This window comes from Streptomyces sp. NPDC058664 (genome assembly GCF_042716635.1).
Lineage (GTDB): Bacteria > Actinomycetota > Actinomycetes > Streptomycetales > Streptomycetaceae > Streptomyces.
The window spans coordinates 1-52861 of the sequence record NZ_JBHXRW010000012.1; the positions used below are offsets into that span (position 1 = coordinate 1).

The 52861-nt window shown below is 73.0% G+C and carries 60 protein-coding genes, 3 pseudogenes and 1 riboswitch (1 of these 64 cut by a window edge); of the genes and pseudogenes, 35 read left to right on the forward strand and 28 right to left on the reverse strand.

The window, feature by feature from the left end; translation table 11 throughout:
• Nucleotides 1-170 (forward strand): SCO5918 family protein (locus ACFWUY_RS12280; RefSeq protein ID WP_384106517.1); only part of this gene is annotated, 170 nt, incomplete at its 5' end.
• Nucleotides 171-288: 118 nt separating this feature from the next.
• Here ACFWUY_RS12280 and ACFWUY_RS12285 read toward each other — a convergent pair.
• Nucleotides 289-604, reverse strand: a pseudogene (locus tag ACFWUY_RS12285) (hypothetical protein); the annotation flags it as partial.
• Nucleotides 605-1652: 1048 nt separating this feature from the next.
• Between ACFWUY_RS12285 and ACFWUY_RS12290 the strand changes: the two are divergent.
• Nucleotides 1653-1991 carry a MerR family transcriptional regulator gene (locus ACFWUY_RS12290; protein WP_384106104.1) on the forward strand — a complete coding sequence of 113 codons (339 nt, stop codon included), beginning with the start codon at nt 1653-1655 and terminating at the stop codon, nt 1989-1991.
• Between the two features lie 343 nt (nt 1992-2334).
• Complete coding sequence (locus ACFWUY_RS12295; RefSeq protein WP_384106107.1) at nt 2335-2976, forward strand: alpha/beta fold hydrolase; 642 nt, start codon at nt 2335-2337, stop codon at nt 2974-2976.
• Nucleotides 2977-3006: 30 nt separating this feature from the next.
• Here the strand turns inward: ACFWUY_RS12295 and ACFWUY_RS12300 are convergent, their stop codons facing one another.
• On the reverse strand, nt 3007-3711 hold the full coding sequence (locus ACFWUY_RS12300) for a DUF4386 domain-containing protein (protein WP_384106110.1): 705 nt from the start codon (nt 3709-3711) through the stop codon (nt 3007-3009).
• Nucleotides 3712-3828: 117 nt separating this feature from the next.
• On the opposite strand from ACFWUY_RS12300, the gene ACFWUY_RS12305 reads away from it, so the two are divergent.
• Complete coding sequence (locus ACFWUY_RS12305) at nt 3829-4512, forward strand: TetR/AcrR family transcriptional regulator C-terminal domain-containing protein (protein WP_384106113.1); 684 nt, start codon at nt 3829-3831, stop codon at nt 4510-4512.
• Between the two features lie 445 nt (nt 4513-4957).
• Complete coding sequence (locus tag ACFWUY_RS12310) at nt 4958-6250, forward strand: alpha/beta hydrolase domain-containing protein (protein ID WP_384106116.1); 1293 nt, start codon at nt 4958-4960, stop codon at nt 6248-6250.
• 124 nt (nt 6251-6374) lie between these two features.
• Here ACFWUY_RS12310 and ACFWUY_RS12315 read toward each other — a convergent pair whose 3' ends face one another.
• On the reverse strand, nt 6375-7103 hold the full coding sequence (locus ACFWUY_RS12315) for a GNAT family N-acetyltransferase (protein WP_384106119.1): 729 nt from the start codon (nt 7101-7103) through the stop codon (nt 6375-6377).
• Between the two features lie 433 nt (nt 7104-7536).
• Here ACFWUY_RS12315 and ACFWUY_RS12320 point away from each other — a divergent pair, with 433 nt between their 5' ends.
• Nucleotides 7537-8085, forward strand: a complete 549-nt coding sequence (locus ACFWUY_RS12320; RefSeq protein ID WP_384106122.1) for a GNAT family N-acetyltransferase — start codon at nt 7537-7539, stop codon at nt 8083-8085.
• Between the two features lie 11 nt (nt 8086-8096).
• Nucleotides 8097-8759: a M15 family metallopeptidase gene (locus ACFWUY_RS12325; RefSeq protein WP_384106125.1), complete on the forward strand. Its 663-nt coding sequence runs from the start codon at nt 8097-8099 to the stop codon at nt 8757-8759.
• Between the two features lie 395 nt (nt 8760-9154).
• Here ACFWUY_RS12325 and ACFWUY_RS12330 read toward each other — a convergent pair whose 3' ends face one another.
• Nucleotides 9155-9871: a hypothetical protein gene (locus ACFWUY_RS12330; RefSeq protein WP_384106128.1), complete on the reverse strand. Its 717-nt coding sequence runs from the start codon at nt 9869-9871 to the stop codon at nt 9155-9157.
• Here ACFWUY_RS12330 and ACFWUY_RS12335 point away from each other — a divergent pair.
• Nucleotides 9825-10126, forward strand: a pseudogene (locus ACFWUY_RS12335) (TetR/AcrR family transcriptional regulator); the annotation flags it as partial. The gene ACFWUY_RS12330 and the pseudogene ACFWUY_RS12335 sit on opposite strands and share 47 nt — an antisense overlap.
• A gap of 114 nt (nt 10127-10240) precedes the next feature.
• Here the strand turns inward: ACFWUY_RS12335 and ACFWUY_RS12340 are convergent.
• Complete coding sequence (locus ACFWUY_RS12340) at nt 10241-10456, reverse strand: DUF6243 family protein (protein WP_384106131.1); 216 nt, start codon at nt 10454-10456, stop codon at nt 10241-10243.
• 195 nt (nt 10457-10651) lie between these two features.
• Here ACFWUY_RS12340 and ACFWUY_RS12345 point away from each other — a divergent pair, with 195 nt between their 5' ends.
• The 4 genes and pseudogenes from ACFWUY_RS12345 (at nt 10652) to ACFWUY_RS12360 (ending at nt 12034) form a co-directional block, all read left to right on the forward strand.
• Complete coding sequence (locus tag ACFWUY_RS12345; RefSeq protein WP_384106137.1) at nt 10652-10822, forward strand: hypothetical protein; 171 nt, start codon at nt 10652-10654, stop codon at nt 10820-10822.
• A 163-nt stretch (nt 10823-10985) separates the two neighbouring features.
• Nucleotides 10986-11216 (forward strand): annotated as a pseudogene (locus ACFWUY_RS12350) (sigma factor); the annotation flags it as partial.
• A gap of 47 nt (nt 11217-11263) precedes the next feature.
• Nucleotides 11264-11413, forward strand: a complete 150-nt coding sequence (locus ACFWUY_RS12355) for a hypothetical protein (protein ID WP_384106141.1) — start codon at nt 11264-11266, stop codon at nt 11411-11413.
• A gap of 66 nt (nt 11414-11479) precedes the next feature.
• The gene (locus tag ACFWUY_RS12360; protein ID WP_384106143.1) at nt 11480-12034 is read left to right on the forward strand and encodes a hypothetical protein; all 555 of its coding nucleotides are present in this window, start codon (nt 11480-11482) and stop codon (nt 12032-12034) included.
• A 76-nt stretch (nt 12035-12110) separates the two neighbouring features.
• Here ACFWUY_RS12360 and ACFWUY_RS12365 read toward each other — a convergent pair whose 3' ends face one another.
• Nucleotides 12111-12995: a LysR family transcriptional regulator gene (locus ACFWUY_RS12365; RefSeq protein WP_384106148.1), complete on the reverse strand. Its 885-nt coding sequence runs from the start codon at nt 12993-12995 to the stop codon at nt 12111-12113.
• Nucleotides 12996-13127: 132 nt separating this feature from the next.
• On the opposite strand from ACFWUY_RS12365, the gene mgrA reads away from it, so the two are divergent.
• From mgrA to ACFWUY_RS12380, 3 genes are all read left to right on the forward strand, one after another.
• The gene (gene mgrA / locus ACFWUY_RS12370; protein WP_384106151.1) at nt 13128-14120 is read left to right on the forward strand and encodes an L-glyceraldehyde 3-phosphate reductase; all 993 of its coding nucleotides are present in this window, start codon (nt 13128-13130) and stop codon (nt 14118-14120) included.
• Between the two features lie 395 nt (nt 14121-14515).
• Nucleotides 14516-15685, forward strand: coding sequence for an amidinotransferase (locus tag ACFWUY_RS12375; RefSeq protein ID WP_384106154.1), 1170 nt, complete (start codon nt 14516-14518; stop codon nt 15683-15685).
• On the forward strand, nt 15682-16071 hold the full coding sequence (locus tag ACFWUY_RS12380; RefSeq protein WP_384106519.1) for a DUF952 domain-containing protein: 390 nt from the start codon (nt 15682-15684) through the stop codon (nt 16069-16071). The genes ACFWUY_RS12375 and ACFWUY_RS12380 overlap by 4 nt, the downstream gene beginning before the upstream one ends.
• A gap of 23 nt (nt 16072-16094) precedes the next feature.
• Here ACFWUY_RS12380 and ACFWUY_RS12385 read toward each other — a convergent pair whose 3' ends face one another.
• On the reverse strand, nt 16095-16358 hold the full coding sequence (locus tag ACFWUY_RS12385) for a DUF6213 family protein (RefSeq protein WP_384106157.1): 264 nt from the start codon (nt 16356-16358) through the stop codon (nt 16095-16097).
• Nucleotides 16359-16556: 198 nt separating this feature from the next.
• On the opposite strand from ACFWUY_RS12385, the gene ACFWUY_RS12390 reads away from it, so the two are divergent.
• The 6 genes from ACFWUY_RS12390 (at nt 16557) to ACFWUY_RS12415 (ending at nt 19797) form a co-directional block, all read left to right on the forward strand.
• Nucleotides 16557-16967, forward strand: a complete 411-nt coding sequence (locus tag ACFWUY_RS12390) for a VOC family protein (protein ID WP_384106160.1) — start codon at nt 16557-16559, stop codon at nt 16965-16967.
• Nucleotides 16968-17045: 78 nt separating this feature from the next.
• Nucleotides 17046-17492 (forward strand): helix-turn-helix transcriptional regulator, encoded by a 447-nt coding sequence (locus ACFWUY_RS12395; protein ID WP_384106164.1) that lies wholly within the window; start codon nt 17046-17048, stop codon nt 17490-17492.
• A gap of 20 nt (nt 17493-17512) precedes the next feature.
• Nucleotides 17513-18139: a glyoxalase gene (locus ACFWUY_RS12400; protein ID WP_384106522.1), complete on the forward strand. Its 627-nt coding sequence runs from the start codon at nt 17513-17515 to the stop codon at nt 18137-18139.
• 152 nt (nt 18140-18291) lie between these two features.
• Nucleotides 18292-18780, forward strand: a complete 489-nt coding sequence (locus tag ACFWUY_RS12405) for an iron chaperone (RefSeq protein WP_384106167.1) — start codon at nt 18292-18294, stop codon at nt 18778-18780.
• A gap of 349 nt (nt 18781-19129) precedes the next feature.
• Complete coding sequence (locus ACFWUY_RS12410; protein WP_030210008.1) at nt 19130-19333, forward strand: cold-shock protein; 204 nt, start codon at nt 19130-19132, stop codon at nt 19331-19333.
• 155 nt (nt 19334-19488) lie between these two features.
• Nucleotides 19489-19797 (forward strand): SCO5918 family protein, encoded by a 309-nt coding sequence (locus ACFWUY_RS12415; RefSeq protein ID WP_384106170.1) that lies wholly within the window; start codon nt 19489-19491, stop codon nt 19795-19797.
• Between the two features lie 81 nt (nt 19798-19878).
• Here ACFWUY_RS12415 and ACFWUY_RS12420 read toward each other — a convergent pair whose 3' ends face one another.
• From ACFWUY_RS12420 to ACFWUY_RS12430, 3 genes are all read right to left on the reverse strand, one after another.
• A complete protein-coding gene (locus tag ACFWUY_RS12420; protein WP_384106173.1) occupies nt 19879-20442 on the reverse strand; it encodes a hypothetical protein in 564 nt (187 codons plus the stop codon).
• Nucleotides 20443-20523: 81 nt separating this feature from the next.
• Nucleotides 20524-20883, reverse strand: a complete 360-nt coding sequence (locus ACFWUY_RS12425) for a hypothetical protein (RefSeq protein ID WP_384106176.1) — start codon at nt 20881-20883, stop codon at nt 20524-20526.
• A gap of 60 nt (nt 20884-20943) precedes the next feature.
• Entirely contained in the window at nt 20944-21546 is a 603-nt protein-coding gene (locus tag ACFWUY_RS12430) for an MBL fold metallo-hydrolase (protein WP_384106179.1), read from the reverse strand.
• 109 nt (nt 21547-21655) lie between these two features.
• Here ACFWUY_RS12430 and ACFWUY_RS12435 point away from each other — a divergent pair, with 109 nt between their 5' ends.
• Together ACFWUY_RS12435 and ACFWUY_RS12440 are read left to right on the forward strand one after the other, a co-directional pair.
• A complete protein-coding gene (locus ACFWUY_RS12435; RefSeq protein WP_384106182.1) occupies nt 21656-22615 on the forward strand; it encodes a GlxA family transcriptional regulator in 960 nt (319 codons plus the stop codon).
• Nucleotides 22616-22665: 50 nt separating this feature from the next.
• The gene (locus ACFWUY_RS12440) at nt 22666-23625 is read left to right on the forward strand and encodes a D-2-hydroxyacid dehydrogenase family protein (protein WP_384106185.1); all 960 of its coding nucleotides are present in this window, start codon (nt 22666-22668) and stop codon (nt 23623-23625) included.
• 29 nt (nt 23626-23654) lie between these two features.
• Here the strand turns inward: ACFWUY_RS12440 and ACFWUY_RS12445 are convergent, their stop codons facing one another.
• The 4 genes from ACFWUY_RS12445 to ACFWUY_RS12460 all read right to left on the reverse strand — a co-directional run bounded on the left by ACFWUY_RS12445 (nt 23655) and on the right by ACFWUY_RS12460 (nt 26612).
• Complete coding sequence (locus ACFWUY_RS12445; RefSeq protein WP_384106188.1) at nt 23655-24011, reverse strand: GntR family transcriptional regulator; 357 nt, start codon at nt 24009-24011, stop codon at nt 23655-23657.
• A 2-nt stretch (nt 24012-24013) separates the two neighbouring features.
• A complete protein-coding gene (locus ACFWUY_RS12450; RefSeq protein WP_384106191.1) occupies nt 24014-24976 on the reverse strand; it encodes a hypothetical protein in 963 nt (320 codons plus the stop codon).
• 211 nt (nt 24977-25187) lie between these two features.
• Nucleotides 25188-26081, reverse strand: a complete 894-nt coding sequence (locus ACFWUY_RS12455) for an alpha/beta fold hydrolase (RefSeq protein WP_384106194.1) — start codon at nt 26079-26081, stop codon at nt 25188-25190.
• A gap of 87 nt (nt 26082-26168) precedes the next feature.
• A complete protein-coding gene (locus ACFWUY_RS12460) occupies nt 26169-26612 on the reverse strand; it encodes a MarR family winged helix-turn-helix transcriptional regulator (RefSeq protein ID WP_384106197.1) in 444 nt (147 codons plus the stop codon).
• Nucleotides 26613-26704: 92 nt separating this feature from the next.
• On the opposite strand from ACFWUY_RS12460, the gene ACFWUY_RS12465 reads away from it, so the two are divergent.
• Both ACFWUY_RS12465 and ACFWUY_RS12470 read left to right on the forward strand, forming a co-directional pair.
• Nucleotides 26705-27052 (forward strand): DoxX family protein, encoded by a 348-nt coding sequence (locus tag ACFWUY_RS12465; protein WP_384106199.1) that lies wholly within the window; start codon nt 26705-26707, stop codon nt 27050-27052.
• An 89-nt stretch (nt 27053-27141) separates the two neighbouring features.
• A complete protein-coding gene (locus ACFWUY_RS12470; protein ID WP_384106525.1) occupies nt 27142-28779 on the forward strand; it encodes an ABC-F family ATP-binding cassette domain-containing protein in 1638 nt (545 codons plus the stop codon).
• Between the two features lies 1 nt (nt 28780).
• Here the strand turns inward: ACFWUY_RS12470 and cobN are convergent, their stop codons facing one another.
• On the reverse strand, nt 28781-32404 hold the full coding sequence (gene cobN, locus ACFWUY_RS12475; RefSeq protein ID WP_384106202.1) for a cobaltochelatase subunit CobN: 3624 nt from the start codon (nt 32402-32404) through the stop codon (nt 28781-28783).
• Between the two features lie 39 nt (nt 32405-32443).
• A riboswitch (cobalamin riboswitch) is annotated at nt 32444-32572 on the reverse strand.
• Between the two features lie 86 nt (nt 32573-32658).
• Between cobN and cobG the strand changes: the two genes are divergently transcribed.
• The 3 genes from cobG to cobJ are packed head-to-tail and all read left to right on the forward strand — an operon-like array spanning nt 32659 to nt 36058.
• Nucleotides 32659-33921, forward strand: coding sequence for a precorrin-3B synthase (gene cobG, locus ACFWUY_RS12480; protein ID WP_384106529.1), 1263 nt, complete (start codon nt 32659-32661; stop codon nt 33919-33921).
• On the forward strand, nt 33918-34571 hold the full coding sequence (locus tag ACFWUY_RS12485) for a precorrin-8X methylmutase (RefSeq protein ID WP_384106205.1): 654 nt from the start codon (nt 33918-33920) through the stop codon (nt 34569-34571). Before cobG ends, ACFWUY_RS12485 begins: the two co-directional genes overlap by 4 nt.
• 53 nt (nt 34572-34624) lie before the next feature.
• The gene (gene cobJ, locus ACFWUY_RS12490; protein ID WP_384106534.1) at nt 34625-36058 is read left to right on the forward strand and encodes a precorrin-3B C(17)-methyltransferase; all 1434 of its coding nucleotides are present in this window, start codon (nt 34625-34627) and stop codon (nt 36056-36058) included.
• On the opposite strand, the gene ACFWUY_RS12495 is transcribed toward cobJ, so the two are convergent.
• On the reverse strand, nt 36049-37623 hold the full coding sequence (locus tag ACFWUY_RS12495) for a serine hydrolase (protein WP_384106208.1): 1575 nt from the start codon (nt 37621-37623) through the stop codon (nt 36049-36051). The two genes, cobJ and ACFWUY_RS12495, sit on opposite strands and share 10 nt — an antisense overlap.
• Nucleotides 37624-37782: 159 nt before the next feature.
• On the opposite strand from ACFWUY_RS12495, the gene ACFWUY_RS12500 reads away from it, so the two are divergent.
• Nucleotides 37783-39852 (forward strand): fibronectin type III domain-containing protein, encoded by a 2070-nt coding sequence (locus tag ACFWUY_RS12500; protein WP_384106211.1) that lies wholly within the window; start codon nt 37783-37785, stop codon nt 39850-39852.
• A gap of 13 nt (nt 39853-39865) precedes the next feature.
• Here ACFWUY_RS12500 and ACFWUY_RS12505 read toward each other — a convergent pair whose 3' ends face one another.
• Complete coding sequence (locus tag ACFWUY_RS12505) at nt 39866-40591, reverse strand: cobalt-precorrin-6A reductase (RefSeq protein WP_384106214.1); 726 nt, start codon at nt 40589-40591, stop codon at nt 39866-39868.
• Nucleotides 40592-40606: 15 nt separating this feature from the next.
• Between ACFWUY_RS12505 and ACFWUY_RS12510 the strand changes: the two genes are divergently transcribed.
• Complete coding sequence (locus ACFWUY_RS12510; RefSeq protein ID WP_384106217.1) at nt 40607-41740, forward strand: cobalt-precorrin-5B (C(1))-methyltransferase; 1134 nt, start codon at nt 40607-40609, stop codon at nt 41738-41740.
• 30 nt (nt 41741-41770) lie between these two features.
• On the opposite strand, the gene ACFWUY_RS12515 is transcribed toward ACFWUY_RS12510, so the two are convergent.
• Together ACFWUY_RS12515 and ACFWUY_RS12520 are read right to left on the reverse strand one after the other, a co-directional pair.
• Nucleotides 41771-42001: a hypothetical protein gene (locus ACFWUY_RS12515; protein WP_384106220.1), complete on the reverse strand. Its 231-nt coding sequence runs from the start codon at nt 41999-42001 to the stop codon at nt 41771-41773.
• The gene (locus ACFWUY_RS12520) at nt 41994-42641 is read right to left on the reverse strand and encodes a hypothetical protein (RefSeq protein ID WP_384106223.1); all 648 of its coding nucleotides are present in this window, start codon (nt 42639-42641) and stop codon (nt 41994-41996) included. The genes ACFWUY_RS12515 and ACFWUY_RS12520 overlap by 8 nt, the downstream gene beginning before the upstream one ends.
• Nucleotides 42642-42731: 90 nt before the next feature.
• Between ACFWUY_RS12520 and ACFWUY_RS12525 the strand changes: the two genes are divergently transcribed.
• A complete protein-coding gene (locus tag ACFWUY_RS12525) occupies nt 42732-42806 on the forward strand; it encodes a 50S ribosomal protein bL37 (protein WP_099895366.1) in 75 nt (24 codons plus the stop codon).
• A gap of 82 nt (nt 42807-42888) precedes the next feature.
• Here ACFWUY_RS12525 and cobM read toward each other — a convergent pair whose 3' ends face one another.
• From cobM to ACFWUY_RS12540, 3 genes are read right to left on the reverse strand one after another with little or no spacing between them, the layout of a single operon-like run.
• Nucleotides 42889-43638: a precorrin-4 C(11)-methyltransferase gene (cobM, locus tag ACFWUY_RS12530; protein WP_384106226.1), complete on the reverse strand. Its 750-nt coding sequence runs from the start codon at nt 43636-43638 to the stop codon at nt 42889-42891.
• Nucleotides 43635-44867 (reverse strand): precorrin-6y C5,15-methyltransferase (decarboxylating) subunit CbiE, encoded by a 1233-nt coding sequence (cbiE, locus tag ACFWUY_RS12535; protein WP_384106229.1) that lies wholly within the window; start codon nt 44865-44867, stop codon nt 43635-43637. Before cbiE ends, cobM begins: the two co-directional genes overlap by 4 nt.
• Before the next feature lie 32 nt (nt 44868-44899).
• A complete protein-coding gene (locus tag ACFWUY_RS12540) occupies nt 44900-45028 on the reverse strand; it encodes a DUF6126 family protein (RefSeq protein ID WP_384106232.1) in 129 nt (42 codons plus the stop codon).
• Between the two features lie 125 nt (nt 45029-45153).
• Here ACFWUY_RS12540 and ACFWUY_RS12545 point away from each other — a divergent pair, with 125 nt between their 5' ends.
• The 3 genes from ACFWUY_RS12545 to ACFWUY_RS12555 are packed head-to-tail and all read left to right on the forward strand — an operon-like array spanning nt 45154 to nt 47310.
• A complete protein-coding gene (locus tag ACFWUY_RS12545) occupies nt 45154-46233 on the forward strand; it encodes an LLM class flavin-dependent oxidoreductase (protein WP_384106235.1) in 1080 nt (359 codons plus the stop codon).
• Nucleotides 46234-46237: 4 nt separating this feature from the next.
• Nucleotides 46238-46879, forward strand: a complete 642-nt coding sequence (locus ACFWUY_RS12550) for an FMN reductase (protein WP_384106238.1) — start codon at nt 46238-46240, stop codon at nt 46877-46879.
• Nucleotides 46880-46938: 59 nt separating this feature from the next.
• The gene (locus tag ACFWUY_RS12555; protein WP_384106241.1) at nt 46939-47310 is read left to right on the forward strand and encodes a VOC family protein; all 372 of its coding nucleotides are present in this window, start codon (nt 46939-46941) and stop codon (nt 47308-47310) included.
• Nucleotides 47311-47330: 20 nt separating this feature from the next.
• Here the strand turns inward: ACFWUY_RS12555 and ACFWUY_RS12560 are convergent, their stop codons facing one another.
• Complete coding sequence (locus ACFWUY_RS12560) at nt 47331-48197, reverse strand: ABC transporter permease (protein ID WP_384106244.1); 867 nt, start codon at nt 48195-48197, stop codon at nt 47331-47333.
• The gene (locus ACFWUY_RS12565) at nt 48194-49162 is read right to left on the reverse strand and encodes an ATP-binding cassette domain-containing protein (RefSeq protein WP_384106247.1); all 969 of its coding nucleotides are present in this window, start codon (nt 49160-49162) and stop codon (nt 48194-48196) included. The genes ACFWUY_RS12560 and ACFWUY_RS12565 overlap by 4 nt, the downstream gene beginning before the upstream one ends.
• Before the next feature lie 221 nt (nt 49163-49383).
• On the opposite strand from ACFWUY_RS12565, the gene ACFWUY_RS12570 reads away from it, so the two are divergent.
• Nucleotides 49384-49983, forward strand: coding sequence for a hypothetical protein (locus ACFWUY_RS12570; RefSeq protein WP_384106250.1), 600 nt, complete (start codon nt 49384-49386; stop codon nt 49981-49983).
• Here ACFWUY_RS12570 and ACFWUY_RS12575 read toward each other — a convergent pair.
• The 4 genes from ACFWUY_RS12575 to ACFWUY_RS12590 all read right to left on the reverse strand — a co-directional run.
• A complete protein-coding gene (locus ACFWUY_RS12575; protein ID WP_384106253.1) occupies nt 49941-50345 on the reverse strand; it encodes a hypothetical protein in 405 nt (134 codons plus the stop codon). The two genes, ACFWUY_RS12570 and ACFWUY_RS12575, sit on opposite strands and share 43 nt — an antisense overlap.
• A gap of 95 nt (nt 50346-50440) precedes the next feature.
• Nucleotides 50441-50908, reverse strand: coding sequence for a RidA family protein (locus ACFWUY_RS12580; protein ID WP_384106256.1), 468 nt, complete (start codon nt 50906-50908; stop codon nt 50441-50443).
• Nucleotides 50909-50998: 90 nt separating this feature from the next.
• Complete coding sequence (locus ACFWUY_RS12585) at nt 50999-51472, reverse strand: RrF2 family transcriptional regulator (protein WP_384106538.1); 474 nt, start codon at nt 51470-51472, stop codon at nt 50999-51001.
• A gap of 93 nt (nt 51473-51565) precedes the next feature.
• Nucleotides 51566-52861 carry the 3' portion of a PLP-dependent aminotransferase family protein gene (locus tag ACFWUY_RS12590; RefSeq protein ID WP_384106258.1) on the reverse strand. 33 nt of this gene lie beyond the right edge of the window, so the window shows 1296 of its 1329 coding nt (coding positions 34-1329); its start codon lies beyond the right edge, outside the window; it ends in the stop codon at nt 51566-51568.

Below are 52861 nucleotides of genomic sequence, written 5' to 3' on the forward strand. Positions count from 1 at the left end.
AGGTCATCACCCGCCAGGACCGCCGCGACTTCAGCGCCGACGAGGTCATGCGGGCCATGGCCAAGCTCGGATTCACCTGCCGCGACCTGCCCCGGGCCACCACGCCCGTCCGGGGGCTCGACCCGATCCGGCACGCCTCCGCGCTGCTCGGTGCCCCGGCGGCGGCCTGACCGTCACCCACGGGCGGACGTGAACTGACACCCGAACAGCCAAGAGGGCCCGACCGGCACACGCCGGTCGGGCCCTCTCGCATATCGGTGGGCGGGCTTCCCCAAGGGCGCGAGGTCCGTGATCGAAGCAGCTGAAGTCGCCCATGGTCCAGGTCCTGACTTCCGCGATCGAGACGCGGTCCATCCCACCTGTCTCCGGGATCCCACCGTGCTCCGAAGGATCCGCGCCGTGGGGAAGTGCACGGTGGGATCCCGGAAGGCGGGCGGCCCGTCCCCCGCGTCGTAGCGGTGAAGACGGCGGAGAACTCTCCCGGACGGGCCGAGTCCGCCAGGACCTCCGACACCCGCTGCCTCCGTACCGCTTCGGGTGCCGGCCGACCGGTGATGACAGCGCCACCGGCGACCGCGGTCGATGTGGCGAGACGGTTGACCAGGGGCCGGCCGAAGCCTCCGGCGCCGACGTCGAGGTCGGGGATGCGCATGCGCGGTGCACGGGGACTGTGGTCGTGCACGGCCACCTCGATGCCGCCCGGGCGCGCGGTCAGGTCCGTCGCGACGTCGACGCCCATCGTCCCCATCAGGCCCCTTGGTCCCTGGATCGTCCTGCCCGTTCCTTTCCGCCTGCCGCATCCGCTCCGGTATGTGGCGGTTCATTCGGCTCGCACGCGCCACGCCCCGCCCGCATCACTGTTCGAGGTCGATTACCTCACGGCCGAGCATCCAAAAATCTATGTCGGCTGGAGTAGACATTGAGGGATGGCGTAGCTAGGGTTTCTCTCGTAGCCAGAGAGACAGAAGGGCCCGGCAGAGACGAACTGCCGGGCAGTAGTACCTGTAGTCGCAGTACGCAGGACGGTACGGCGGTGGAGTTCCGAAGCCAGGGTGGTTGCAGGACGGCGACGGGGCTGGCGGCCGGACCGGGTGGCCCGCAGTGATCAGGGGCCGCCGAACGGGACCGCCGTGATGGCAGTGGCGGTACCCGTGAGCGCAGTTCGCAGTACCCCGCAGTGAAGTCAGTGAGCAGCACCTCGGTGAAGGCGTCGGCTGCGGACGCGCGCACCGGGAAGTTCGGCAGTGGGGTTCCAAGCCAGAGCAGACGCAGGACGGGCAACGGGGCTGGCTGCCGAAGAGTGACGCTGTCACAGGTCGCTCAGCAGTTCGCATCACCCGCAGTACGCAGTACCAGCAGTGCGCAGTACCCCGATGGTAGGAAGTTGATCACCGAGGGAAGAACGGAGGAACGAAGCACCATCAGGATCGCCCGGACGGAAGTCCTGAGTCCGGGTACCGCAGGACATCGATAGTGAGGTGGTCTCCGGTCAAGCAACCGCGATCCCCGCGCCCCCGACAGCAGTCAGGTCAGGTCCGCGGACACAGAAGGCCGGCGCAGTATCAGGGTCGGCACGTGGTGTAGAAGTTCCTTCGGGGCCCTGGTGCCGTACGGCACCAGGGCCCCTCCACGCGTTTCACAGAGAGGTGCAAATGACAGCAGACGACTCGTACGGCCGTCTCGACGACGACGACTACCCCGCCTACACGATGGGCCGGGCCGCCGAGATGATCGGCACCACCCAGGGCTTCCTCCGCGCCATCGGCGAAGCCCGTCTGATCACCCCGCTCCGCTCCGAGGGCGGCCACCGCCGCTACTCCCGCTACCAGCTGCGCATCGCCGCCCGCGCCCGGGAACTCGTCGACCAGGGAACGCCCATCGAGGCGGCCTGCCGCATCATCGTCCTGGAAGACCAGCTCGAGGAAGCCCAGCGCATCAACGCCGAATACCGCCGCGCCGCCGGGGCGGCCGACCCGCCGACCGCGGCCTGAGACGGTGCGCGCCCCGCCATACCTCCGCGGCCCGCTCCCACTTGGAGGAGCCCTTCCGGTGACGGGGTGCACGGATGCGTACCGTCCCCGTTAGCTGTCGTGGTTCGGAAGTTCCCTTGCCCACGCCTTCGGCGTGGGCGTCCTGCTGTGCTGTGCCGCAGGAACCAGAGCGATCGCCTCCGTCTTCCGCACGGTCCGTGCCCGTGTGGCGGACAACCAGGGCCATGCGGGGCTGGACTTACGAAGCCCCAGGTCAGCGACCTGGGGCTTGTTCGTTGGCGGTACAGGACCGGAGCCGGTCAGGACACCTCGTCGCGCAGGTCGGGGCGTCCACCGCGAGCCCATGTGGCAGCCCGAGCGCGCCGCCCAGTGGATGGACGAGGCCCTCGACGCCCTCGGCCTCGACCGGGTCCACCTCGTCGGCTCCTCCTACGGCGGCTGGCTGGTGCTCAACCAGGCCCACCGGCGGCCCGGACGGCTCGCCTCGGTCACCGCCCTCGACCCCGGCGGCCTGGAGAGGGTCGGTCTGCGCTTCTTCGCCTGGGTCTTCGTGAGCCTGTTCGCCACCTTCGCCCCGAAGGCGCTGCGTCCCCGGCTCGCCAAGTGGCTGGACCAGCCGGTCATCGCCGTCCCCGAGATGCGCGAGTGGATCCAGCTCGGCGCCCGCGCGTACCGGATCCGCCGCCCCGCGCCGCTGCCGCTGGCCGAGGACGCGCTGCGATCCATCCGGACCCCGCTCTACGTCATCATGGGCAGGCACAGTCTGCTCGTTCACCCCAAGCGGCAGCTGGAACGCGTACCGCGCCTCGTCCCCGGAGCCCGCGCCGAGATCATCACCCCGACGTGGTCAACGCCCGGATGCTGTCCTTCATGGAGGACGCCGACTCCCCCGACCCCGCCGCGGTCGACGCACAGGGCTACGACGCACAGGGCTACGACAGGGAGAAACGGTGGCGGCGGCGACGAGGGCACGGTCGCTTCGTAGCGGACGGCACGGCCGTCGGGCCGGGTCGCCTCACCGAGGGACACCTGCCGGATCAGCCACTTCTCCCTCCGCCCGGGTCGCGGCGCCCGGGCCGGGCCCGAACCCCCTGACGATCAGCCACCCGGCCAGTCCCAGCTCCCAGGCGAACACCGGGAGCGCGGCGGCCGCCCCCGCCACGGAGAGCTGCGTGTAGGCCCCGAACATCACGGCGACGGCCGAGGCGCAGATCAGCGGTCCGCCGACCAGCCCGAGCACGGCGATGAAGCGCGGTACGAGCCGTGCGCGGTACGCCAGGTACGCGAGCAGGACGGTGTTCAGGCCGAGGGCGATGTTGGGCCCGAGCAGGAACGTCCAGTCGTGCACGGCCACCAGCGCGGCATCGGCGCCGTCCGCCGTCCCCGCGTCCCGCCGCAGGGTGACGAGCGCCAGGACGGCGACGATCCCGAGGGCGATGACGGCCGCCTCGAGGAGTCGCCCGAAGGCGTACCCGAGCGCGAGTCCCTCACCGTGGCGCCGCAGGACGGGGAACAGCGCCGCCCCGGTGCCGGCCACCGCCACCACCAGCACCACCTCGCAGAGCACCCCGAGCAGGGCCCGCGTGTCGACGCCCTGCGCGAGCCGGCCGTCCGCCGCGCCCAGCAGGGGGCGGTACAGAACCGCCCCGGCTATCGCGGCGGCCTCGGTCAGCAGGAACAGCGACCCGGCGGCCACCGCGGTTCTCCGGTCCGGATTCATCTTCTCTGTACCCCTCGCTCGATGGAGGTGTACGCCGTACACCTGACAGCGATCGTAGGTGTACGTCGTACACTCGTCAAGGAGAGGGCTGTCGAGGAGGGAAGGGGCCGAACCGGAATGACCCGGCAGGAAGCCACGCGCACGCAACGGATCCCCCTGAACAGGGACCGCGTCCTGCGCGCCGCCGTCGCGCTCGCCGACGCCACCGGCATCGACGCGCTCAGCATGCGCAGGCTCGCGCAGGAGCTGGACGTCGTACCGATGGCCCTCTACAAGCACGTGGCCAACAAGGAGGAGCTGCTCGACGGCATGGCCGACGCCGTCGTCGGCGAGATCGACCCGCCGGCCGCGGGCCCCGACTGGCAGCGCGTGGTCCGCGGGCGGATCCTCTCGGCCCGGCGGGTCCTGCTGCGCCACCCCTGGGCGGTCCGGGTCATCGAGTCGCGGACCGGCCCCACCCCGGCCGTGCTCGCGTACCTGGACTCGATGGCCGGGATCTTCCGGGACGGCGGCCTCTCCGCCGACCTCACGCACCACGTCATGCACGCGATGGGCAGCCGCCTCCTCGGCTTCAGCCAGGAACTGTTCGACACCTCGGGCCCCTCCGGCCCGCCGGACCCCGGCCTTGCGACGCGCTACCCGAACATCGCGGAACTGGCCGCGACGGCCGCACACGACGGGGGCTCCACGGTCGGTGGCGGCTGCGACGACCAGTTCGAGTTCGAATTCGCCCTGGACCTCCTCCTGGACGGCTTCGAGAACCTCCGCCGCCAGGGCTGGACGTCCGCGCGGAAGGCGTAGCGCCCGTACCGACCGGCCCTGCCGCCGAACTCGCCGGCCCATTCGCCCAACCGCCGACGTGGGTCTCTCGGTGAATGTTCCGGCAGGTCAGAGCCTTGCAGACGCCCAAGTACCGGGTGATTCCCAAGCTTGTGGCGCGGGTTCGATTCCCGTCGTCCGCTCTTCCGCGAAGCCCCGGGCCGGAGACCCGGGGCTTCGTCGTCGTCCAGGGTGTCAGCCGGACGGCGCAGTGGGTCGCTCCTTCGGACGTGACCGGAAGGCTGCCGGCGACAGAAGGTGGTCGGCTGACTCCGGCGCCTCGCACCGGCGCCCCGCACCAGGTGGGACCACCCCCGGCGCCAGGCAGCACTCCTGTGAGGAAAGAGGGCCTCTGATGTTCCGTCATCGTTTCCCGCCTCGTTCCGGGCATCGTCTCAGGCCCCCGGCCCGTGCCGCTCTGCGGACCGTGTTCCCGGCCGTCCTCGGGCTGGCCCTCCTGGCACCCGCCGCCGAGGCGCTACCGCGCCCGCCGGAGGCCGCCGCGGCCGGCGTCGTAGCGGTCGGCGGGGACGACCGCCTCGTCCCCGGCGCCGTCACACCGATCGGAACGTTCGGGGGCATCCGTTACGTACGGCACGCCGGCGTGTTCGAAGGGGAGACGTCGACGGGGCGGTTCCGGGTCCCGTACCAGATCAGCGCACCGGAGAACCCACGCCGCACCAACGGCACCGTGCTCGTGGAGCCGTCCCACTTCGCCGTCGGCCTCGGCACGCGCGACGGCTACCTCGGTCCGGAGCTGCTCTTCTCCCGTGGCTTCGTCCACGCCGGAATCGGCTGGAGCACCCTGCGCAACCGCGTCCTCGACCCGTCCGTGCCGGGGACCTTCGTCGAAGGCGGCTTCGAGGAGGAGGGGGAGCGGGTCGACGACGAGATCGTCACCGAGTTCGGCAAGGCCCTGTCCCGCGTCCAGGAGACGGTGGGCACGGTGTCCCGGAGGTACGTCACGGGCTTCTCCGACAGCTCGTACCCCGTTCTCCGGCTGATCGCGTCGGGCGACGCCTCGGGCGTCTTCGACCTCGCGATGCCGTTCACCACGGACACCTTCGACCCGCAGGCGGACATCACCGCCGGCCGGTACGGGGGGAAGGTCGTCGTCCTGAACTCGGAGGCCGACGACTCCTCCACCCTGACCGACCGGGGCGTCGCCCCGCAGAAGTACCGCTTCCACGTCGTCGCCGGCACCCCTCACGTACCGGATCTGCTCGCCGACAACCCGGCCGGCCTGTCCACCGCGCGCTCCACGCCGGCCACCTTCGTGCCCGCACTGCGCGCGCACTTCCTCCAGGGGCACGACTGGGTGCGCAAGGGGTCGGCGCCCCCCACCAGCACCCGGCTGAAGACCGTGGACGGCGCCGTCGTCCGCGACACGCGCGGCAACGCGATCACCGAGGACCGCACCGGACGGATCGTGCCGCGCCTGCCGTTCGTCGAACTCGGCGAAGCCCGGTTCATCGCCGGCTTCATCGGCCGCTACGAGGACGTACGCACCGTGCGGCGGCTCGGCTTCCCCGACCACGGGGCGTACCGCAGGGCGTTCGACACCAAGGTCCGTGCCTACCTGAGGGCCGGTTACGTCCTGCAGGAGGACGCCCGCGACATGCGGCGGCGTGCGGCGCTGTGCCCGCCGAAGACGTACACGGAGACGTATCGCGACCACTATGCGCAGTTCGTCGCGATCACGCCCTGCCCCGCACCGTGACCTCACTCCTGCGACTCCGACCGGACCGGACCGGGCCGCGGCCCGGGTCGTCGCGGCTGTCGGGCGGCCGTGCCGCGACCTGGCCACCGTCCTCGACATGCCAGGGCCTACCGGCGCGGCGGTGTCACGGGGAGGCCCACCAGGTCGAGGGCGCCGCGACGGTGTACCCCAGAGACTCGTACAGCGGCCTGCCCAGCTTCGAAGCGGTGAGGGTGACCGGCAGGTCCGCCAGGTGGGCGAGGGCGCCGAGCATGACGGCCCGCCCCACACCACGCGACCGGAAGGCCGGCGAAGTACCGACCCAGTAGTGGCTGCCGATGCCGTCGTCCACGACGCTGACGCAGGCTCCCGCGGCCACGCCGTCGTGCAGGGCGACGAACACGTCCACGCCCGGCTGCCCGATCAGCGCCATCGGGAACAGCTCGCCGGGGCGGTAGGGCTCGAATCCGGCCAGCTCGAAGCCCTCGATCACGATCCGCTCGGCCGCCTGGAGGTCCTCGGGCCGTCGTACCCGGATCACGTCCAGCACCGGTTCACCGACGGGCCCCGGCGGGCGCAGCATGACCGGCATCTGCCAGCTGCGCATGCCCAGGTGGCTCAGGTCGGTCGAGCTGAACGGATCCTCGGCGTTCACCGGACCCGCGGCCCGGCGGACCAGCTCGCTCAACTCGGCCAGTTCGCCCGGGTCCAGGTCGGGCTCCTGGATCAGGACCCGCAGGCCGGCACGCCCGTCGCCGTCGACCGCGACGAATCCGCGGCGTCGGACGACCTCATGCCCCCGGCATCGGCCGGTCGCGATCCACAGGGCGGCGGAGTTACGGGCCTGACGCATCGGCGCCTCGGCCAAGGCCACGGACGTGGGCGTGGGCGTGGACCGGTCGGCCGAAGCAGATCTTGTTGTCATTACGCCCACGGTAGTGCGCAATCGGCCCATCGCACGGGCCAATTCGATGCGGGCCGACTGGGGCACCTCCGGGCCGGGACGCCTCCGGACCGGGACACCTGGCGAGCTTCGAGCGGCTCCGTGTTCCGTACCGGCGGGCGGACGGGCTCAGGACGCGATCGGCATCGTTTCGCAGGGGTGCGGGCGGGCGCGGAAGTCAGCCCAGGGCGAGCCGGTGGATGCCGAGCTGTTCGATCTGCGCTGCCTCCGCCTCGTCCAGCGGCTCGCGGCCGGTGGCCTTGCGCCGGGCCGTTCCGCTCGAAGCGACCTGGAGGAGATCGCCAGGCAGGAGCCGGGCTTCTCCGCCGTTCGTCCTCGCGGGGCGTGGGATAGGTTCCCCGCCATGATCGAAGCCGGAACCTTCGCCTGGCCGCCCGTCCCGATACCGACCGAACGGCTCGTGCTCCGCGCGTCCGAGGCCCGGGACCGCGCGGCGTTCGTCGAGCTGTTCGCCTCGCCCGAGGTGGGCACCTACATCGGTGGCGCCCGGCCTCGCGACGAACTCGAACGCACGGTGCCCGAAGTGCCGGGCCGACGCCCCGGCTGTTTCGTGGTCGCACGCGACGGAACGATGATCGGCATGATCACGCTCGACCCCCGCGGTGCCGAGCGCCGGGGGCACGTCCGCCCCGCGGCCGGGGAGGCCGAACTCGGCTACCTGTTCCTGCCGGAGACATGGGGCCGCGGGTACGCCTTCGAGGCGTGCGCGGCGGCACTCGACTGGTTCACCGGCGCGCGCCCCGGCGAACCGGTGGTGCTCTCCACCCGGAGCGCCAACGACCGCGCGATGCGCCTCGCGGCGAAGCTGGGCTTCACCGAGGTCGAGCGGTTCGAGGAGTACGGCGCCGAGCAGTGGTTCGGCGTGCGCCACCCGGCCACGCCGGCCGGATGAGGGGCGGCACCATGAGCGAGATCGTGCTGATGTCGGACCCGAAGGTCACCGCCGTGCCCGTGGCCGAGTCCGGCGAACGCCTCGTGGACGTCCGCCTCGGCGGCCGGCTGCTCGTCGACACCCGCAAACAGGACCCGGCGGACGCCTTCGCCCACCTGCGGGAAGGCGTGCTGGAGCGGCTGCTCGCCGCACAGACGATGCTGCCGGTGGGCATCCGGCTGCTGTTCGTCGAGGGATACCGACCGCCTTCCCTCCAGCGGGAGTACTTCGAGGAGTACGCCGGACAGCTGCGAGCCGCCCATCCCGAATGGTCCGCCGATCGGATCCACTCGGCGGCGAGCAGGTACGTGTCGCCCCCCGACATCGCTCCGCACAGCGCCGGCGCGGCCGTCGACCTCACCCTCGCCGATGCCGACGGGCACGAGCTGGACCTGGGAACGCGTATGAACGCGAACCCGGAGGAGAGCGCGGGCGCCTGCTACACCCACGCCGCGAACATCGGCGAGGAGGCCCGCGCCAACCGGAAGCTGCTGGGCACCGTCCTCACGGCCGCGGGGCTGGTGAACTACCCCACCGAGTGGTGGCACTGGTCCTTCGGGGACCGCTACTGGGCCCTGCTCACGGGAAAGGCCGCGGCCCTCTACGGACCCAAGGAGCTCGACCCGCGCAGCTGACCGACCAGCTCTTCCGTCCTGCCCCGAGCAGTGGGACGAGCACGCGGTCACAGCACTGGCCGGTGGGGTGGCCACACCGCTTTCGTCGACGATGAAGCGGCCGGTTCCGGCGCCGTTGAAGGTGCCGCTCCTGATCCACTCGGTCAGGGCGGCCTTGACCGTGGCGTGCGGGCCGGACCAGGGCTCTCCGGGGCGACCGCCGTAGACGGCGCCGTTCTCCGGCATGCACCGCTCACCGGTGCAGCCCTCCATCATCAAGTCGTGGCTCGCGCACGCCACATGGACCAGCGCCTTGTTCGTCATCGTCGCGGGCAGCGGGTCGTAGACGGCGGTCGCGTTGGCGGGCGCGGACGGGGCGGAGCCGTCCGGACCGTGGATGACCAGGGTGGGCGGCGTCAGCCGACCCGCGACGTCGGCGTTCCAGCCGTACGTGGAGAAGGTGGGGCGCGGCCGAGGCCCGTCGGGTTGCCGGGCTCGGTCCCTCCCCAGCCGCGTCCGATCGGGTCCTCGGCGAGGGGGAAGGTGGTGAAACCACCCGGCGGGATCACCTCTTCGGTCGGGAAGCCGAAGAGCGAGGACAGGAAGACCACGCGGTTCACCTTGCGGAGCATGGCGGCGGCTCCGGGCACCACGGTGTTGCCCGCGTACAGGGCGCGGCCGACGTGCACCCCGCCGAGCGAGCAGCCGACCAGGGTCACCTTGCCGCCCGTGGGCCTGGCCCTGGCGACGGCGTCGTCGACGACCTGGCGGATGTCGCGTCCCCAGACGTCGGTACGGGCGAACCGGGTGCTGCTGGAGTGCGGACCGCGCCCGCCGTCGAGCGGATTGGCCAGGAGGAGGGATCCCTGCTGGTCGAGTGGGAAGGCCGGTGGGTTGTGGGTGCGGTCGCAGCCCTCGGGGTGGGCGCAGCTGCCGTCCGCCCCGCACCGCCGCAGGCCGGCGTTGCCGGGGTCGTCGAGTCCGTCCTCGAAGCGCGTCGAGAGCCCGTATCCGAGCAGGTTCGGCGCGAAGGTGTCGATCCCCGACCGGGCCAGGGGCCTCTGCGCGCTCAGCTCGCCGCCGGAGGCCGGGTGCCGGGTACTGGAGGGCGAGCCCGCCAGCCAAACGATCATGACGGACGAACTCGACGCCCTGCGCTCACGTCTGCTCGGTGTGCTCCCGCTCGCCGACGAACGTACGCCGCCGTCTCCGCGGCGCCGAAGGCCTGGCTCGTGTTCGTCCAGGTGCTGTGCGTGGACTGGCTCACGCGCGAGAACCGCACCCGCGCCGAGCTGCGGGACACCTGCATCGGCGCGGCGGTCGGCACCCTGCGCCCCCTGTTCTCCGAGGACCCCGCCCCGGAGTGGCCGCCGGCCCCGCCCGCCTGATCCGACCCGGCCGGCGAGACCCGGCGGCCCTGGGCGCGTCGTCCCGTCCTCCCGGCGGTCGCGCGCCCGGCCCGGCTCTACGCACGGCCGGCGCCGCCCCGCGGCGGCGGTGCGTCAGCTCTGTGCGGTGTCGTCGTCCGTCTGCCCGGCGCCCTCGGCCGCGCCGGTCTTCTCGCGCATCTTGCGCACCAGCTCCGCCTTCCGGTCCGCGGCACCCTGACGGTCGAGGTTGCGGTGCGGACCGTTGTTCTGGCGTTCGGCGCGGGACAGCTTCTTGCGCTGGCCGCCGCCCTGGCCCACGGGGTTGTTGATGTTCTTGCTGTCGGTCACGGGTTCTCCCGGTCATGAGGTGAAGTGATCTACGGATTCATCGGTGGGGTACGGGCGGCGACGTCGAAGGACGTCAGCGGGGGCCCGTCACGCGCTCACTCGTAAATCGGCGTCTGGAAGAACATGGCGAAGACGTTACCCGGTTCCGTCGGCCCCGCACGCCAGCGCTTTCGACGATGCGAAGGGAGCTCTCCCGTGACGTCCGATCGGCCCGACGCCGCCGGGACGGCCGGTGACGACGGCTGTCTGCGGTGGGTCATGACGGTCCCGCTCGTACTCCTCCACGAGATCGCCGCATGGTTCGTGTACACGGCCCTCACCGTCCGGCCCGCGGGCATCGCTCCTGCCTCTGCCCTTGATCCATGACCTGGGCATATCGTTGCGGCAGCCGCCCCGGCGCCCTCCCTGTGCGCCGGGGCGGCTGTCGGGCACGGGATCGGGGGAGTACGGCACGGTGGACACGGGAGCAGGTGCGACAACGCAGGAACTGGAGGCGTACCGGGGGGAGTTGACCCGTTACTGCTACCGGATGCCGGGGTCGTAAGCGGAGGCCGAGGACGCCGTGCAGCAGGCCCTCGTCCGGGCCTGGCAGAACGCCGAGCGGTTCGAGGGCAGGTCGTCCTTGCGGTCGTGGGTGTACCGCATCGCCACCAACGTGTGCCTGGACGCCCTCGCCGCCGGCAAGCGGCGGGCGTTGCCGATGGACCTGTCTGCCCCGGCCGCCCCGACGACCGGGGCCGGCCATGCGGCCCTCCGGCCAGGGCGCCGCCCGTTGCCCCTGGCCGGAGAGCCGCTACAGTCGCGCGCATGGGGGATCAGACGCGTGTGAAGCGGTGCCTGGAGTGCCACCGGCCTCTCGACGAGCGCGGGCGGTGGCGGCGCCCGAAGCGGTTCTGCAGCCGCCGGCACCGGCTGAAGTACTGGCTGAAGGAGATCCCGGACCTCCTCCTGTCCTGAGTGGGCCGGCCCGTCGCGACAGGCGTCGCCCCGCCCCCCTCGTCTCCCGATCGGAAGGCCTGCGGCATGCTCCCGCGCAAGAGTCGTCCGGCCGTCTTGTTCCTGGCGGCCGTGCTGGTGGGCGGAGGGCTGACCGGCTGCTCCTCGGGTTCGCTCCTCCAGTCGTGCGAGGGGAGCGAGGCACGGGTCGAGGAGTTGGGGTCACTCGGGATACTCGACTCCCGGCCCGCCGGAGCGGCCGTTCCCCGGGACTACCCGGAAGTGAATTCCGGCTGCACCGAGGACAGCGGTGACGTCTGGCTGCACGCCGACCGGATCTACGCCTTTCCCGGCACCCGTGCCCAGGTGCTCCAGCACTACCGGACGGCGGCGGAGCGCGACGGCTGGAAGCTGGTCACCGAGGACCCCGCCGTGCCTGCTGCGCCCGGGGTGCCCGCCGGCCTGTGCTTCACCAGAGGCACGGCCGAGGACGGGGACATGAAGGCACTGAACGTGTTCTTCCTGACCCCCGAGTACGTCGAGTTCGAGGACCAGCCCCCCGGCCCCGAGTTCGACTCCGGATCCGGCTACGGGCTGTCCGCCACCGCGGCGGTCGACGGCACCGGGTGGGACAGCTGTTGAGGGAGGGCGGCCGAGCCGGATGACCGCCGACGGCATCCGACAACCGGCGATCGGCGACCGGTGGCCGCCGTCCGGGTCAGAGGTCGTCCGTCTCCAGGAGGGTCATCAGGGCGCGGGCGGCGGGGCTCGTGATGTCCGGGGGCGGGAGCAGGGCCACCGTCTCGTAGACCGCGTCGCCCGTGCCCTTCACGGGAGTGGCGGTCAGGGACCCGCGCTTGTGGCGGAAGTGCTGCGGTACGGCGGCGACGCCGAGGTTCTCGTCCACCAGGTCGAGCAGGCTGTGGACGTCGTTCACCTCCAGGGCCACCGTCCGGCGTACCCCCGCGGCGGCGAACGCGGCGTCCGTCGCCCGTCGCGGCCCCCAGTCCGGGTGGAAGTCGACGAAGACCTCTCCGGCGACGTCCTGGGGCGAGAGCGCCGGCCCCGCCGTGGCGAGCGGGTGCTCCGGGTGGCACAGCAGGGTCATCGGCTCGGCCGCCAGCGACACCGAGCGCAGCTGGTCGGAGTCGGCCCTCGTGCGGTACGCGAAGGCCAGGTCGAGCCGTCCGGCCATGACCTCCTCGGCCAGGTCGGGCGAGCCCGACTGCCGCAGCCGGATCTCCACGTCCGGGTGCCGCCGCCGGAACGCGGCGAGGAGGCCCGGCGTCCGCACCCCCGCGATGCACTGTTCCGTGCCGAGGGCGAGCGTCCCGCGCAGCACCCCCTGCACGGCGGCCACGGCCTCGTGCGCGGACCGCACCTGGGCCAGGATCCGCCGCGCCTCGCCGAGGAGTGCCCGTCCCGCCTCCGTCAGCGTCACCCGCCGGGTGGTCCGTACGAACAGCGGCGCCCGCAGCTCACGCTCCAGGGCCCGGATCGACGCCGACAGGCCCGACTGGGACACCAGCAGCCGTTCGGCGGCCCGGGTGAAGTGCCGGTCCTCGGCGACGGCGACGAAGTGCTGGAGGTGGCGCAGTTCCATGAGGGAGGAGCCTAACCGCCGATTGAGAAGTCCGATCGCTGAATTCCATCGGATTCTCCTGTTGGACGCATGGCCGGAGGCCGGAGGAGATTGGACGCCTCTCCCCTCATCCCCGGAGCCCCTGGAGTCGCGTTGTACACCGCACACCCCGGCCGTTACGCCGACATGCCCTACCGGCGCACCGGACGCAGCGGCCTGAAGCTGCCCGCGCTGTCGCTCGGCCTGTGGCACAACTTCGGGCCCGACCGTCCCGCCGAGACCCAGCGCGCCATCCTGCTCCGCGCCTTCGACCTCGGGATCACCCACTTCGACCTGGCGAACAACTACGGCCCGCCGCCCGGCGCCGCCGAGTCCGCCCTCGGCGAGGTCCTGCGGACGGACCTCGCGCCCCACCGCGACGAGCTGATCGTCTCCACCAAGGCCGGTTACCTGATGTGGCCGGGGCCGTACGGCGAATGGGGCTCGCGCAAGTACCTCCTCGCGTCGCTCGACCAGAGCCTGACGCGGCTGGGACTCGACCACGTCGACGTCTTCTACTCGCACCGCTTCGACCCTGAGACTCCGCTGGAGGAGACGATGGGCGCCCTGCACTCCGCCGTCCAGCAGGGCAAGGCCCTCTACGTCGGCGTCTCCAACTACTCGGCCGAACAGACCCGCGAGGCCGCCCGCATCCTCGGCGAGCTCGGCACCCCGCTGCTGATCCACCAGCCGCGCTACTCGATGCTCGACCGGCGACCGGAGGACGAGGGCCTCCTCGACGCGCTCGACGAGCTCCGGGTCGGCTCCATCGCCTACTCCCCGCTGGAGCAGGGCCTGCTCACCGGGCGCTACCTGGACGGCATCCCCGAGGACTCGCGGGCCGCGAGCGACAGCCCCTTCCTGAACCGGGACGCCGTCACCGAGGACCTGGTGGCCCGGCTGCGGGCCCTGGACGACATCGCGAAGACCCGAGGCCAGAACCTGGCCCAGCTCGCCCTCGCCTGGGTGCTGCGCGGCGGCCGGGTGACCTCCGCCCTGATCGGCGCGAGCAGCGTGCGCCAGCTGGAGGACAGCGTGGCCGCCGTCGGCAACCTCGACTTCGACGCCGAGGAACTGGCCCGCATCGACGCGGCCGTCCGCCTCTGAGCGGTACGGGGCGGGACGGTCGGGACCGTACGGGGCGGGGCGGACGGAGCTGTGCGAATCGGGGCGGCGGAGGCCGTGCGGGTCGGGGCGGTCGGGGCCGTACGAGTCGGGGCGGCGGCGCTCCGCCCCTTTCGCGCGCATGGCCCGAGGGAGAACAGGGAAGCCGCCCCAAGCACCTCGTACACGGCGGCGGCAGCGGCGGCAGCGGCGGCGCCGGGGAGGCCACCGGCCCCCGGGACCACCGGTGTCGTCCCGGAACCACCGGTGTCGTCCCGGAACCCCGGCGGTGGCCCGTCCACGGTCGGCCGGTCACCCGTCGGGGGCTGCCCGCCCGACACCAGGAGGCGACCGTGCCAGCACCTCGGACGCAGACTCCCCCGCTGACGCCGACGCCGATGCCGTCCCCTCTCCCGACCACGTCGGCCCCTCGCGTCTCGCCGGTCGGCTCGCACAACGAGTGGGACCCGCTGGAGGAGGTCGTCGTCGGGCGTCTCGAAGGCGCGACGATCCCCTCCAGCCATCCGGTCGTGACCTGCAACGTCCCGCCGTGGGCGGCGCGGTGGCAGGGCCTCTCCGCCGGTTTCCGGTATCCGCGCATGCTGGTCGAGCGGGCCCAGGAGGAACTCGACGGGTTCATCGCCCTCCTGCGGTCACTCGGCGTCACCGTCAGGCGGCCGGACGTGGCCGACCACAAGCACCGCTTCAGCACCCCCCACTGGTCCGCCCGGGGCTTCTGCAACGCCTGCCCGCGTGACGTCCTCCTCGTCATCGGCGACGAGATCATCGAGACGCCGACGGCCTGGCCGTGCCGGTACTTCGAGGCCGACTCGTACCGCGCGCTCGTCAAGGACTACTTCCGGCGCGGCGCCCGCTGGACGGCGGCGCCGAAGCCGCAGCTCACCGAGGAACTGTTCGACGCGGACTTCCGTACCCCCGGGGACGGCGAGCCCATGCGCTACATCCTCACCGAGTTCGAGCCGGTCTTCGACGCGGCGGACTTCGTCCGCGCGGGACGCGACCTCTTCGTCACGCGGAGCAACGTCACCAACCGCATGGGCATCGCCTGGCTGCGCCGGCACCTCGGCCCCGGCTACCGCGTCCACGAGATCGAGAGCCGCTGCCGCACGCCGATGCACATCGACACGACGTTCCTCCCGCTGGCGCCCGGCAGGGTGCTGGTCAATCCCGAGTACGTCGACGTCGACCGCCTGCCCGACGTCCTCGACTCCTGGGACGTCCTGGTCGCCCCCGAACCCGATCCGATCGACGAGCGGCTGCTGAGGCTCACCTCGATGTGCGGGAAGTGGCTCAGCATGAACGTCCTCATGATCGACGAGAAGCGGGTGATCGCGGAGCGGAACCACGTCAACACGCTGCGCGCCCTCGAGCGTTGGGGGTTCGAGCCGATCCCGTGCGACCTCCAGCACTACGCGCCGTTCGGCGGCTCGTTCCACTGCGCGACGCTCGACATACGGCGCCGGGGCACCCTGGAGTCCTACGTCGACCGGCCGGCCGCCCGGCACACGGGCCCGTGGGAGAACGGCCCGTGGGAAAATGGCTCGTGATCTACCACGTCGTGACCTCCGCCGAGTGGGCCGGGTGGAGCGCCCGCCCCGACGTCCCGTACGCGCCCGCCTCCCTCGCGGAGGACGGGTTCGTGCACTGCTCCCCCGACGCGGGGACGACCCTGGCGGTCGTCAACGCCTTCTACCGGGACGCGGCCAGGCCGCTCCTGGCGCTGCTCCTCGACGAGGACCGGCTCACGTCCGGGCTCGAGTTCGAGGCGGCGGCTCCGACCCCGCCGCCCGGGGTCGACGCGGACGTCCTCTTCCCCCATCTCTTCGGTCCGGTCGACCGGGGCGCCGTCGCGCGGGTCCTGGAGGTCGAGTGGGACGAGAGCGGCCGGGCCACGGGCCTCCGTGACCTGGAGGAACCGGCCGAGCCGAACTGAAGGACCGGTCGACCGGTCGGACCTCAGTGGTTCCGGGGGCCGCCGCCCGGGGGCGGGGGCTCGCTCGCCGGGCGTCTGACCGCGATGCACTCGACGTCGATCTGATCGGCCAGTTCGCTCAACTGCCGGACCAGGGCGACGACGGTCTCGGGATCGAGGTCCGTCTCGCCCGTCTCCGTCGACCGCAGCCATCCGGCGGCGATCCGCCGGAGCAGACCGGTCACCTTCGTGGCGGGGATCAGCAGCTCCCCGCGCGAGGCGTAGACCAGGGGTATCGACGCGTTCATGGTGTACCGACCTCCGCCGCGGAGTGGAAGTGCCGAAAGGGACGTCCTCGGGGTGCGGCTGCCCGGGGCCGCCGGCGCTACACGTCACCGCCCGGCCCGGCGTCCCTCCGGCCCGACGTCCCTCCGACCGGCCGTTTCGTCCGGTGTCCCGTCAGGAATCGAGAAGCACGGCCGGCCCCGCGCCACTAGCTTGGCGGCATGGACCTCACCATTCACACCACCGTTCTCCCGCACGACGACCCGGACGCCTCCCTCGCCTTCTACCGCGACGCCCTCGGCTTCGAGGTGCGCACCGACGTCGGACAGGGCAGGACCCGCTGGATCACCGTCGGACCCGCCGGGCCGCCCGGTACGTCGATCCTGCTCGCGCCGCCCGGGGCCGACCCGGGGATCACCGAAGCCGAGCGCCGCACCATCGCCGAGATGATGGCCAAGGGCACGTACGGCTGGATCCTGCTCGCCACCCACGACCTCGACGGCACCTTCGAGAAGGTGCAGGCGGCGGACGTCGAGGTCGTCCAGGAGCCGACCGAGCAGCCGTACGGCATCCGCGACTGCGCCTTCCGCGATCCCGCGGGCAACCTCGTCCGCATCCAGGAACTCCGCTGAGTCCAGGGGGCGATCCACTGGGCCCGGCAGCTCCACTGATCTGCTGAAAGGATTCTTCTGATGTGTCATCCTGCCTGGATGAGCGCACTGAACGAGGCTCAGCGCCTGAGTGACCTGGCGCGGTTACGCCGTGTCCGCGACCGCATGGACCGGGAGTACGCGCAGCCGCTGGACGTCGAGGCGCTCGCCCGCGGCGTGAACATGTCGGCGGGGCACCTCAGCCGGCAGTTCCGGCAGGCCTACGGCGAATCGCCGTACTCCTACCTCATGACGCGGCGCATCGAGCGCGCGATGGCCCTGCTGCACCGTGACGACCTCAGCGTCACCGACGTCTGCTTCACGGTCGGCTGCTCCTCTCTCGGCACCTTCAGCACCCGGTTCACCGAGCTCGTCGGCGTGCCGCCCAGCGTCTACCGGCGCCAGGTCGCGGACGGCGATGCCGGGCTGCCGTCCTGCGTGGCGAAGCAGGTCACGCGACCCGTCAGGAATCGAGAAGCACCGGCGGGCACCGCCCGCCTAGCGTGAATCCCATGAACGCGAACCGCATGAACGCCATCGCATCCGTCACCCTCGAGGTCGCCGACCTTCCGGCCGCCGACCGCTTCTACACCGACTCCGGCCTTGGCGCCCATGTGCGACTGCGGGCCTCGGACGCGCCGACCACCGGCTTCCGCGGGTTCACGCTGTCGCTCACGGTCTCCCAGCCGGCCGACGTGCGGCTCCTCGTCGACGCGGCCCTGACCGCCGGCGCCACCGAGCTCAAGCCCGTGGCGAAGTCGTTCTGGGGCGTCGGCGGCGTCTTCCGGGCCCCCGACGGGACCATCTGGAAGGTCGCGACCTCGGCGAAGAAGGACACCGGCCCGGCCACCGGCCGGATCGACCAGTTCGTCCTCCTGCTCGGGGCCGCCGACGTGGCCGAGAGCAGGAAGTTCTACGTCGAGCACGGCCTCGCCGTCGCGAAGAGCTTCGGCCGCAAGTACGTCGAGTTCGCCGCCGGGGACAGCCCCGTCAAGCTCGCCCTGTACGGGCGCCGCGCCCTCGCCAAGGACGCCGGTGTCCCGGTCGACGGCGAGGGATCGCACCGGATCGTGCTCGGTGGCGACGGCACCGGCGCCTTCACGGACCCGGACGGGTTCGCGTGGGAGCCCGCCGCCGTGGCTTCCACCTCCTGAGACACGTCCGAGCCACGGCCGAGGTGCGTCCGAGCCGCGTCGTCAGCCCCACCGGTCTCGTCAGCCCCACCCGTCTCGTCAGCCCCACCCATCCACCTTCACCCGCCTCGCCAAGTTGTCCGATCGTCTGATCGTCAGAGAGGAACCGCGCCATGAGCACCCGGACGTCCACCGAGAACAGCGGCACCAGCACGAGCGGCGAGAAGTACGACGGCTTCACCGAGGAGGAGCGCGACGCGATGAAGGAGCGCGCCAAGGAGCTGAAGGCGGCCGCGCGACGCGATGCGCGGACGGCCAAGGCCAGGGCCGACGGGGAGACCGAGGTGCGCGCGAAGATCGCCGAGATGCCGGACGCCGACCGGGTCCTCGCCGAGCGGCTCCACGAGATCGTCGCGGCGAGCGCGCCGGGCCTGGTACCGAAGCTCTGGTACGGGATGCCCTCGTACGCCGACGCGGACGGCAAGGTCGTCTGCTTCTTCCAGAGCGCGCAGAAGTTCAAGACGCGGTACGCCACGCTGGGCTTCAGCGACCTGGCGCGGCTCGACGACGGCGCCATGTGGGCGACCAGCTACGCCCTGACGGAGCTCGGCGCCGCCGACGAGGCCCGGATCGCCGCGCTCATCGAGAAGGCCGCCGGCTGAGACCCGCGGCGGGGAGCCACGCGGCGGTACCGGGCCCGGTGACCCGGTGCCGCCGCGGAAATGCCGGAGCGGGCGGCGCGTGAATTCGAAGCGACGCGGGGCGAAAATTTGTCATGTAAACACACGGGATGGCTGGGATCGAAATTCTTCACCCGGCACGCTCCGCGCCACCGTGCTACTGTCGATATCAGTTGCAGTTGTGGGTCCCGAACGACGAGTGCCCCTTCCGGTTCATCCGGCGCTGGGCACCCTTTTTCATTTCCGGGCTTTTTCCGGGCGGGGCGATCATCGCAGCGACACGGAGCGCACAGGGTGTGAGCTCCGAGCACTGCCCCGAAGGAGAAATGACATGGCTACTGGCACCGTGAAGTGGTTCAACTCGGAAAAGGGCTTCGGCTTCATCGAGCAGGACGGTGGCGGCCCCGACGTCTTCGCCCACTACTCGAACATCGCCGCCCAGGGCTTCCGTGAGCTGCAGGAAGGCCAGAAGGTGAGCTTCGACATCGCGCAGGGCCAGAAGGGCCCGACCGCCGAGAACATCGTCCCCGCCTGACCCCAGGCGCTGACGCGTAGCACGAGCTGACGAGCTGAGGCCCGCACCTTTGGGGTGCGGGCCTCAGCTCTTTGCACCTCTTCGCCGGCTGCGGGAATTTCCCGCCCGGTCCCTCATCTGGACCACTTCTGGACCGCTTCTCCGCAGGAGTCACCATGCGCTGTGTCATCGCCCGCTTCCCCTTCGAGCTGACCAAAGCCGGAGTCATCGAATCGATGAAGGGCGTGAAGCCCGAGCCCGCCGTCGGTGACGTCGTCGTCATCGGGCGCCGCCAGTTCCCCGTGAAGCAGGTGGGCGAGGTCGTGACCCGCCAGGACCGCCGTGATTTCAGTGCCGGCGAGGTCGTGCGGGCGATGACCAAGCTCGGCTTCACCTGTCTCACCGTCTCCGCCGAGCAGCCCGCCGCGCAGCCCTCCCCCGCCGCGCAGCCCTCCCCCTCCGAGCAGAGCTCCGACACCTTCTGAGGCGTTCGGGCTCTTCCGAGGCGTTCCGGCTGCGGGGTCCCACCGCCGCCGGATGCCGGGTGCCGGGTGCCGGGGTGAGCCTCAGGTGGCGGTGCGCGGGTTCCAGGACTCCGACGACGGCGTGTCCGCCGTGCCGGACGGAACCTTCCTGCACGGGGTGTACCCCGTGAGGAAGAGAGACGTGGTCGAGTCGTTCCACGCCAGGTCGAACTGGTCCCCGGTCGCCGGGTCCTCGACCCGGAAGCCGAGCTCGACGAAATCTTCGCTCCGGCGGTTGCCGTCGTGGGTCACCGTCCAGCCCGCCTCCGTGAACCGCTGCCGCAGGCGCCGTTCCGTCGCACGGGCGACGTCGGCCGGGACGTCCCCGACCGTCCAGCGGAGTTCATAGGTGACGACGTCCCGCGCGGGCTTCTCGATGCTGAACCCGCCCGCGTAACAGCTGTGGCCGGGAATCACCCGTGCCGGTTCCACCGGCGTGTGGGGCGGCAGCGCCATGCCGTCGTACGCCCACTGGGCACGGTCCTTGAGGCGGGTGGACAGCGCCGCCGGGTCACCGGAGGGATAGTCCCGTTCCAGTACGGAGCAGCCCGTGACCGTGGCGACGGCGAGCAGCAGCAGGGCCGGGAGCAGGGTGGACTTCCTCATGGCCGCCACGGTACGGAGCGGGCGGCGGCAGCCGCGTGAGTACGGCTACTCAGCCGCCGCCCGTCCTCGTACGCGGCCCGCTCAGTGGTCGGAGTAGCGGAAGTCGCCCACCGTCCAGGCGCTGACGTCCGAGAGGGCGACCCGGTACATCCCGCCGGTCTCCGGGATGCCGACGGTGCCCTGGAGGATCCGGGCGAGGTGGAAGTGGAGGTGGGTGGGTGGCCCTTCCTTCCGTTCGGAGGGGCTGAAGACCCCGGAGAACTCACCGAGGCGGGCCGAGTCCGTCAGGACCTCGGACACCCGCTGTCTCCACAGGGCCTCCGGGGCCAGCCGACCGGTGAGGACCGCACCTCCCACGACCACCGTCATGGACATCTGATTGCTCTGCCCGGACTCCACCGTGGCGGCAATGTCAACGAGCAGCTCGTCAGGCTTCGACATGAAAGCCGATTCTAGGCGCCGCCACCGGTCCCGGGGGAACGCCCGTGCCCCCGGCTTCCGCTAGCGCGGCGCCGTGTCGTCCGCCGGGAACGCCGGGCCGTGGCCCGGGACGATCACGTCGGCCGTGGCGAGGACGCGGAGGCGCGAGCTCTTCAGGACGGTGTGGTCCGGGGCCACCGGGTCCTCCACCGGGCCGTTCGGGCGCCACCAGAGGTCGCCCACAAAGGCGATGACGCCGTCGCCGGTACCCGCGAGGAGGGTGATGTCCTCGGGGCTGTGGCCGGGGGTACGGATCAGCCGCAGCGACGGGGCGAGCTCGTGGCCCTCGGCGTCGCGGTCGGTCCATTGGTCGTTCTCGTAGATCGCCTTGTGGTCGTGGACGCGGGCCCGGCCGAAGAGGCCGACGTTCATGGTGTTGTCGGGGTGGTGGTGGCTGAGCACGACATCGGTGATGTCGTCGGGGCCGAGGCCGAGACCGGCGAGCGGGCCGAGGATCCGGTCGCGGCTCGCCACCATGCCGGGGTCGACGATCACGTGCCGGTCGCCGTCGCGCACGTAGGAGACGGTGGCGGCGACCCCGGGGCCGGTGGAGAGCGTGTAGCCGGTGGTCAGGATCGTGTACGCGGCGGTGCGGCCGCGGGGCGCGTCGTCGTGGTGTGTCATGCCCCCAAGTCTTCTGCGGGCCCCGGTCCTTCACGAGTGGCCGTACTGCCAGTGATCGCGGGAATCGTGCCACGGCACCGCGCACGACCGCCGTGCCAGACTCGCCCCCATGCCGCCGCCCTTCGTGACCGTCGCCGCCTACGCCCCGCACGGGGTCGGCATGCTCGGCGCCGGCATCGTCTCCGAGGTGTTCGACGCGCGCGGCGGGGACCTGCCCCGCTTCGACTTCGCGCTCTGCACCGACCGGCCGGGGAAGGTCCGCACCGACGTCGGCCTGCCGCTGGTCGTCGAGCACGGTCTCGACCGGCTCGCCACGGCCGACCTGGTGATCGCCCTGCCGTGGGCGGAGTTCCGCACGCCGCCGGGGCGGGCCGTGCTCGACGCGCTGACCGCCGCGCACGCGCGCGGGGCCCTGGTCGCCGCCCACTGCGTCGGCGCGTTCGCGCTCGCCGCGGCCGGGCTGCTCGACGGGCGGCGGGCCACCACGCACTGGCGGTTCGCCGGACTCCTGGCCGAACGCCACCCGGACGTCACCGTCGAACCCGACGCCCTCTACGTCGACCAGGGCCCGATCGTCACGGGCGCGGGCGCCGCCGCGGGCTTCGACCTCTGCCTGCACCTGCTGCGCCGGGAGCACGGGGCCACCACGGCCAACGCCATCGCCCGGGACCTGGTGCTCCCGTCCCACCGTGACGGCGGCCAGGCCCAGTACCTGGCCACGCCCGTCCCCGAGGACAGCCGGGACGAGCGGCTCACCGACGTCCTCGCCTGGGCCAGGGAGAACCTGCACGAGCCGCTGCCGGTCGCCGAGCTGGCCCGCCGGGCCCTGATGAGCCGGCGCTCCTTCGCCCGCCGCTTCGCCGCCTCGACCGGCACCACCCCGCACGCGTGGCTGCTGTCCCTGCGTCTCGGCCGCGCCGAGGAGCTCCTGGAGACCACGGACCTCCCGGTCGAGGAGATCGCCCGGGCGGTCGGCTTCGGCAGCGCGGCGGTGCTGCGCGCCCAGTTCGTACGGCGCCGCGGTGTCCCGCCCCGCTCGTACCGCCGTTCCTTCACGCGTACGCCCTGACGGGCCCGGACGCCCTGGGCAGGGCTCCGGGTGTACGCGATCATGCCGTCATGAAGCTGCGCTGCGCCATCCTCGACGACTACCAGGGCGTCGCCCTCGCCTCCGGCGACTGGGGCTCGCTGGCGGGGCGTGTGGACGTCCGCGTCCTGCGGGAGCACCTCACCGACCGGGACACGCTCGTCGCCGCCGTACACGACTGCGAGATCCTCGTCGTCATGCGGGAACGGACCCCCGTCGACGCCGCGCTCCTCGCCCGGCTGCCCCGGCTCCGGCTGATCGTCACCTCCGGGATGCGCAACGCCTCCGTCGACGTCGCCGCCGCACGCGCGCGCGGGGTCACCGTCTGCGGCACCGCGAGCAGCTCCGCACCGCCCACCGAGCTCACCTGGGCGCTCCTCCTCGGCCTCGCCCGCCACGTCCCGGCCGAGGCCCGGGCCCTGCGGGAGGGCGGGCCCTGGCAGTCCACCGTCGGCGCCGACCTGGCCGGCCGGACCCTCGGGCTCGTCGGCCTCGGCAAGATCGGCACCCGGGTGGCCGGGATCGGTCTCGCCTTCGGCATGGACGTGCGCGCGTGGAGCCCGAACCTGACGGAGGAACGGGCGGCCGAGCACGGCGTGCGGCTCGCGAAGGACAAGCGGGAACTGTTCGCGGACAGCGACTTCGTCTCGCTCCACATGGTGCTCTCGGACCGCACCCGGGGCCTGGTCGGGGAGCCCGAGCTGCGGGCGATGCGCCCGCACGCGTACCTCGTCAACACCTCACGGGCGGGGCTCGTCGACGGCGGCGCGCTGCTGCGGGCACTGCGCGAGGGGTGGATCGCGGGGGCGGGCCTCGACGTCTTCGAGACCGAGCCGCTGCCGGGGGACGACCCGCTGCGGTCCCTGCCGAACGTGCTCGCGCTGCCGCACCTCGGATACGTGACGGAGGGGAACTACCGGCGGTACTTCGGGCAGGCGGTCGAGGACATCGAGGCCTTCCTGAAGGGCGCGCCGGTGCGCGAGCTGGCCTGACCCGGCCCGAGCCCGCCGGTCCGGTGCCGCTACCCCAGGCTCGTACGGGCCAGGTCGAGGAACTCCTCGTCCGTCAGGCCCAGGCCGCGGGCCTCCGCCGCCGCCTCGCGCAGCCGGGAGATCAGGCGGGCGCGGTCGGGAGCGGTGGCGCCGGGGACGATGACGGCGCCCCGGCCCCGGCGGAGTTCGATCAGGCCCTCCTCACGGAGCCGCTGGTAGCCGCGGAGGACGGTGTGGACGTTGACGCCGAGGGAGTCGGCGAGTTCCCGGGCGGCCGGGAGGCGTTCGCCGGGTGCGGCGGAGCCGTCGGCGAGGGCGCCGCGGACACAGCCGGCGATCTGGTCGCCGAGGGGCGCGGCGGAGGCCGGGTCGACACGGAAGAGCACGGTCAGACCCTCCCATGCCGCTCGGCGAGCGTGTTGAGGAGGGCGGCGGCGGTCCGCGCGTCGGGCACGGTGACCGCGAACTCACGTCCGCCGCCCCGCCGTACGACGAGGGTCTCGCCGGCGTGGAGCACGACGCCGGTCCGGTGGGACCGGACGCGGTAGCCCCAGCCGCCGAAGTCGGCGAGCACGGCGGCGGTGTCGAGCTTCCTGGCGCTCGCGCCCGCGATCTCGTCGAGCGGCACCCGGACCCTGGGCCGGGGGACGAGCGAGGGCCGGACGGTGACGCCGCGCCGGTCGACGGTGACCCTGACCCGGGCGAGGGCGAGGCCCGGCACCCCGATGACCAGGCCGAGCAGGGCGAGCAGGGCGGTCGGCCAGGGCGCGAGGAGCAGGCCGGCGGGGACGGCGGCGAGGGCGAGCGTCGCGAGGACGGTCAGCGGGCGGGAGGCGGTGGCGCGGGACCAGCCGGCGACCTCGCTCGCGCCGAGCGGCAGCCGGGGGCGGTCGGTCGCGTCGGCGCGGGCGGCGGGCTCGTCCGCGGGGACGAGGGGGGCCAGCACACGTCCGGCGAGGGCGAACACCGCGGCGGCGGCCGCCGCGAGCGCCAGGTCGGTGAGCGGGGAGACGACCTGGGCCGGGTCGACGGCGTCCAGGTTGGCGCGCAGGAGGAGGACGAGCAGCGCTCCGGCGAAGCCGGCCGTCGCCCACGCGCCCCAGAGGACGGTACGGCGGACGAGGACCGTCCAGCCGGTGCCGAGCCCGAGGAGCAGGCCGACGCCGAGGACGGCGAACGCGGTACGGCCGGTGAAGCCGTCGGCGCGGCCGTCGTCGCCCACGGTGAAGTGGGTGGCGAGGGGGTCGGGGAGCCGGTCGTGCCAGAGGGAGAGCAGCAGCAGGCAGGTGGTGAGGGCGAGGACGAAGGGCAGCGCGGCGAGCGCGCGGAGACGAGGCGTGGCACGGTTCATGGAAACCTCCATTGTTCGCACCAGGATAGAACAAGTTGTTCGTACTGCGCTAGAACAACTTGTTTTCCCTTCGGGATGCGGGCCCCGGCCACCGTCATGCGGACGATTCGCGGCTCGGCCGCCGACCCGGAGAACCTCCCCGAGCTCGGCCTCGGGAACGTCGACGCGGCGACGGCCCTGAAGGCCGCCGCCGCGTCGACGTGGCTTCCGGTCAGCCGGCGTTCTCCGCCAGGACGGCGCGCAGCGCCTCGGCGAACTCCGCCGGGGCGCCGTGCTGGCCGAACTCGCCGCCCAGGAAGCCGCCGTGGTGGCTCGGGAAGACAGCGAGCGGGGTGCCGAGCCCCTCGGCGACGGCGACCGCCGCGCGGGCGGCGAGCTCGCCCTCCGACTCCTTCCCCGCGGCGACGACGATCCGGGTCGGCGCGGCGCGCAGGGCGGTGAAGTCGGGGCGGTACGAGGTGCAGCCGCGCATGTTCTGGCCGAGCAGCGGGTCGTCGCGCCGGCCGTCGTCCTCGGCCGGCAGGCCGAAGGCGGCCGGGGAAGGGGCGGGCTCCTCGGCCCAGTTCGCCGGGAACTCGCCCTTACGGCTCGTCAGGGCCAGGAACTTGGCCATCGCGGACCCCCAGCCCTCCCGCAGATAGGTCGCGTGGACGTCCGCGCAGACCCCGAGGGCCGCCTCCCGGTCCGGGACGACCTGGGCCGTCGGCGGCTCGTGCGCGACCAGGGCGTGCACCAGGTCGCCGCGCCGGGCCACCAGGGCGAGGGCGTTGACGGCGCCGCCGCTGCTCGCGAAGACGTCCACGGGGCCGGTGCCGAGCGCCTCGATCAGCCGGGCCAGGTCGTCGGCGTGCTCGTCGGGGAGCGTCTCCGCCGCGCCGTCGGTGCGCTCGCTGCGGCCCACTCCGCGCGGGTCGTACGTGACGACGGTCCGGTCGGTGAAGTGGGAGGCGAGCGTGGTGAAGCCGGTCGCGTCCATGGGGGAGCCGATGAGCAGCAGGGGGCGGTCGTCGGTTCCGGTGCTGGTTCCGGTGCCGGGGCGCACGTCGTAGCGCAGGATCGCACCCGTGGCGTCCAGGGTCCGGGTGTCGGTCTCGGTCTCGGCCATGGGTCTCTCCTCGATGGTGGGACGGTCATGGGGTAGACCGCCGTCACCACCGGAACTCATCGGTCGCGCGGCCGACGGGGGGAACCGCTACTCGGCGCCGCACTCGTGGTCGCCGGCGTCCACCACGACCCGGTCGAGCAGTCCGCGCAGCACCGTCCGCTCCGCCGCGGTCAGGTCGCCGAAGAGCTCGCGCTCGGCCGCGCTCACCGCCGCGTCGATCCGCTCGAGGGCCGCCGCGCCGGCCTCCGTGATCTCCACGATGTGGCGGCGCCGGTCGGCCGGGTCGCGGCGTCGCTCGGCGAGCCCCGCCGTCTCCAACTCGTTCAGGATCGCCACCAGTTGGCTGGGGTCGATCTCCATCGCGGCGGCCAGGTCCCGCTGCCCCATGGCGCCGGGGGCGAGCTGCATCAGCGTCATCGCGTTCCTCGGGTGCAGTCCGGCGACGCCCAGGGCGGCGCGGATGCGCGCGCCGGTGAGTTCCCCGCGGAAGGAGAGGAGGAAGCCGAGGCGGTCGGTCGGAAGAGCTGCCATGACACCCACCGTAACAGCGGCCCTATTGTGGAGCCAGATAAATCATTGATATAGTTCAACGATTGAAGTCATTGGACCATTGGAGCACACCCATGTTCATCGGTTACGCCGTCGTCGCCGCGCTGCTCGCCTTCGCGCTCTCCGCCTCCGCCTTCCTGACCTTCACCCGCAACCCGCAGATCGTCGGCAGCATGACCAAGCTGGACGTACCGGATTCCTGGCTGCCACGGCTGGCGACCCTGAAGGCGGCCGGCGCGGTCGGCCTGCTCGCGGGACTCGCCGTGCCCCTGCTGGGCGGGGCGGCGGCGATCGGCGTGGCCCTCTACTTCATCGGGGCCCTGGTCACGCACCTGCGGGCGAAGGACTACGAGCTGGCGCCGGTCGTGGTCCTGACCCTGCTCGCGGCGGCCGCCCTGGTGTTGCGCATAGCCTCCGCCTGAGCGCCCCCATCGGCGAGACGAAACGTCTTGCGAAGGGTTCACCGGTACCGTACGGTCGAGGACACGAGACGAGACGTCTCGTATTGACTCTGTCGTCGACGTACAGGAGACCGCCCTTGTTCCGTGTCCTACTCACCGAGGTCAGCAAGCGCTACGACGACCGGTACGCGCGGAACCGGACCGTGCTCGACCGGGTCTCCCTCACCGTCCGCGCCGGCGAGCGGCTCGGCGTCGTCGGTGGCAACGGCTCCGGGAAGTCCACCCTGTTGCGGCTCCTCGCCCTGCTCGAGGCTCCCGACAACGGGACGGTGACCGTCGAGGCGCCCGGCGGACTCGGCCACCTCTCCCAGACCCTGGACCTCCCCCCGACGGCCACCGTCGGCGACGCGATCGACCACGCGCTCGCGGACGTGCGGGAGCTCGAGCGGGCGATCCTGGCCGCCGAGACAGACCTCGCCGACACCGATGACGGTGGCCTCGCCGCGTACGCGGAACTGCTCGACGCCTACGAGGCGCGGGGCGGCGCCGGGGCCGACCGGCGGGTCGAGACCACGCTCCGGCGGCTCGGCGAGCCCGGGCCGCTCGACCGTGACCGGCCGCTCGGGACGCTCTCCGGCGGGCAGCGCTCCCGGCTCGCCCTGGCCGCCGCGCTCGCCGCCGAGCCCGAACTGCTGCTGCTCGACGAACCGACCAACGACCTGGACGACGAGGCCGTCGCCTGGCTGGAGGAGCGGCTGCTCGCCCACCGGGGCACGGTCGTCGCCGTCTCCCACGACCGGGTCTTCCTCGACCGGGTCACCACCGCCGTCCTGGAGGTCGACGAGGACCGCCACACCGTCCGCCGGTACGGGAACGGCTACGCCGGCCACCTGGCCGGCCGCGCCGCCGAACGGGCCCGCAGACGAAGGGAGCACGAGGAGTGGAAGGAGGAGCTCGCCCGGTACCGGGCGCTCGCGGACACGAACATCGACCGGTTCTCCGCCATCCCCCGCAAGGCCCCGGCCGCGTTCAGCGGGGCGGGCGCCTTCCGGGCCCGGTCGCGGGCGCACGGGGCGGCGAGCCGCATCCGGGCCGCCCGCGAGAAGCTCGCCCGGCTCACCACCGACCCGGTGCCCCCGCCCCCGGAACCCCTGCGGTTCCGCGCGGACCTCACGGGCGAGGGCGCGCCCGTCGACCTCGACGGCGTACGGGTGGACGGCCGGCTCCGGCTCGACGGCCTCCACCTCGACGCGGGCGAGAGACTCCTGGTCACCGGCCCGAACGGCGCCGGGAAGAGCACCCTCCTGAAGGTCCTCGCGGGCGAACTCGCCCCGGACGCGGGCACGGTGGACGTTCCGGCCCGGGTCGGACTGCTCCGCCAGGAGACGGCCCCACCCACCGACCCCCGTACGGTGGGCGAGGCCTTCGGAGCGGACCGCGCGGACGAACTGCTCGCCCTCGGTCTCTTCTCCGCCGGGGACCTGGCGACCCCGGTCCGGTGCCTGTCGACGGGACAGCGCCGGAAACTGGAACTGGCACGGCTCGTCACCGAACCGGCCGATCTGCTCCTCCTCGACGAGCCGACCAACCATCTGGCCCCGGCGCTCGTGGAGGAGATCGAGGCCGCGCTCGCGCTGTACCGGGGCACGCTGGTCGTGGTCAGCCACGACCGGCGGCTCAGAGCGGGCTTCCGGGGCCGCCGTCTCGAACTGGCCCCGGAATCCCTGGTCACGGGCCGAACCGCATGACCTACTCGTCGTCCGAGGAGCCTTCGAGGTCGCCCTCGGTCTCCAGGAACACCTGGCGCAGGGCGGCCAGGGTCTCCGGGTCCGGCTTCTCCCACATGCCGCGCGACTCGGCTTCGAGGAGCCGCTCCGCGATGCCGTGCAGCGCCCACGGGTTGGCCTCCTTCAGGAAGACCTGGTTCGTCTCGTCGAGGACGTACTCCTGCGTCAGCTTGTCGTACATCCAGTCGGCGACCACGCCCGTCGTCGCGTCGTACCCGAAGAGGTAGTCGACGGTCGCCGCCAGCTCGAACGCGCCCTTGTAGCCGTGGCGGCGCATCGCCTCGATCCAGCGCGGATTGACCACGCGCGCGCGGAACACCCGGGAGGTCTCCTCGACGAGCGTGCGGGTGCGGACGGTCTCCGGACGGGTCGAGTCGCCGATGTACGCCTCCGGGGCCGTGCCCTTGAGCGCGCGGACGGTCGCCACCATGCCGCCGTGGTACTGGAAGTAGTCGTCCGAGTCGGCGATGTCGTGCTCGCGGGTGTCGGTGTTCTTCGCCGCGACCGCGATCCGCTTGTACGCCGTCTCCATCTCGGCCCGCGCCGGGCGCCCTTCGAGCCCGCGCCCGTACGCGTACCCGCCCCACACCGTGTACACCTCGGCGAGGTCCGCGTCCGTCCGCCAGTCGCGCGAGTCGATCAGCTGGAGGATGCCCGCGCCGTACGTGCCGGGCCGGGAACCGAAGATGCGGGTGGTGGCGCGCCGCTCGTCGCCGTGCTCGGCCAGGTCGGCCTGCGCGTGCGCCCGTACGTAGTTGTCCGACGCGGGCTCGTCCAGGCCCGCCACCAGGCGTACGGCGTCGTCGAGCAGCCCGATGACGTGCGGGAACGCGTCCCGGAAGAAGCCCGAGATGCGCAGGGTCACGTCGATGCGCGGACGGCCGAGTTCCGCCGTGGGGATCGGCTCCAGGCCGTTCACGCGGCGCGAGGCCTCGTCCCACAGCGGGCGGACGCCGAGCAGCGCGAGCGCCTCGGCGACGTCGTCGCCCGCGGTGCGCATCGCGCTCGTCCCCCACAGGGAGAGGCCCACCGAGGTCGGCCACTCGCCGTTGTCGGTGCGGTAGCGCTCCAGGAGGGAGTCGGCCAGGGCCTGCCCGGTCTCCCAGGCGAGCCGGGACGGCACGGCCTTCGGGTCGACCGAGTAGAAGTTCCGGCCGGTCGGCAGGACGTTGACCAGGCCGCGGAGGGGGGAACCGGACGGTCCGGCCGGGACGAAGCCGCCGTTCAGGGCGTGCACGGCGTGCGTCAGTTCGTCGGTGGTGGCGGCAAGCCGCGGCACGACCTGCTCGCAGGCGAAGCGGAGGACGGCGTGCACCTCGGGGCCGTACGCGGCGGCGACCGTCGCGACCGCGTCCACGGACCAGCCCGCCGCCTCCATCGCCTCGACCAGCTCGCGGGCCTTCGCCTCCGCCTCGTCGGCGGTGGTGCGGGTCGCGGCCGACTCGTCGAGGCCGAGCGCCTCGCGCAGACCGGGCAGGGCCTGCGTGCCGCCCCAGATCTGGCGGGCGCGCAGGATGGAGAGGACCAGGTTGACCCGGGCCTCGCCCTCCGGGGCGCCGCCGAGGACGTGCAGACCGTCGCGGATCTGCGCGTCCTTGACCTCGCACAGCCAGCCGTCGACGTGCAGCAGGAAGTCGTCGAAGCCGTCGTCCTCCGGGCGCTCCTGGAGGCCGAGGTCGTGGTCGAGCTTGGCGGCCTGGATCAGCGTCCAGATCTGGGCGCGGATCGCGGGCAGCTTCGCCGGGTCCATGGAGGAGATCTGCGCGTACTCGTCGAGCAGCTGCTCCAGGCGCGCGATGTCGCCGTACGAGTCGGCGCGGGCCATCGGCGGCACCAGGTGGTCGACGAGGGTCGCGTGGACGCGCCGCTTGGCCTGGGTGCCCTCGCCCGGGTCGTTGACGAGGAAGGGGTAGATCAGCGGGATGTCGCCGAGCGCCGCGTCCGGTCCGCAGGCGGCGGACAGGCCGGCGTTCTTGCCGGGCAGCCACTCCAGGTTGCCGTGCTTGCCCAGGTGGACCATGGCGTCGGCGCCGAAGCCGCCGTCCTCGGCGCGGGCGGCGATCCAGCGGTAGGCGGCGAGGTAGTGGTGGGACGGCGGGAGATCGGGGTCGTGGTAGATCGCGATCGGGTTCTCGCCGAAGCCGCGCGGCGGCTGGATGAGGATCAGCAGGTTCCCGCGCCGCAGGGCGGCGAGGACGATGTCGCCCTCCGGGTTGCGCGAGCGGTCGAGGAACATCTCGCCCGGCGCCGGGCCCCAGTGCTCCTCGACGTGGGTGCGGAGCTCCTCGGGGAGCGTCGCGTACCAGCGCTTGTAGTCGGCGGCCGGGATGCGGACCGGGTTGCGGGCGAGCTGCTCCTCCGTCAGCCAGTCCTGGTCGTGGCCGCCGGCCTCGATGAGCGCGTAGATCAGCTCGTCGCCGTCGCCGGAGACCAGGCCGGGAAGCTCCTCGGCGGGCCCGAAGTCGTACCCCTCGGCGATCAGACGGCGCAGGAGGGAGACGGCGGACGCGGGGGTGTCGAGGCCGACGGCGTTGCCGATGCGGGAGTGCTTCGTCGGGTACGCGGAGAGGACGAGCGCCAGCTTCTTCTCGGCGTTCGGGATGTGGCGGAGCCGGGCGTGCCGTACGGCGATCCCGGCGACGCGGGCCGCGCGCTCGGCGTCGGCCACGTACGCGGGCAGGCCGTCCTCGTCGATCTCCTTGAAGGAGAACGGGACGGTGATGAGCCGCCCGTCGAACTCGGGCACGGCGACCTGACTGGCGGCGTCCAGCGGGGAGAGGCCCTCGTCGTTCTCCTCCCAGGCGGCGCGCGAGCCGGTGAGGCAGAGCGCCTGGAGGATCGGCACGTCGAGCGCGGCGAGCGCCCCCGCGTCCCAGGCCTCCTCGTCGCCGCCGGCCTGCGCCTGGGCGGGCTTGGTGCCGCCGGCGGCGAGGACGGTGGTGACGATGGCGTCGACTCCGCGCAGCTCGGCGAGGAGCTCGTCCTCCGGGGCCCGCAGGGAGGCCACGTACAGCGGGAGGGCCCGCGCGCCGGCGTCCTCGATGGCGTCGCACAGGGCGCCGACGAAGGCGGTGTTCCCGCTCATGTGGTGGGCGCGGTAGTAGAGCACGGCGATGGTCGGGCCGCTGTCGTTCTTCGCGACCCGGTCGAGGGGACCCCAGGTGGGGGCGGCGGCCGGGGCCTCGAAGCCGTGGCCGGTGAGCAGGACGGTGTCGGAGAGGAAGCGGGCCAGCTGCTCCAGGTTCCCGGGGCCGCCGTGCGCGAGATAGGCGTGCGCCTCGGTGGCGACGCCGACGGGGACGGTGGACGTCTCCATCAGCTGCGCGTCGGGCGCCTGTTCGCCGCTGAGGACGACCACGGGCTTTCCGGCGGCGCGGACCGCGTCGAGACCGTCCTCCCAGGAGCGGAGCCCGCCGAGGAGGCGGACGACGACGAGGTCGGCGCCGTCGAGGAGGCCGGGCAGTTCGGCGAGGGGAAGGCGGGCGGGGTTGGCGAAGCGGTACTCCACCGGGCCGCCGGCCGAGGCGGCGTTCGCCGCGCGGGCGCTGAGCAGGTCGGTGTCGGAGTGCGACAGCAGCAGAAGCATGGCGAGCGCAGGCCTTCCTCGGGGTTGTCCGCGCCCCGGGTGGTCGTGTGGACGGCAGGAGTTCCTGACTCACCCGTTCCGTCGTGCCTGGTACGGGCTCACAGTGGCGGGACCGCGCCGGATTCTCACCGGGCTTCCTCCCCGGGGTCCTGGGACCCCATGCCGAACTGCATCCTAGATCGTGGCGCCGAGGGCCGGGGCGGGCCGCCGAGTCGGCCTGATCACACCCGGTGGGCGCCCGGTTCCCCGTGGGTATGCTCGCCGCCATGCCGCCCACCCCACCCACGACGCCCGAACCGGGCGAAGCTCGCATACGGGACCGTGGCGACGCCTGCCCCGGGGCGCTGCGCCTGCACCCCGCCGAGGACGGCCGCCTGGCCCGACTCCGCCTGCCCGCAGGTAGATTGACGTTCCGTCAGGTCGAAGCCCTCGCGACGGCGGCGGAGACGCTCGGCGACGGGCGGGTCAGCATCACCTCGCGCGGCAACGCGGAGCTGCGCGGTCTCGGCGAGGGCTGCGGGGCGGAGCTCGCCGGCCTCCTCGACGAGGCGGGCCTGCTGCCCTCCCCCACCCACGAACGCGTCCGCAACATCGTCGCCTCGCCGACCGCCGGACTCGACGGACTCGGCCACGCGGACGTGCAGTTGTGGGCGCGCGACCTTGACGCCGCGCTGTGCTCCGAGCCCCGGGCGGCGGCGCTTTCCGGCCGTTTCCTGTTCGTCCTGGACGACGGGCGCGGGGACGTGGCCGGGCTCGGCGGCGATGTGAAGTTGATCGCAGACGCGGACGGGACCGCCGTGCTGTGGCCCGGCGGCCGGCAGGTCTTCCGGCTCGCCGCCGCCGACGCCGTCCGCGCCGCCCTCGCCGCCGCCCTCGCGTTCCTCGACGCCGCCGACGCGGCCGGGAACGGCGCCTGGCGGCCCCGTGAACTGCCCGACGCCCACGTCCCGGACTGGGCCGGGGCCCTGGCGCGCGCCGGGATCGCGGCCGAGGCCCTGCCCGTACCGCCGACGCCGTTCTCCCCGCCGCCCGCGCCCGGAGCCCTCGGGGACGGCGGCCTGTACGTCCTCGCGCCGCTCGGCCGGCTGACCGCCGCCCAGCTGCGGGCGCTGCTGCCGGCCGACGAGGTCCGGTTCACACCGTGGCGGGGGGTGGTCGTGGTGGAAACCGGAACAGGGGCCGCCGCGGATCGCCTGGACGCCCTGGAGACGTACGGCCTCATCACCCGCCCCGACGCACCCGGCGCCGGAGTCACCGCCTGCACCGGGCGCCCCGGCTGCGCCAAGTCCCTCGCCGACGTACGTACGGACGCTCTCGCCGCGCCCCCCGGGCCGCTGCCCGTGCACTTCTCCGGGTGCGAGCGGCGCTGCGGACACCCGTACGGCGGCTGGATCGAGGTCCTCGCCACCGGCGAGGACACCTATCTGGTGGACGGCGCGCCCACCTCCCGTACCTCCCTGTCAGAAGCCGTCGCGGCGGCCCGCACCCCCGTCGGCCCCACGCCCCCCACGAGATGAGCGAGAGCGACACGATGTTCGACTACGAGAAGGACGGGGCGGAGATCTACCGCCGGTCCTTTGCCACGATCCGCGCCGAGGCGGACCTCGCGGGCCTGCCCGCCGACGTCGCCCAGGTGGCGGTCCGGATGATCCACGCCTGCGGCATGACCGACCTCGTGCAGGACATCGCCTACTCCCCCGGGGTCGTCGCGAACGCCCGCGCCGCGCTCCGCGCCGGTGCCCCGATCCTCTGTGACGCCCAGATGGTCGCCAGCGGTGTCACCCGCAAGCGGCTGCCCGCCGACAACGAGGTGCTCTGCGCGCTCTCCGACCCGGCCGTCCCCGGCCTCGCCGCCGAACTGGGCACCACCCGCTCCGCCGCCGCCCTCGAACTGTGGCGGGACCGCCTCGAAGGCTCCGTCGTCGCCATCGGCAACGCCCCCACCGCCCTCTTCCACCTCCTGGAGATGATCGCGAAGGGAGCGGGGAAGCCCGCCGCCGTCCTCGGCATACCGGTCGGCTTCATCGGCGCCGCCGAGTCCAAGGACGCCCTCGCCGCCCAGGAACTGGGCCTCGAGTACCTCGTCGTACGGGGCCGGCGCGGCGGCAGCGCGATGACCGCCGCCGCCATCAACGCGATAGCGCACGAAGCGGAGATCCAGAAGTGACCGTCACCGGCAAGCTGTACGGGGTCGGCCTCGGCCCCGGCGACCCGAACCTCATGACGGTGGCCGCCGTGAAGGCCATCGCCGCCGCCGACGTCATCGCCTACCACTCGGCCCGCCACGGCCGCTCGATCGCGCGCTCCATCGCGGCCGAGCACCTCCGCGAGGACCACATCGAGGAGCGGCTGATGTACCCGCTCACGGTGGAGACCACGGACCACCCCGGCGGCTACCGGGGCGCCCTCGACGACTTCTACGAGGAGGCCTCGGCCCGTCTCGCCGCGCACCTCGACGCGGGCCGCACGGTCGCCGTCCTCGCCGAGGGCGACCCGCTGTTCTACGGCTCGTACCAGCACATGCACAAGCGGCTCGCGCACCGCTACGACACGACCGTCATCCCCGGCGTCACCTCGGTGAGCGCCGCCGCCGCCCGGCTCGGCGAGCCGCTGTGCGAGGCGGAGGAGGTCCTCACGATCATTCCCGGGACCCTGCCGGAGGACGAGCTGACGGCCCGGCTCGCGGGCACCGACTCGGCCGTCGTGATGAAGCTCGGCCGCACCTTCCCCACCGTGCGGCGGGCCCTGGAGCGGGCCGGCCGGCTCGACGACGCCCGGTACGTGGAGCGGGCGTTCATGGCGGGCGAGCGGACGGAGAAGCTGACGGAGGTGGACCCGTCGACGGTCCCGTACTTCTCCGTGGCCGTGCTCCCCTCCCGTATCGATCAGGAACCTCCCGTACGGGACCGGGGCGAGGTCGTCGTCGTCGGCACCGGCCCGGCCGGCGCCCCCTGGCTCACCCCCGAGTCGCGCGGCGCGCTCGTCAACGCCGACGTCCTCGTCGGCTACACCACCTACCTGGACCGGGTGCCGGTGCTTCGCCCCGGGCAGATCCGGCACGGCTCCGACAACAAGGTCGAGTCGGAGCGCGCCGAGTTCGCGCTCGACCTGGCCCGGCGCGGGCACAAGGTCGCGGTCGTCTCCGGCGGCGACCCGGGCGTCTTCGCCATGGCGACCGCCGTCCTGGAGGTCGCCTGCGAACCGGCGTACGCCGACGTTCCCGTACGGGTCCTCCCGGGGGTGACCGCCGCCAACGCGGCCGCCGCCGCCGCGGGCGCGCCCCTCGGCCACGACTACGCGACGATCTCGCTCTCCGACCGGCTCAAGCCCTGGGACGTCATCGCGACCCGGCTGCGGGCCGCGGCCGGCGCCGACCTGGTCCTCGCCCTCTACAACCCGGGCTCGAAGTCCCGCACCCACCAGGTGGCCGCGGCCCGCGACCTCCTCCTCGAACTCCGCTCCCCCGACACCCCGGTGGTCGTCGCGCGTGACGTGGGCGGCCCGGAGCAGTCGGTCCGGGTGGTGACCCTGAAGACCCTGGACCCGTCCGAGGTCGACATGCGGACCCTGCTCCTGATCGGCTCCTCGCAGACCCGCGCGGTGGAGCGCGCGGACGGCCGCACGATCACGTGGACACCCCGGCGTTACGGCTGACGGGTGAAGGTGCCGAGACCCTCCTGGTCCAGGTACTCGACGGTGAAGGCCTTGGCGTCCGGGGTGAAGGTGACCCCGGTACGGCCGACGGCGTTCTCGCCGCGGGTCTCGAAGCTGAACGTGTCGCCGTCGTAGTGCGTCAGCCGGTACGTCTGGGGCTCCGGCCCCAGACGGAGCGTCAGGGTCCCGTCGTCACCGGCGACGACTTCCGCCCGCCCGTAGTAGTCGCTCTCGAACGTGCCCGCGTACGTGCCGGCCTCCTTCGCGGGGGCCGCGTCGGCGGGCTTCTTCGCGTAATCCGTCTCGGACCGGTCGGCGTCCGCCTGCTGCTGGTAGACGGCGTCGACGAGCGGCATCCAGTCCCGGCTGGGCCTGCCGTCCTGCGCGGTGTCGAAGAAGTCGAGGGCGACGGAGTCCGCGACGCCGACCGGAGCCCCGTTGGTGAGGACGACGATCCCGAGCCGCTCGCCCGGCAGCATGGTGACGTTGGTGTGCGCGCCGAGCGCGAACGCCCCGGTGTGCGAGAGACGCAGCCGGCCCTCGTCGTCGTACGACACGTTCCAGCCGAGGCCGTAGAAACCGGTGCGGCCCGCCGGCGCGTGCGCCGGTGAGGCGACGGACTCGGGGTGGTGGGTGAGGTCGAGGGCGTCGGCGTCGACGATCCGCTTTCCGCCGAGGGTGCCGTTCGCGAGCTGGAGCCGCAGCCAGGTCGCCATGTCGCGGGCCGAGGAGCTGACGCCGCCCGCCGGGGACTGGGCGTCAGGGTCCCGTACGGACGCCTTCCACGTCCCGTCGGCCTCCTTCACATGGCCGACGGCCCGGTCGGGGTTGCCGGCGAAGTCCTGGAAGCGGGAGCTGGTGTCGTTCATGCCGGCCGGCTTGTAGAGCGTGTCCGCGGCGAGCTTCTCCCACGGCACGCCCTTCTCCGCGGCGACGGCCTCGGCGGCCGCCGTCAGACCGAAGTTGGTGTACGCGTAGCTCGCGCGGAACGGCGCCAGGGGCTCGTACCGCAGGTGGGACAGGATGTACTCCTGGTCGTGGCCGAGGTCCTCCAGGAGGTCGCCCGCGTGGTCGGGCAGACCGCTGCGGTGCGAGAACAGGTCGGCGACCGTCACATGGGACGACACCCACGGGTCCTTCAGCCGGAACTCGGGCAGCTCGGGGGCGACGGGACGCTGCCAGCCCTCGACGCCGACGGCCCCGGCGACGACGGTGGAGGCGATCGGCTTCGAGACCGAGGCCAGCTGGAAGACGGTGTCGGCGTCGACCCGGGCGGCCTTGCCCACCTCACGGACCCCGTACCCCTTGAGGTGGACGACCTTGTCCTCGTACACGACGGCGACGGACACGCCGGGAAGCCCGGTGCGCTTCATCATCGCCGCGACGTCGGCGTCGAGCCGGCCGACGGCACGGTCCACGTCCGCCCGGTCGAGAACGGGCGGCGGCTGCGCGGGGGGCGGCTCGGGGGTGGAGGTGGGAGTGGGGGCGGGGGTGGGGCCTGTACCCGCGGTCACGCCCAGTACGGACACGAGCCCCGCTGCGGCCAGCCATCGGACGGTACCCATCCCTCCATTGAACGCCGGGTGGAATCCGCTGTCGCGCGGAAGAAACCAGTCGGTAAAGTGCGCCTCCGGCGGAACACCGGCCCCACCCGCACCGCCCCCTCCCCCACGCGTCGACTGTTCCCGCTGTTCCCCACAGGTCCGGAAAGGGCCCCACTCTTCGTGATCACTCGTACCCGACGGAGCGCGCTGGCCACCACGGCCGCCCTCGTCGCATCCGGCGGTCTGCTGACCGCCGGCCCGGCCGCAGCGGCCGTCACCTGCGCCTCCCCGCTGTGGAAGGCGGACTACTACGCCAACACCACCCTCACGGGCACGCCCAAACTGATCACCTGCGACAGCGTCATCGCCGAGAACTACGGCTACGGCGACCCGGCCGTCACCACGCTGCCCAGGGACAACTTCGGCGTCCGCTGGACCCTCAGCCGCGACTTCGGCTCCGGCGGCCCCTTCACGTTCACCGCCGAGGCGCAGGACGGCATCCGCGTCAGCCTCGACGGCGTCCGCAAGATCGACCTCTGGAAGAACAACTCCACCACCCAGAAGAAGACGGTCGACCTCACCATCCCGTCCGGCCGCCACACGATCGTCGTGCACTACGCGACCTGGACGGGCGCGGCGAACGTCAAGTTCGGCTACGCGCCGCGCACTGCGGCGACGGTCGACAAGGTGCGGCCGCTCGCACCGGCCAGCGCCTGGGTCGACCCCGACCACACCACGGGGGCGACCAAGATCTACTGGACCGCGAACAAGGAGATGGACCTCGCCGGGTACAGCGTCTACCGGCGCCCGGAGACCTCCACCGCCTGGAGCCGGGTCAGCGGCACCGCCCTGCTGACCACCAGGTCCTACACGGACAGCACACCGCGCACGGGTCAGACGTACGTCTACGAGGTACGGGCACGGGACAAGGCCGGCAACGAGTCGTACGGCAGCCCCTACGACCCGACCGTCCACACCATCGACCGCACCGCCCCCGCCACCCCGACGGGCCTCACCGTCTCCACCGCCAACAACGAGAACCAGCTGAGCTGGAAGGCGGCGACCGACGCCGTACGGTACGAAGTGGAAGCGGCCGCCCAGCCGACAGGGCCGTTCACGGTGCTCACGCCATACACCTACGGTCCGTTCACCGACCTGCGCTACTGGGACAGTTCGGCACCGGCCGGAATCCCGCGGTACTACCGCGTCCGCGCCTTCGACACCGCCGAACTCCCCTCGGCGTACTCCGCCGTCGTCAGCGGCAACAGGATCGACACGACGCCGCCGCCGGCACCGACGGCTGTGCGCGCTCTCGCCGAGCTCGACAAGACCGTCATCTCCTGGAACATGATCGGATCCTTCGGCAACGAGGTCGCCTACTCCGGAGGCTTCCGCGTCTACCGCTCGCCCGGCACCGCCCTCGATCCGGCCGATCTCACCCGGGTCTCCTGCAACCTGTACGAGGTAGCGGGATCGGCCCCCGTCAGGATCGAGTGCGAGGACGAGGACATGGCGCCGAACGGCTACCACACGTACGCCGTCACCGCCGTCGACCCGGTGGGCAACGAGTCGCCGCTGTCCGCCCCCGTCACCATCCGCAGCGGCGACAGCGTCGCCCCCGCGCCGGTCGTCGACCTGAAGGCCACCCCGCGGGCCGACGGCACGCTGCTGACCTGGAAGCCTCCGGCGGACGACGACGTCGTCGGCTACTCGGCGTGGCAGGGAGTCGCCGGGGAGAACGGCACCATCGCCTGGGCCGGCTGCCGGGAGGGCCAGAGCGACCCCCTGGCCATGGTCTGCCCCAACGTCCCCGACGGGGAGGCCGCCGTCTACGCGGTGAGCGCCCGCGACCGCTGGGGCAACAGCCTTTCCCTCTACGGTCCGGACATCGCGAAGGTCACCGCGACGGAGCTCGACCTCCGGCCGTCCGTGAACGTCGTCGACGACTGGAACCTCTCGGGCGCCATGAACTGGTCGGACGTCACCACGAGTGCGCCGTCCATCGGCTGGACGTGCTTCAGCGCCGAGCCGTGCGCGCAGGTCGCCGGTTACCGGATGAGCCGCTGGAACCCGGTCACCAAGGCGTACGCCCCGCTCCACACGGGGCTGCTTCCCGCCACCGGAACCAGCTACGCGGACAGGACGGCCGTGCCGGGGCAGGCGTACTTCTACACCTTCGAGGCGGTACGGGCCGACGGCACCACGGTGGCGACGCACACGCTGTCCACCGTGTGGCCCTCCCTCGTCTGACGAGGTCCCGGGCTCAGCCCCGCAGCACCCAGGCGGCGGCCTCCTCGGGGGTCGCCGCCACTCGTACGCCCTCCGGGACCGGGGGGCGGCGGACCACCACGACCGGGATGCCCGCCTCGCGGGCCGCGGTCAGTTTCGGGGCGGTCGCCGTGCCGCCGCTGTCCTTCGTGACGAGGACGTCGATCCGGTGGCGGGCGAGGAGTTCCCGTTCGCCGTCCAGGGTGAACGGGCCCCGGTCCAGGAGGACGTCCGTGCGGGCCGGCATCGGGGCGTCCGGGGCGTCCACCGAGCGGACCAGGAACCACTGCGGGCAGTCCGCGAAGGCCGCGAGACCCATGCGGCCGGTCGTCAGGAACACGCGGTCGCCGAGGCCGTCCAGGGACCGGGCCGCCTCCTCCAGGGACGCCACGGAACGCCAGTCGTCGCCCTCTCCCGGGACCCAGCCTGGGCGGCGGAGGGCCAGCAGGGGAACATGGGCGGTGGCGGCCGCCCGGGCCGCGTTGAAGCTGATCCGCCCGGCGAAGGGATGCGTGGCGTCGATGACCGCGTCCACCGCGTGCCCGTCCATCCACTCCACGAGCCCGGCGACCCCGCCGAACCCGCCGATCCGGACCTCCCCGGCCGGCAGCCGGGGGCTCGCCACCCGCCCCGCGAGGGAGCTGGTGACCCGGACCTCGCCGTGCAGCAGGCCCGCGAGGGCGCGGGCTTCGGCTGTCCCCCCGAGAATGAGTACGTGCACCACAGGAGCCCTTTCGTGACGTCAGGCGGCGGGCGTGAGGCCCAACTCAAGCACACCGGTCTCCGGCCGGGCTGGACGACGGGGGCCTGTGCGACGGCGGCGACGACAGCCGCGTACACGGCCCTCCTGACCGGCGATTTCCCGGACCCGGTGACGATCACGCTGCCGAAGGGGCAGACGCCGTCGTTCGCGCTGACCGCCGAGTCCCTGTCCGGCGGGTCCGCCATGGCCGCCGTGGTGAAGGACGCGGGCGACGACCCCGACGTCACCCACGGCGCGGTGATCCGGGCGACGGTACGGCTCCTGCCGCCGGGCTCGGGCGTGGTCTTCCGGGCGGGCGACGGCGTCGGTACGGTCACCCTGCCCGGCCTGCCCCTCGACGTGGGCGAGCCGGCGATCAACCCGGTCCCCCGGCAGCTGATGCGCGACCACGTCGCCGAGGTCGCCGCCCGGCACGGGGGCGCCGGCGACGTCGAGATCACCGTCTCCGTCGACCACGGCGCCGAGATCGCCCGCTCCACCTGGAACCCCCGGATCGGCATCCTCGGCGGCCTGTCCATCCTCGGCACGACCGGGATCGTCGTCCCGTACTCCTGCTCGGCCTGGATCGACTCCATCCGGCGGGGCGTGGACGTGGCCCGCGCGGGCGGTCTCACCCACGTGGCGGGCTGCACCGGCTCGACGTCGGAGCGGACGGTGACGACCCTCTACGACCTGCCGGAGATCGCCCTCCTCGACATGGGCGACTTCGCGGGCGCGGTCCTCAAGTACGTCCGCCGCCACCCCGTCGACCGCCTCACGATCTGCGGCGGCTTCGCGAAGCTCTCCAAGCTGGCGGCGGGCCACCTGGACCTCCACTCGGCCCGCTCCCAGGTCGACAAGGCCTTCCTCGCCGACCTGGCCCGCTCGGGAGGCGCCCCGGAGCCCCTGGCGGCGGAGATCGCCGGCGCGAACACGGGCCTCGCCGCCCTCCGCCTCTGCGAGGCCGCCGGCGTCCCCCTCGGCGACCTGGTCGCCGCCCGGGCCCGCGACGAGGCCCTCGCGGTCCTGCGGGGCGCGCCGGTGGCGGTCGACGTGGTCTGCGTCGACCGGGCGGGGACGGTGGTGGGACGGTCGGCGGTGGCGGGGCCGGAGTACCGGGCCGGATAGCGCCGACCGGCGGTTGTGCCGCGTCGGCGGTCACTCCGCCGTTCCCCTTCTCTTGAGCACCTCCTCGATGTCGACGTTGTCGAGGTCGGGGAGGCCGAGGTCAGGAAGGCCGTGTACGGCGGAAGCCGCGCGGCGGCGCTCGTGCTCGGCGTCGAAGCCCGCCAGCTCGGCCCGTGCCGCCGCCGGCTCGGCCTCCGTGACAGGTCCGTACTCCGCCTCCGGCCAGGCGGCCGGCTCCTTGAGCCCGTCCCGGTCATTCATGGCCGGGATAGCCGATCTCCGCGATGTCCCCGGCCAGGTCGGCGATCTCCACGTCCGGGTTGAGGGCCGTGACGATCGCGGGCGTGAGGGGGCGCAGGGCGAGGACGTGGCGTACGGCGTCCAGGTCGACCGGGGTCTCGTAGTAGTCCGAGGCCCACTCCGCGTACGCCTCCGCCGAGCGGTCGACGAGCAGCTCGAAGAGGGTGTCGGAGCCGTCCGGCTCGCCGTCGCCCCAGGCGGGGAAGTCGATGGAGCCCGTACGCCAGGCGGAGTCGGCCGTCTCACGCCACAGACAGGCGGTGACGGCCGGAGGCTCGCCCTCTTCCTCCGGCGCATACGGCCGGAAGACTTCCGGTACGTCGTCGAGCACGCCCGGCCACACCACCGGGTCGTCCATGCGGGCCCACGGGCTCATCGACGCCTCGTGGGCGAAGCCCTGGACGAGCGCCCCCGCTCGGGTGAACGCGATCGTGTACTCGTCGCCCTGTCCGTCGCGCGTCGATGCCGTCTCCTTGGCGAAGGAGTAGTACCGATCCTCCCACTCCGGGCTCAGGACGGCGTCCAGCATCGCGAGGCCTTGGCAGTGGTCGCGCAGTTCCCCGATGCCCGGCAGCGCCCGGGCCACGTCGTAGACGGTCACGGGTCCATTCAAGACCGTGGCACCGACATGCGGCCCCCCGCGCCCGAACCTAGGCTTGCGAAGGCACACCCCCGAGCGAGAGGGAGTCCCATGGCCAAGCGCGGCAACAAGAAGCGGGCCCGTAAGAAGAAGAAGGCGAATCACGGCAAGCGGCCGAACGCCTGAGCACGGACGTACACGCGGCGGGGCCCCGGGGATCGGACTTCCCGGGGCCCCGCCGCGTGTCCGCGCGTGTCCGGTGGACGGCTCAGCAGACGTGGCGGTCGCGCGCCGGGTCGTACAGGTGGCTGTCGCGGAACTCCGAGGCCGCGAGGGTGCGGCCGACGAGGATGACGGCCGTCTTCGTGATGCCCGCCGCCTTCGTCTGCGCCGCGATGTCGTCGAGGGTGCCCCGCAGCACGAGCTCGTCGGGGCGGCTGGCCATCGCCACGACCGCGGCCGGGCAGTCGGCGCCGTAGTGGGGGACGAGTTCGGCCACGACCCGGTCGACGTAGCGGGCGGCCAGGTGGAGGACGAGCAGGGCGCCGCTGCGGCCCAGGGTGGCGAGGTCCTCGCCCTCGGGCATGGGCGTGGCCTGCTGGGCGATCCGGGTGAGGACCACCGTCTGGCCGACCGTGGGGACGGTCAGTTCCCGCTTGAGCGCGGCGGCCGCCGCCGCGAACGCCGGGACGCCGGGGACGACCTCGTACGGGATGCCCAGCGCGTCGAGCCGCCGCATCTGCTCGGCCATCGCGCTGAAGACGGACGGGTCGCCGGAATGGAGGCGGGCCACGTCCTGGCCGGCCTCGTGGGCGGCGGCGATCTCCTCGATGATCCCGTCCAGATCCATCTTCGCCGTGTCGACGAGGCGCGTGTCGGGTCCGCACTCGGCGAGCAGCTCGGTGGGAACGAGGGAACCGGCGTACAGGCAGACCCCGCAGGACGCGAGCGTCCGCGCGCCGCGCAGGGTGATCAGGTCGGCCGCGCCCGGGCCCGCGCCGATGAAGTAGACGGTCATGCTTCCTCTTCCTTGGTGACGGACCACTGGGTGACCGGCATCGCCTGGCGCCAGCCGGTGAAGCCGCCGACGGGGACGGCGGTGGCGACGGCGAGCCGGATCAGTTCGCCGCCGTGGCGGCGGTAGCGGTCGGCGAGCAGCGCCTCGGACTCCAGGGTCACGGTGTTGGCGACGAGCCGGCCGCCGGCGGGGAGCGCGTCCCAGCAGGCGTCGAGGAGGCCGGGGGCGGTGAGGCCGCCGCCGATGAAGACCGCGTGGGGGGCGGGGAGGCCGGTGAGGGCCGCGGGGGCGGGGCCGGTGACGACGCGCAGGCCGGGGACGCCGAGGCGGTCGGCGTTGCGGGTGATGCGGGCGGCGCGCTCGGGGGACTTCTCGACGGTGATCGCCCGGCAGGAGCGGTGGGTCCGCATCCATTCGACGCCGATGGAGCCGGAGCCGCCTCCGATGTCCCAGAGGAGTTCGCCGGGGGCGGGGGCGAGGGCGGCGAGCGTGGCGGCGCGCACGTACCTCTTGGTGAGCTGCCCGTCGTGCTCGTACGCCTCGTCCGGCAGGCCGGGTACGGCGCCGAGCCGGAGGGTGTCCGGGTCGCGTGCGCAGTCGAGGGCGAGGACGTGGAGCGCGTCGGTCCGCTCGTACGGCCAGTCGGCGGCGGTCCCGTCGAGGAGCCGCTCGCGGGGGCCGCCGAGCTGTTCCAGGACCCGGATCCGGGTGCCGCCCCAGCCGGTGTCGCGGAGGTACGCGGCGACGTCGGCGGGGGTGCCGGGGCCTTCGCCGAGGACGAGGAGCCGGCGCCCGGGGTGGAGGGCGGCGGCGAGGGCGGCGAGGGGCCGGGCGACGAGGGAGACGGTCTCGACCGCTTCCAGGGGCCAGCCGAGCCGGGCGCAGGCGTACGAGACGGAGGAGGGGTGGGGCAGGACGCGGAGCCGCTGGGCGCCGAGGGTCTCGGCGAGGGTGCGGCCGATGCCGTAGAAGGAGGGGTCGCCGCTGGCGAGGACGGCGACCGTCCGGTCCTGGTGGGCGGCGAGCAGTCCGGGGACGGCGGGGCGGAGCGGGGACGGCCAGGTGATCCGCTCGCCGGGGCAGGTGTCGGCGGGCAGCAGGTCGAGCTGGCGGGGGGCGCCGATGAGGACCTGGGCGGTGCGCAGGACGCGGCGGGAGGTCTCGGGGAGTCCGTCCCAGCCGTCCGCGCCGATCCCGACGACCGACACCACCGATATCGCAGCGTTCACGTCGGGGACTCTACGTGAGCCCCTCGCGGCTCCTACTTCTGGGCGTTCTGACCGACGTGGAAGAGGAGCCAGACGAAGCCGGCGAAGGCGTGCGTCGCGAAGACGTACACGAAGACGCGGAGCATCACCCCGCGCTCTTTCCAGCGCTCGTAGTCGGACATGGCCTCCAGGGTACGGGCGGAATAGGGGAGGGGGTCGCGCCGTTGGACGTGACAGTTTAAGATTCAACCAACAAGCCCCGGGGCGACAAGCCGCACGGCGCGAAACACCGCGAGAGGTGAGCACGATGCAGTTCGGGATCTTCACCGTCGGAGACGTGACGACCGACCCCACCACCGGCCGCACCCCCACCGAGCACGAGCGCATCAAGAACACCGTCGCCATCGCGCTCAAGGCCGAGGAGGTCGGACTCGACGTCTTCGCGACCGGCGAGCACCACAACCCGCCGTTCGTGCCGTCCTCCCCCACCACCCTCCTCGGGCACATCGCCGCCCGCACCGAGAACCTGATCCTCTCCACCTCCACGACCCTGATCACCACCAACGACCCGGTGAAGATCGCCGAGGACTACGCGACCCTCCAGCACCTCGCCGACGGCCGCGTGGACCTGATGATGGGCCGCGGCAACACCGGTCCGGTCTACCCGTGGTTCGGACAGGACATCCGCCAGGGCATCCCGCTCGCCATCGAGCACTACGCGCTCCTCCACAAGCTGTGGAGGGAGGACGTGGTCGACTGGGAGGGCAAGTTCCGCGGTGCCCTCCAGGGCTTCACCTCCACCCCCCGCCCGCTCGACGGCGTCCCGCCGTTCGTCTGGCACGGCTCCATCCGCTCCCCCGAGATCGCCGAGCAGGCCGCCTACTACGGCGACGGGTTCTTCGCGAACCACATCTTCTGGCCCAAGCAGCACACCGAGAAGATGGTCCGCCTCTACCGGCAGCGGTACGCCCACTACGGCCACGGGACGGAGGAGCAGGCCGTCGTCGGCCTCGGCGGCCAGGTGTTCATGCGCAAGAACTCGCAGGACGCGGTACGGGACTTCCGCCCGTACTTCGACAACGCGCCGGTCTACGGCCACGGCCCCACCCTGGAGGAGTTCTCCCGGGAGACCCCGCTGACCGTCGGCTCGCCGCAGGAGGTCATCGAGCGCACCCTGTCCTTCCGCGACTACGTGGGCGACTACCAGCGGCAGCTGTTCCTCGTCGACCACGCCGGACTGCCCCTCAAGACGGTCCTCGAACAGCTCGACATCCTCGGCGAGGAGGTCGTCCCGGTGCTGCGCAAGGAGTTCGAGAGCCTGCGCCCGGCCGGGGTCCCCGCCACCGCCCCGCTCCACCCCGCCGTCCTCGCGTCCAAGGAGGTCTGACACCGTGCAGACGTTGAAGCTGGTCGCGGTCTCCGCCGGCCTCAGCTCCCCCTCCTCCACCCGGCTGCTCGCCGACCGCCTCCTCCAGGCGGCCCGGTACCGGCTGGCCGAGCAGGAGTACGCGGTCGACGTCCAGGTCGTCGAACTGCGCGACCTGGCCGTCGACATCGCGAAGAACTTCGTCACGGGCTTCCCCTCCGCCGCGCTCCAGGAAGCCATCGACACGGTGACGGGCGCCGACGGGGTCATCGCCGTGACCCCCGTGTTCACGGCCTCGTACAGCGGTCTGTTCAAGTCGTTCTTCGACCTGATCGACCCGGCCGCGCTGACCGGCACCCCGGTCCTCGTCGGGGCCACCGGCGGCACCGCCCGTCACTCGCTCGTCCTCGACCACGCCCTGCGGCCGCTCTTCGCCTACCTGCGGGCCCTCGTCGCGCCGACCGCCGTCTACGCGGCCTCGGAGGACTGGGGCTCGGGCGGCGACGAGGCCTCCCCGATCAGGGACGAGCGCGACGGACTGCCGTCCCGGATCAACCGGGCGGGCAGCGAGTTCGCGGACATGGTCGCGGCCCGGCCGGGCGGGCGGGACGACGAGGACGAGATCGTCCCCTTCGAGCGGCAGCTGGCCGATCTGCGCCTCGACTGACCGGTTCGGCCGGTGGGACACGTCATGCGCCCGGCCCCCGTCGGGCGCATGATGCCCTCATGGACATCAAGCTGGAACTGATCGGTGTGCCCGTCACCGACGTCGACCGGGCCAAGGCCTTCTACGAGCGGGTGGGGTTCCACGCCGACCACGACATCCCGGTCGGCGACGGCATCCGCTTCGTCCAGATGACCCCGCCCGGCTCGGCCTGCTCGATCGCCTTCGGCAAGGGCATCACGGAGATGGCCCCGGGTTCCCTCGACAACATGCAGGTCGTCGTCACCGACATCGAGGAGGCCCACCGCGAGCTCACCGCCCGCGGGGTCGAGGTCAGCGGGATCGACGACCAGCCGTGGGGGTCGTTCGTCTACTTCGCCGACCCGGACGGCAACCGCTGGGCGGTCCAGCAGACCACTCCACGAGGGCAGTGACACGGGCGCGGTGACAGCGCCTACTTGCGGTTGTAGAGCCGCATGGTGACCGGGCCGAAGACGGTGACGAGCACCGCCGACCAGCCCAGCGTCCAGGTGATGTCGGCGGCCGGCCAGTTCCCGGCCATCAGCTCCCGTACCGAGGTCGCCAGATGGGTGACCGGGCTGTTGTTGACGAAGGCCTGGAGCCAGCCCGGCATCGTCCTCGGGTCGACGAACACGTTGGACAGGAACGTCAGCGGGAAGATCACCATCATGCTGACGCCCATGACGGACTTCTCGCTGCGGAGCATCAGCCCGAACATGGTCCAGATCCACGAGAACGAGAACGAGAACACCAGCAGCAGCGCGACCCCGAGCAGGACGCCCGCCACCCCGCCGTCCGGCCGGTAGCCGATGATCATGCCGACGGTGAGCATGACCGCCGAGGCGATCAGATAGCGGACGACGTCGCCGAGCAGATAGCCGACCATCGGTGCCGGCCGCCAGATCGGCAGCGTGCGGAAGCGGTCGAAGACGCCCTTCTCGATGTCGGTGTTGACCGAGACCCCTGTGTACATCGTGATCATCACGACGCTCATCACCAGGATGCCGGGCAGCAGGAACTGGATGTACGAGGAGACGGATCCGGCGAGCGCGCCCCCGAAGAGGTACGTGTACATCAGCACCATCATGATCGGGAACGCCGTCACGTCGAACAGCTGCTCCGGCACGTGCTTGATCTTCAGCATGGCCCGCCAGCCGAACGTCAGCGACGCGGACAGCGCACTGGGGCGCGGCGGGCGCTCGTGGCCGACGAGGAGGGCGGCCAGTTCCTCCGACCGTGGGGCCTCGAAGTCGAGGGCGTCGGCCGTCCGCGTGTCCTTGCCGGTGGAGACGGTGGTCATGCCGCCGTTCCTTTCCTGTCCGTCAGCGCCAGGAACACCTCGTCGAGACTGGGCTGTCCCAGCGCGAAGTCGTCGACCGTGATCCCGGCCCGTGCCAGCTCCGCGAGCGCCCGCGCGGCCTGCTCGGAGGCGCCGGTGTCCGTCCCGTGGCCGTCGACGGTGGCGGTGAGCGCCACCGGGTCCGGGTCGAGCTGGACGGTGGCCCGCAGGACGTCGGCCAGGACCCGCTCGGCCGCCGGGCGCTGCCGCGGGTCCCGGAGCCGTACGTGCACGGAACCCGAGCCGACCGAGGCCTTCAGCTCGCCCTTCGTGCCCTCCGCGATCACCTTCCCGTGGTCGATGACCGCGATGCGGGAGGCCAGCTGGTCCGCCTCGTCGAGGTACTGGGTGGTGAGCAGGACGGTGGTGCCCTGGGCGACGACCGCCCGGACGATGTCCCAGACCTGGTTGCGGCTGCGCGGGTCGAGGCCGGTCGTCGGCTCGTCGAGGAAGAGCAGGTCGGGGGTGTTGAGGATGGACGCGGCGATGTCGATACGGCGCCGCATGCCGCCCGAGTAGTTCTTGACCTGCTTGTCGGCGGCCTCCGCGAGCCCGAACGCGGCGAGCAGCTGCGCGGAGCGCGTGCGGGCGGCGGGCCGGGTGTGACCGAGCAGCCGGCCGAGCAGGACCAGGTTCTCGGTGCCGGTCAGGTCCTCGTCGACGGAGGCGTACTGGCCGGTGAGGCTCACCCGGCCGCGCACGGTGTCGGCGTCCTTGACGACGTCCTTGCCGAAGACGCGGGCCCGGCCTCCGTCGGGTCGGAGGAGGGTGGCGAGCATCTTGACGGCGGTGGTCTTGCCCGCGCCGTTGGGTCCGAGGACGCCGTAGACGGTGCCGGCGGGGACGCGCAGGTCGACGCCGTCGACGGCGCGGTTCGTACCGAAGAGCTTGACCAGGCCCTCGGTCTCGATGGCGAGGTCGGTCATACCGTTTCCCCTCCGGGGTCCGGGAGACAGCGCTCCTGCCAGTCTCCGTCACCCTCCGGCGGATCGCCAGGGCGGCGGGAGGACGTCCCCCTCCCCGTACCGAGGGCGTCCCCCCTCCCCGTAGCTCCCCGTACCGGAGGATCCCGGCTCCCCCGCCCGGCGGAGGGGAACGGCCCTCCGGGGCGACGCCCTGGCGGGGGCGGCGGGCGGACGCTGGGCCCATGACGAGATTCAAAGCCCTCCCCGACGTGCCCCGTTGGGCCGCCCTCGCCGCTCACGCGGTCCCCCTGGTCACCCTCCCGTCCGGACTGTGGCGGCTCGCGCTCGTCGCCGGCCTCCCGGTCACGCGGGACGCCGGTCTCGGCACGATGAGCGCGGGGGAGTCCGTGTACGTCGTCTCCCTCAGCGTCGTGTCCGAGCTGCTCGCCCTCCTCACCCTGGGGCTCGTCCGCTCCTGGGGCGAGGTGTTCCCCCGTTGGCTGCCGTTCCTCGGCGGGCGGCGGGTGAACCCGGCCGCCGGGACGGGCGCGGCCCTCGCCGGGGTGGCGGGGCTGTGTGCCATCGCCGGGTGGGGCGTGTACGCCTCGTACGCGGGCCTCGGCCCCGGCGTCCCGGCCACCCCGGCCCAGAACGCCCTGCTGATCGCCTGCTACGCGCCCCTCGCGGCCTGGCCCGTGCTGCTCGCCGCCGTGGCGGTCGCCTACCACCGGCGGCGCCGCCACGGCGCGGGGTCTCGGGGACCCCAGGGGCCTCGGGGGCCTCAGCGGCCTCGGGGTCGTCAGTACGGCGCGGGGCGGCCGACGGCGTCCTCGTGGGTGTAGAAGAGGTAGAAGGCGGCGGCGCCGGCGAACCCGGCGAAGGCCAGTCCGAGCCCGGTCGACGACAGGACGCTGGCGCCGGACAGGCTGAAGAGGAAGCCGACCGCGATGCCGGTCAGGCTGCCCCAGGCGGCGGCCCGCAGCTCGCGGGGGAGGACGCCGCCGCGGCGCCGGAGCACGTAGATCCCGCCGGCGAGGACCGCGGCCGAGACGAGGCCGAGCCACAGCTGCCCGAGGGTGGCGGGGCCGCCGTGGCGGGCGACGGTCGACGCGTAGAGGCCGTACAGGACGCCGATGGCGACCGGGCCGCCCCAGCCGTGCGCGCTGACGTGGCGCCGGGTCGGTACCGCTGCGTGTGCGGCCATGGCAGGAGCTCCTTCGTCTCTCGCCCCCCTGCTGCTTCCCGCATCCTCCAGGTCACACCCGCGCCCGGCGCCCCGCAAGTGGATCAGGCGGCGGATCAGGCCGCGGATCGGGCCGCGGGCCGTACGGCGACGGCGTCGATCTCGAAGAGCATGCCCGGCAGGGCGAGCGCCGCGACCCCGCTGAGGGTCTGCGCGGGCAGCCGCTCGCCGAAGTGGGCGTGCAGGGCCTTGCCGAGGACCTCCAGCTTGGCGAGGTCGTGCTCGACGACGTACGAGCCGAGCCGGACGACGTGCGACAGGCCGAGGCCGACGCCTTCCAGGGCGAGCCGCAGGTTCGTCAGGGAGAGCTCGACCTGGGCGGCGAAGTCGCCGGGAACGGGGGCGCCGGTGGCGTCGGAGGCGTACTGCCCGGCGATGAAGACGGGCTCGCCGGGCGCGGAGACGGCGTGGCTGTAGCCGAAGGGGGTGGGGTCGTGGAGGGTGCCGGGGTTGGTGATGACCCGCTGGTCGGCGGAGCCCTCGACAGCGGCAGCGGTGGTGGGAGTCGTCGGCTGGGCGGTCATGGCTGGTCGTTCCTTCCAGAGAAGTGGATATGAGATATCCAGGATTACGCTCTTCGGGCGCGCCGCCCCCACGCGGGAAGGGCGACCTCGTCAGGCGTTGGCGAACCAGTGGCGGAGCCGGTCGGGTGCGGTCGGCGCCTGGAGTTCCGCCCGCTCCCGTACGTCGTCCAGGGTCTGGGCCATGAGCTCCCGCCGCCAGGCCAGTTCGGCGCGTCCCATGGCGCCGGCGATGGCGCACTCGGCGGCGTACGTCCCCGGTGCTCCCGCGCCGGGTCCCTGCTGTCGGATCTCGGTGCAGCGAAAGGCCTCGTCAGGGCCTTCCACGGCGGCGACGACGTCCATCAGCGTGATCCGGTCGAGGCCTCGGGCGAGCCGGAAGCCGCCCTTGGGTCCGGAGACCGAGGTGACGATCCCGGCGCGGGCGAGCGCCTGGAGCTGCTTGTTGAGGTAGGCGGGGGGCAGCTCGTGATAGGCCGCGAGACGTGCGGCGGTGACCGCCTGCCCGGGTCCGATCCAGGCCAGGTTCAGGCAGCTGTGCAGGGCCCATTCCACGCCCTCGCTCATCTTCATGATTCTGGACTCTACATGTCCAGGATAGGGAGAGCAAGGAGGCCTCCTCACCGGCTTCCCGCGTTCAGGCCGTCCGGCCGCGAGCGTTCAGACCGGTTCGGCCGCGAGCGCCGCCAGGCGGGCGAGGGCGTCGTCGAGGACCGCGTGGGGCGGGGACGCGAGACCGGCCCGGATCGCGTCCGGGGCCGTGCCCGCCCCCACCGCGAAGGCACTGCCCGGGGTGACCGCCACGCCCGCGCGTGCGGCGGCGGCCGTGAAGGTCTCCGCCCGCCAGGGCGCGGGCAGTTCCCACCAGCAGTAGTACGCGTACGGGGAGGTCCGCAGGGTGTGCCCGGCGAGTCTCCGCAGGACCAGGGCGTGCCGGGCCTCCGCGTCCGCCCGCTTGGCCGCGACCGCCTCGGCGACCGTCCCGTCCCCGGCCCAGCGGGTGGCGGCGGCGAGCGCGAGGCCGCCCGCCGTCCAGGCGCCGGAACGCAGGGCGTCGGCGACCGCCGTGCGCAGCGGCCCCGGCACCACCAGGTAGCCGACCGTCAGGCCGGGGGCGAGCCGCTTGGAGAGGCTGTCGACGAGGACGACCCGCTCGGGGGCGTGCGCGGCGAGCGGGGCGGGCGCGTCCGGTACGAGGAAGGCCCAGGTGGTGTCCTCGACGGCGGTGAGGTCCAGGCTCCGCAACAGCTCGGCCAGCGCGGCCCGCCGCCCCTCCCCGGTGGTCGAGGAGAGCGGGTTGTGCAGGGTCGGCTGGAGGTAGACGGCGGCGAGGGGCGCCGCCCGGTGGGCGGCCGCGAGGGCCTCGGGCCGTACCCCCTCGGCGTCGAGGGCGAGCGGCACGAGCCGGATGCCGAGCCGTTCGGCGACCACCTTGACCAGCGGGTACGTGAGCGCCTCGACGCCCAGCCGACCGCCGGGCGGGACGAGCGCGGAGAGCGCGGCGGCGATGGCCTGCCGTCCGTTCCCGGCGAAGAGCACGCTCGCGGGGTCGGGCGCCCAGCCGGGCCGGGCGAGGACGGCCGCCGCCGCGTCGCGGGCCTCCGGGGTGCCGGTGGCGGCGGCGGGCCGGGAGACGGCCTCGGCCAGGACGTCGGGCCGGCCGAGGGCGGTGAGCGCGCGGGCCATCAGCTCCGACTGGCCCTTGAAGCCGGGGTAGTTGAGCTGGAGGTCGACGGGAGCGGCGCCGGTGGCCTCGGCGAGCGCGGCCCCCGGCAGCGGGGGCGCGGCCCGGACGAAGGTGCCGCGGCCGACCTCCCCGACGACCAGACCGCGGCGCGCGAGCTCGCCGTACACGCGGATGGCCGTCGAGTTCGCGATCCCGTGGCGGCGGGCGAAGACCCGCTGCGGCGGCAGCCGGTCACCGGGGCTCAGCCGCCCGTCCCGGACGGCCGCCTC

Excerpts from the sequence above, each read along its gene's own strand:
- cobM (WP_384106226.1), bottom strand. The coding sequence starts at position 43,638 with ATGACCGTCTACTTCATCGGCGCGGGCCCGGGCGCGGCCGACCTGATC.
- ACFWUY_RS12420 (WP_384106173.1), bottom strand. The coding sequence starts at position 20,442 with ATGAGGAAGTCCACCCTGCTCCCGGCCCTGCTGCTGCTCGCCGTCGCC.
- ACFWUY_RS12460 (WP_384106197.1), bottom strand. The coding sequence starts at position 26,612 with ATGGCAGCTCTTCCGACCGACCGCCTCGGCTTCCTCCTCTCCTTCCGC.
- ACFWUY_RS12435 (WP_384106182.1), top strand. The coding sequence starts at position 21,656 with ATGCCGCCGCCCTTCGTGACCGTCGCCGCCTACGCCCCGCACGGGGTC.
- ACFWUY_RS12415 (WP_384106170.1), top strand. The coding sequence starts at position 19,489 with ATGCGCTGTGTCATCGCCCGCTTCCCCTTCGAGCTGACCAAAGCCGGA.
- ACFWUY_RS12555 (WP_384106241.1), top strand. The coding sequence starts at position 46,939 with ATGGACATCAAGCTGGAACTGATCGGTGTGCCCGTCACCGACGTCGAC.
- ACFWUY_RS12570 (WP_384106250.1), top strand. The coding sequence starts at position 49,384 with ATGACGAGATTCAAAGCCCTCCCCGACGTGCCCCGTTGGGCCGCCCTC.
- ACFWUY_RS12585 (WP_384106538.1), bottom strand. The coding sequence starts at position 51,472 with ATGAGCGAGGGCGTGGAATGGGCCCTGCACAGCTGCCTGAACCTGGCC.
- cobN (WP_384106202.1), bottom strand. The coding sequence starts at position 32,404 with ATGCTTCTGCTGCTGTCGCACTCCGACACCGACCTGCTCAGCGCCCGC.
- ACFWUY_RS12560 (WP_384106244.1), bottom strand. The coding sequence starts at position 48,197 with ATGACCACCGTCTCCACCGGCAAGGACACGCGGACGGCCGACGCCCTC.
- ACFWUY_RS12410 (WP_030210008.1), top strand. The coding sequence starts at position 19,130 with ATGGCTACTGGCACCGTGAAGTGGTTCAACTCGGAAAAGGGCTTCGGC.
- ACFWUY_RS12360 (WP_384106143.1), top strand. The coding sequence starts at position 11,480 with ATGCTCCCGCGCAAGAGTCGTCCGGCCGTCTTGTTCCTGGCGGCCGTG.
- ACFWUY_RS12295 (WP_384106107.1), top strand. The coding sequence starts at position 2,335 with ATGTGGCAGCCCGAGCGCGCCGCCCAGTGGATGGACGAGGCCCTCGAC.
- ACFWUY_RS12325 (WP_384106125.1), top strand. The coding sequence starts at position 8,097 with ATGAGCGAGATCGTGCTGATGTCGGACCCGAAGGTCACCGCCGTGCCC.
- ACFWUY_RS12390 (WP_384106160.1), top strand. The coding sequence starts at position 16,557 with ATGGACCTCACCATTCACACCACCGTTCTCCCGCACGACGACCCGGAC.
- ACFWUY_RS12545 (WP_384106235.1), top strand. The coding sequence starts at position 45,154 with ATGCAGTTCGGGATCTTCACCGTCGGAGACGTGACGACCGACCCCACC.
- ACFWUY_RS12440 (WP_384106185.1), top strand. The coding sequence starts at position 22,666 with ATGAAGCTGCGCTGCGCCATCCTCGACGACTACCAGGGCGTCGCCCTC.
- ACFWUY_RS12375 (WP_384106154.1), top strand. The coding sequence starts at position 14,516 with ATGCCGTCCCCTCTCCCGACCACGTCGGCCCCTCGCGTCTCGCCGGTC.
- ACFWUY_RS12395 (WP_384106164.1), top strand. The coding sequence starts at position 17,046 with ATGAGCGCACTGAACGAGGCTCAGCGCCTGAGTGACCTGGCGCGGTTA.
- cobJ (WP_384106534.1), top strand. The coding sequence starts at position 34,625 with ATGACGGTGGCCGCCGTGAAGGCCATCGCCGCCGCCGACGTCATCGCC.
- ACFWUY_RS12450 (WP_384106191.1), bottom strand. The coding sequence starts at position 24,976 with ATGAACCGTGCCACGCCTCGTCTCCGCGCGCTCGCCGCGCTGCCCTTC.
- ACFWUY_RS12540 (WP_384106232.1), bottom strand. The coding sequence starts at position 45,028 with ATGTCCGACTACGAGCGCTGGAAAGAGCGCGGGGTGATGCTCCGCGTC.
- ACFWUY_RS12405 (WP_384106167.1), top strand. The coding sequence starts at position 18,292 with ATGAGCACCCGGACGTCCACCGAGAACAGCGGCACCAGCACGAGCGGC.
- ACFWUY_RS12365 (WP_384106148.1), bottom strand. The coding sequence starts at position 12,995 with ATGGAACTGCGCCACCTCCAGCACTTCGTCGCCGTCGCCGAGGACCGG.
- ACFWUY_RS12430 (WP_384106179.1), bottom strand. The coding sequence starts at position 21,546 with ATGACACACCACGACGACGCGCCCCGCGGCCGCACCGCCGCGTACACG.
- ACFWUY_RS12300 (WP_384106110.1), bottom strand. The coding sequence starts at position 3,711 with ATGAATCCGGACCGGAGAACCGCGGTGGCCGCCGGGTCGCTGTTCCTG.
- ACFWUY_RS12565 (WP_384106247.1), bottom strand. The coding sequence starts at position 49,162 with ATGACCGACCTCGCCATCGAGACCGAGGGCCTGGTCAAGCTCTTCGGT.
- ACFWUY_RS12580 (WP_384106256.1), bottom strand. The coding sequence starts at position 50,908 with ATGACCGCCCAGCCGACGACTCCCACCACCGCTGCCGCTGTCGAGGGC.
- ACFWUY_RS12320 (WP_384106122.1), top strand. The coding sequence starts at position 7,537 with ATGATCGAAGCCGGAACCTTCGCCTGGCCGCCCGTCCCGATACCGACC.
- ACFWUY_RS12425 (WP_384106176.1), bottom strand. The coding sequence starts at position 20,883 with ATGTCGAAGCCTGACGAGCTGCTCGTTGACATTGCCGCCACGGTGGAG.
- ACFWUY_RS12515 (WP_384106220.1), bottom strand. The coding sequence starts at position 42,001 with ATGAATGACCGGGACGGGCTCAAGGAGCCGGCCGCCTGGCCGGAGGCG.
- ACFWUY_RS12330 (WP_384106128.1), bottom strand. The coding sequence starts at position 9,871 with ATGATCGTTTGGCTGGCGGGCTCGCCCTCCAGTACCCGGCACCCGGCC.
- ACFWUY_RS12485 (WP_384106205.1), top strand. The coding sequence starts at position 33,918 with ATGAGCGAGAGCGACACGATGTTCGACTACGAGAAGGACGGGGCGGAG.
- cobG (WP_384106529.1), top strand. The coding sequence starts at position 32,659 with ATGCTCGCCGCCATGCCGCCCACCCCACCCACGACGCCCGAACCGGGC.
- ACFWUY_RS12455 (WP_384106194.1), bottom strand. The coding sequence starts at position 26,081 with ATGGCCGAGACCGAGACCGACACCCGGACCCTGGACGCCACGGGTGCG.
- ACFWUY_RS12385 (WP_384106157.1), bottom strand. The coding sequence starts at position 16,358 with ATGAACGCGTCGATACCCCTGGTCTACGCCTCGCGCGGGGAGCTGCTG.
- ACFWUY_RS12355 (WP_384106141.1), top strand. The coding sequence starts at position 11,264 with ATGGGGGATCAGACGCGTGTGAAGCGGTGCCTGGAGTGCCACCGGCCT.
- ACFWUY_RS12575 (WP_384106253.1), bottom strand. The coding sequence starts at position 50,345 with ATGGCCGCACACGCAGCGGTACCGACCCGGCGCCACGTCAGCGCGCAC.
- ACFWUY_RS12495 (WP_384106208.1), bottom strand. The coding sequence starts at position 37,623 with ATGGGTACCGTCCGATGGCTGGCCGCAGCGGGGCTCGTGTCCGTACTG.
- ACFWUY_RS12465 (WP_384106199.1), top strand. The coding sequence starts at position 26,705 with ATGTTCATCGGTTACGCCGTCGTCGCCGCGCTGCTCGCCTTCGCGCTC.
- ACFWUY_RS12305 (WP_384106113.1), top strand. The coding sequence starts at position 3,829 with ATGACCCGGCAGGAAGCCACGCGCACGCAACGGATCCCCCTGAACAGG.
- ACFWUY_RS12400 (WP_384106522.1), top strand. The coding sequence starts at position 17,513 with ATGAACGCCATCGCATCCGTCACCCTCGAGGTCGCCGACCTTCCGGCC.
- ACFWUY_RS12290 (WP_384106104.1), top strand. The coding sequence starts at position 1,653 with ATGACAGCAGACGACTCGTACGGCCGTCTCGACGACGACGACTACCCC.